This window comes from Sphingomonas sp. FG14 (assembly GCF_057809675.1).
Window position 1 is genome coordinate 1 of record NZ_JBMDKK010000010.1, and the last position, 57671, is coordinate 57671.

The window sequence follows — 57671 nt, forward strand, 5'->3', positions numbered from 1 at the left end:
CCAGACCGCTTCATCGTCAATCCGATCCACCAAATGCCGGGACTGAACACCTAGGCTCGAGACCTTTGCGCCGCCTGAAAATCAGGCCGCAGCACCTTTCCACCATCCCTCAGTCGGTCGAGATAGTCCGACCAGTGCTGCATCATTTCAACGCGCTCATCCCAATATTCGCCGCGCGCATAAGCCCGTCTGACCTGATTGGTATCGACGTGCGCAAGCTGGCGCTCGATCGCGTCGGGATTCCACTGCCCCATTTCGTTGAGCAGAGTCGCTGCCATCGCCCGGAAACCGTGCGCGGTCATCTGGTCGGTCGTGTAGCCGAGCTTGCGCAGGCCTTGGTTTACGGCATTCTCCGACATCGCCTTGCGAGGCTTGCCGAGGCACGGGAACAGGTATTTCCACCAGTGCGTGTGCTCGTGAAGCTCCTTGAGCATTGCGATCACCTGCCGCGAGAGCGGCACGCGATGCGGCCGTCGCATCTTCATGCGCTCCGCCGGGATGAACCAGATCGCCTCGTCGAAATCGATGTCGGTCCATTCCGCCTGCCTCAGCTCGCCGGGCCGAAGCAGCACATGTGGGGAGAGCCGCATTGCCATGATGGTGACCTTGTGGCCGCTGTAGCCGTCAATGGCCCGGAGCAAAGCGCCGACCTCGGAAGGCCGCGTGATGGCCGCGAAATGCTTGACCTTGGGCACGGCGATCGCGCCGCGAAGGTCGGCGGCAACATCCTTGTCGCACCGAACGGTCGCAACACCATAGCGGAACACGCGGCTCAGGACGCTGCGCATGCGCCGTGCGCTCTCGTAGGCGCCGGTCGCCTCGACCTTGCGCAGGACGGCGAGCGCCTCATGTGGGGTGATCTGCGCGATCGGGATGGTGCCGAGTAACGGATAGGCCTTGGCGAGGAGCCAGCGGATCTTGTCGACTGTCACCGGCGCGAGACCATCCCGCTCGCATTTGACAAGCCATTCCTCGGCGACCGCCTGGAAGGTGTTGGCAGCGGCGTACTTGGCGGCGATCCGCGCGCGCTTCTTCTCAAGCGCCGGATCGATTCCCGCAGCAATTTTTTTCTTGGCTTCGTCGCGCCGGACACGCGCTTCCGCGAGGCTTATGGTTGGCCATCCGCCGAGATGAAGCTTCTTCTGCTTGTCCAGGAAGCGGTAGTTGAAGCGCCATAGCTTCGAGCCGTTGGGCTGGATGACGAGATAGAGGCTTTGAGAATCGCTCAGGGTCCAAGCCTTCTCTCTCGGCTTGGCGGCATTGATCTGAATGTAGGTCAGCATGGTCGTTTTCCCAGCAAGGCCGGGTCGATCCGAGGGCAACAAAAAGAGCAACTTTTGTGGTCGCTGCTGTTGCCCTTAGCCGGATTTCGCCGGACGGTGTCTGGCGATTCTCGGTCAAGAAATGCTGTGAAACCAGCCGCTTACTGGATGCTGCTGGACGTCTCCAGAGCCAGTATTGGTGCCCAGAAGAGGACTCGAACCTCCACGCCCTTGCGAGCGCCAGCACCTGAAGCTGGTGCGTCTACCAATTCCGCCATCTGGGCACGGGGTAGGCTGGCGCCGATAGGGGAGAGTGTGCGGGGTTGTCAACGGCGCTTGTCATCATGATCGCAGATTGGCATGGCGCATGCGCAATTTTTTTTCGGGAATGGTGTGATGGACCGGCTGGTGGTGATGTTCGGCGGTAGCGGCTTTGTTGGCCGTTATGTGGCGCAGCGACTGCTGGCGGCGGGCGCACGCGTCCGTTTTGCCGAGCGCGATCCGCGCCGCGCCTTTTTCCTGAAGCCGCAAGGCAGCCTGGGCCAGGTGCAGTTCGTCACCGCCGATGTGACGCATGCGGAAAGCGTGGCGCGCGCCGTGGTTGGCGCCGATGCGGTGATCAATCTCGCCGGCGCGTTCGATCACATGTTCGACGTGCACAAGGATGGCGCGGCCAATGTGGCAAAGGCCGCCGCCGCGGCGGGCGTTGGGGCGCTGGTGCATGTCTCCGCGATCGGCGCCGATGCGGAGGGGCGTTCGGACTATGCGCGCAGCAAGGGCGAAGGCGAGGCGGCGGTGCGCGCGGCTTTCCCCGGCGCGACGATCCTGCGCCCCTCGCTGGTGTTCGGGCGCGAGGACAAGTTCGTGAACCGATTCGCCGGGCTGATCCGCGCCTTGCCGGTGGTGCCGGTGATTCGCGGTACGGTGAAGCTACAGCCCGTCAGCGTCGCCGATGTCGCCGCCGCCGCCGCGCAGGCGCTGCTCGATCCGGCGGATCATGCCGGCAAGACCTATGAGCTCGGCGGCCCGCAGGTGCTGACCATGGCCGAGCTGTTCGCGTGGATCGCGCGCGAAACCGGCCGCGATCCGATGATGGCGGATGTGCCCGATGCAATCGCGGCGCCGATCGCGCGCCTCACCGGCTGGCTGCCCGGCGCGCCGATCACCTGGGATCAGTGGCTGATGCTGACGCGCGACAATGTCGTTTCCGCCGATGCGCAGGGCCTCTCCGCCTTCGGCATCGTGCCCGCGCCGCTGGCCTCCGTCGCGGGCGGCTGGCTGGTCCAGTATCGCCGGCACGGTCGCTTCGGCGTGAAACGCACCGCCTGATCGCATCCGCACCCCGTCTGCACCGAATCCGCACTCGACTTGATCGTCGGGGCGGCGATAGACGGTTCGCCATCTTTCGAACCTCCGAAGCGTCCGGCGCCGGCAGGCGGCGGGCGCGTTTCTCTGCAAGGCGAACGCTGCGATGGTCTCCGATACGCTCACCTATATCCTGCTCGGCATCCTCGAGGGGCTGACCGAATTCCTGCCCGTTTCGTCGACGGGGCACCTGATTCTCGCAAGCTCGCTGCTGGGGTTCGAGGGCGAATCCTCCGTCGCCTTCAAGATCGCGATCCAGCTCGGCGCGATCCTGGCGGTGCTGGTCGCCTATTGGTCGCGCTTCTGGGGCATCGCCAAGGGGCTGATCGCGCGGGACAGCGGCGCCATCGCCTTCACCCGCAACATCATCCTCGGCTTCCTGCCCGCCCTGGCGATCGGCGTCGTCGCCTATGATGCGATCCGAGCCGCCATCCAGACGCCGATGATCGTCGCGGTCATGCTGGTCCTGGGTGGCATCGCGATCCTGGTGATCGAGCGCATGGTGAAGCGCGTCCGTTTCGACAGTGTCGAATCGATCCCGCTCGGCACCGCAACGGGCATCGGTATCGTCCAGTGCCTGGCGATGGTTCCCGGCGTCAGCCGGTCTGGCGCGACGATCATGGGTGCGCTGCTGATGGGGGTGGAGCGCAAGACCGCAGCCGAATTCAGCTTCTTCCTGGCCGTTCCCACGATGATCGCCGCCACCGCCTATGCGCTCTGGAAGGATCGCGCGCTGCTCAGCATGGACGATCTGGGTGCGATCGCGATCGGCTTCACGGCCGCCTTCCTGGTCGCGCTGGCGGTGGTGAAGGCGTTCGTCGCTGTCGTGTCCCGCTACGGTTTCGCACCCTTCGCCTGGTATCGTATCGTCCTGGGTGTGGTCGCCGCGATCTGGTTGATGGCTTGATAGGTCCGGATCGGCCTATAATTTTGTTGCTTGGATGAGAGTTTCGACAAAAAGAGGTTGGCGCGGGTTGAAATAGGTCAGCTTTGCTGACTTAAAATGCGGAATCCGCGTGACTCCGCCGATTTTCGCGCTATGGCGACTCCGGTAAAGATCGGGGACGCTTCATGGCCGACAATCCAATGCTGAAATTCGTAGGGCGCGCTCAGGCTTATCCGCCGAAGCGCGATGCGGCCGAACGCGCCGCCGATTTCCGCGAGATCGCGCGCAAATATGAAGTGGTGAAGGCCGAGGAACAGTCGGCACGCTGCTCGCAATGCGGCGTGCCCTATTGCTCGGTCCATTGCCCGTTGCACAATCATATCCCCGATTGGCTGCGCCTGACGGCGGAGGGGCGGCTGCGCGAGGCGTTCGAACTGAGCAACGCCACCTCGACCATGCCGGAGATCTGCGGCCGCATCTGCCCGCAGGACCGGCTGTGCGAGGGCAATTGCGTCATCGAATTCTCGGGCCACGGTGCGGTCACGATCGGCTCGGTCGAAAAATTCATCACCGACACCGCCTGGGAAGAAGGCTGGGTTGAACCTTTGGTCGCCGGCGCCGATCGCGGCCAGTCGGTCGGCATCATTGGTGCCGGGCCGGCGGGGCTCACCACCGCCGAACTGCTGCGGCGCCAGGGTTACGAAGTCCATGTCTATGACCGGCACGATCGCGCCGGCGGGCTGCTGACCTATGGCATTCCCGGCTTCAAGCTGGAAAAGCCGGTGGTGATGCGCCGGGTGGAACGGCTCGCGGCGGGTGGCATCGTCTTCCACCAGAGCTTCGAGGTCGGGCGCGACGCGACCCTGGGCGAATTGCGCGAGCGGCACGATGCGCTGCTCGTCGCCACCGGCGTTTACAAGGCGCGCGCGATCAAGGCGCCGGGCGTCGGCGCGCCGGGCGTGATCGAATCGCTCGATTATCTGATCGCCTCCAACCGCAAGAACTTCGGCGATGCGGTGCCCGAATTCGAAAGCGGCGCGCTCGATGCGGCGGGCAAGACTGTCGTCGTCATCGGCGGCGGCGATACCGCGATGGATTGCGTCCGCACCGCGGTCCGCCAGGGCGCGAAATCGGTCAAATGCCTCTATCGCCGCGATCGCGCCAATATGCCGGGCTCGCAGAACGAAGTGCGCAATGCGGAGGAGGAAGGCGTCGAGTTCGTCTGGCTCTCCGCACCAGAGGCGTTCGACGGAACCGATGCGGTTTCGGGCGTGCGCGCCACCAGGATGCGGCTGGGCGCCCCCGATGCCTCGGGCCGCCGCGCGCCGGAGCCCGATCCGGGCAGCGAATTCCGGCTGGAGGCCGATATGGTCGTGAAGGCGCTGGGCTTCGATGCGGAGGATCTGCCCCGCCTGTTCGGCGCGGAGGAATTGTCGGTCACGCGCTGGGGCACGCTGCGCGTCGATCACAAGACGATGCAGACCTCGCTCGACGGCGTGTTCGCGGCCGGCGACATCGTCCGCGGCGCCAGCCTGGTCGTCTGGGCGATCCGCGACGGCCGCGACGTGGCCGATCATATGCACGCCTATCTGAAGGCGAAGGCGAAACTGCCGGCCGAGCGCGCGAAGGAGATCGCATGATGCGGCGCATGACCATGCTGGGCGCGGCGATGCTCGCGGTGGGGCCCGTGGCGCTGCAGGCGCAGCCCGCGCCTGCTCCGGCCCCGGCCGCCGCGCCGATCGCGCCCGCGCAGCTCGAAGCCGCCCGCGTCGTCGTCGCCCGGGTTTTTCCCGCCGGCACGTACAAGCGCATGATGGGCGAGACCATGGACAAGCTCATGGGCACCATGATGGACGGCGTGCTCGACATGCCGGTGGGGGAGATCGCGCGGCTGGGCGGGCTGGAGCTCGAAAAGGTCGCGGAGATGGACAAGACCTCGATCGCCGAGATCATGGCGATCTACGATCCGCATTTTCGCGAGCGGACCCAGGTGGGCATGCGCGCGATGATGGATTCGATGACCGGGCTGATGACGGAGATGGAGCCGCGTTTCCAGGCCGGGCTCACCCGCGCCTATGCGCGCAAGTTCAGCGCCGCGCAGCTCGCCGATCTCGATCGCTTCTTCGCGACGCCCACGGGCAGCGTCTATGCCGCCGAATCGATGCTGCTCTACATGGATCCGGAAGTCATGGGCGAGATGCAGGCCATGATGCCCGAGATGATGAAGAAGATGCCCGATTTCATGAAGGCGATGAAGGACGCCACCGCGCATCTGCCCGCGCCGCGCAAGAGCTCCGAACTGAGCAAGGCGGAACGCGAAAAGCTCGCGGCGCTGCTGGGGGTGAAGGAAAAGGATCTTCGCGATCGCGAGGATGCCGAGGTCGAGGAAGGCGAGGCCCATGACGAAGCGCACTGATCTGATGGCCAGCGAGGCGGAACGCGCGCGCATCGCCGAAGTCGGCATGTATCGCCCCGAATTCGAAAGCGACGCCTGTGGCGTCGGCCTGGTCGCGGCGACCGACGGGCGCCCCTCGCGCCGCGTCGTCGCCTCCGCGATCGACGCGCTGAAGGCGGTCTGGCACCGCGGCGCGGTCGATGCCGACGGCAAGACCGGCGACGGCGCCGGCGTCCATGTCGACCTGCCCGTGCGCTTCTTCGACGACGCGATCGTCGATTCGGGCCACCGCCCGCTGCCCAATCGCCTAGCGGTCGGCATGATCTTCCTGCCGCGCACCGATCTGGGCGCGCAGGAAACCTGCCGCACCATCGTCGAAAGCGAGATCATCAGCGCCGGCTACACCATCTATGGCTGGCGCCAGGTGCCGGTGAACGTATCGGTGATCGGCCGCAAGGCGCAGGAAACGCGGCCCGAGATCGAACAGATCATGATCGCGGGGCCGCTGCCGGACGCGCAGGACGTCGCCGAGTTCGAAAAGGAACTCTATCTCGTCCGCCGGCGGATCGAGAAGAAGGTGATCGAGGCGCAGATCTCGGGCTTCTATGTCTGCTCGCTGTCGTGCCGTTCGATCATCTACAAGGGGCTGTTCCTCGCGGAGAGCCTGTCGGTCTTCTATCCCGATCTGGTCGACGAGCGGTTCGAGAGCCGCATCGCGATCTTCCACCAGCGTTATTCGACCAACACCTTCCCGCAATGGTGGCTGGCCCAGCCGTTCCGCAACCTCGCGCATAATGGCGAGATCAACACGATCCGCGGCAACAAGAACTGGATGAAGAGCCATGAGATCAAGATGGCCAGCATCGCGTTCGGCGAGCAGTCGGAAGACATCAAGCCGGTGATTCCGGCTGGCGCGTCGGATACGGCGGCGCTCGACGCGGTGTTCGAGGCGATCTGCCGTTCCGGCCGCGACGCGCCCACCGCCAAGCTGATGCTGGTGCCCGAAGCCTGGCAGGCCGATGACGACATGCCCGATACGCACCGGGCGATGTACCAGTATCTCGCATCGGTGATGGAGCCGTGGGACGGGCCCGCCGCGCTGGCGATGACCGACGGCCGCTGGGCGGTTGCCGGAATGGACCGGAACGCGCTGCGGCCGCTGCGCTACACACGCACCGTCGACAATCTGCTGATCGTGGGATCGGAGACCGGCATGGTCGTCGTTCCCGAAAGCGCGATCGTCGAAAAGGGGCGGCTCGGCCCCGGCCAGATGATCGCGGTCGATCTCGACACCGGCACGCTCTACGCCGATCGCGCGATCAAGGATCGCATCGCCGGCGAACGGCCCTATGCCGAGATGGTCGGCCGCTTCCTGACGCTCGACGATCTCTCCAGCGCGTCCGAGGGCGGCGAGCCCGGCTGGGCGACGCCGCGTTACGAGCGTGCCGATCTCACCCGGCGCCAGGTGGCGGCCGGGCAGACCTTGGAGGATATGGAACTGATCCTGGCGCCGATGGTGGAGGACGCCAAGGAAGCCGTGGGCTCGATGGGCGACGATACCCCGCTCGCGGTGATCTCGGACAAGCCCCGGATCATCAGCCAGTTCTTCCGCCAGAATTTCAGCCAGGTCACCAACCCGCCGATCGACTCGCTGCGCGAAACCCAGGTGATGAGCCTGAAGACGCGCTTCGGGAACCTCGCCAACATCCTCGATTCGGGCGTGCGCCAGGATGGCGTACTCGTGCTCGATTCGCCTGTGCTCACCTGTGCAGACTGGCAGAGCCTGAAATCGCATTTCGCGAGCCAGGCGGCGGAGATCGACTGCACCTTCCCGGCGGGCGGCACCGCCGACGACATGCGCGCCGCGATCCAGCGCATCCGTGCCGAGGCCGAACAGGCGGTGCGCGAGGGCCGCAGCGAATTGTTCCTGACCGACGAGCGTATCGGTGCGGATCGCGTCGGCATCGCCGGCGTGCTCGCGGCGGCGGCGGTCCACACGCATCTGGTGCGGCGCGGTCTGCGCTCTTACGCGTCGGTCAACATCCGCACCGCCGAATGCCTCGACACCCATTATTATGCGGTGCTGATCGGCGTCGGCGCGACGACGGTGAACGCCTATCTGGCCGAAGCCGCGATCGCCGATCGCCATGCGCGCGGCCTGTTCGCGGGCTTCTCGTTCGCGGACTGCCTGAAGCGCCACAAGAAAGCGGTCGACGACGGTCTGCTCAAGATCATGTCGAAAATGGGGATCGCGGTGATCTCCAGCTATCGCGGCGGCTATAATTTCGAAGCGGTCGGCCTGTCGCGCGCGCTGGTCAATGACTTCTTCCCCGGCATGCCGGCCAAGATCTCGGGCGAGGGTTATTCGTCGCTGCACCTGAACGCGGTGCTGCGCCACGATGCCGCCTATGATCCCGCTGTCGTCACCCTGCCGATCGGCGGTTTCTATCGCCAGCGCCATGGTGGTGAGACGCACGCCTATTCGGCACAGCTCATGCACCTGTTGCAGACCGCGGTCGCGACCGACAGCTATTCGACCTATCTGCAATTCGCGCGCGGGGTGCGCGATCTGCCGCCGGTCTATCTGCGCGACCTGATCGAGTTCAACTATGCGCGCGAAGCGATCGCGATCGACGAGGTCGAGGCGATCACCGAGATCCGCAAGCGTTTCGTGACCCCGGGCATGTCGCTGGGCGCGCTCTCGCCCGAGGCGCACGAGACGCTGGCGATCGCGATGAACCGGATCGGCGCCAAGGCGGTGTCGGGCGAGGGCGGTGAGGACAGCGCGCGCTACACGCCGTATGAGAATGGCGACAACGCCAATTCGGTGATCAAGCAGATCGCGTCGGGCCGGTTCGGGGTCACCGCCGAATATCTCGGCGCCTGCGAGGAGATCGAGATCAAGGTGGCGCAGGGCGCCAAGCCCGGCGAGGGCGGCCAGCTGCCCGGCTTCAAGGTGACTGAGTTCATCGCCAAGCTGCGCCATGCGACGCCGGGCGTGACCCTGATCTCGCCGCCGCCGCATCACGACATCTATTCGATCGAGGATCTGGCGCAGCTCATCTACGACCTGAAGCAGATCAATCCGCGCGCACGCGTCTGCGTGAAGCTCGTCTCGTCCGCCGGCATCGGCACGGTCGCGGCGGGCGTGGCCAAGGCGCATGCCGACGTCATCCTGGTCGCCGGCCATGTCGGCGGCACCGGCGCCAGCCCGCAGACCTCGGTCAAATATGCCGGCACGCCCTGGGAAATGGGCCTGTCCGAAGTCAACCAAGTGCTGACGCTCAACGGGCTTCGCCACCGCGTGAAGCTGCGTACCGATGGCGGCCTCAAGACCGGGCGCGACATCGTTATCGCCGCGATCCTGGGCGCCGAGGAATTCGGCATCGGCACGCTTTCGCTGGTGGCGATGGGCTGCATCATGGTCCGCCAGTGCCATTCCAACACCTGCCCGGTCGGCGTCTGCACGCAGGACGAGGCGTTGCGTTCCAAGTTCGTCGGCACGCCGGAAAAGGTGATCAACCTGATGACCTTCATCGCGGAGGAAGTGCGCGAGATCCTGGCGCGGCTGGGCGTGCGCAGCCTCGACGAGATCGTCGGCCGCACCGAGCTGCTCCGCCAGGTCAGCCGTGGTGCCGAGCATCTCGACGATCTCGATCTCAACCCGATCCTGGCGAAGGTCGATGCGGACGACGACAAGCGCCGCTTCAATATCGAGGGTTTCCGAAACGAAGTGCCCGACAGCCTCGATGCGCAGATGATCTCGGATGCCAAGGCGGTGTTCGAACGGCGCGAGAAGATGCAGCTCACCTATACGGTGCGTAACACGCATCGCGCGGTCGGCACGCGCTTCTCGTCGGAGATCGTGCGGCGCTACGGCATGTCGACGCTCGCCGACGGCCATGTCCAGGTCCGCCTGCGCGGCTCGGCGGGCCAGTCGCTCGGCGCCTTCCTGTGCAAGGGCGTGACGCTGGAAGTGTTCGGCGATGCCAACGACTATGTCGGCAAGGGGCTTTCGGGCGGCATCATCACGGTGCGGCCGATGGTCAGCTCGCCGCTCGACAGCCATGCCAACACGATCATCGGCAACACCGTCCTGTACGGCGCGACTTCGGGCAAATTGTTCGCGGCGGGCCAGGCGGGCGAGCGGTTCGCGGTGCGCAATTCGGGCGCGACCGTGGTGGTCGAGGGCTGCGGCGCCAATGGCTGTGAATATATGACCGGCGGCACCGCGGTGATCCTGGGTGCGGTCGGCAAGAATTTCGGCGCGGGCATGACGGGTGGCATGGCATTCGTCTATGACGAGCGCGGTGATTTCGAACGCCTCGCCAATCCCGACAGCATCGTCTGGCAGCGGCTGGAATCGCCCTATTGGGAAGCCCGGCTGAAATCGCTGATCGCCGAACATGCGGTGGCGACCGACAGCCGCTGGTCGAACGCGCTGCTCGACGATTGGGATCGCACCCGCGGCGCCTTCTGGCAGGTCTGCCCGCGCGAGATGATCGATCGGCTCGAACATCCGCTGGGCGCCGCGAACGAGGATCTGGTCGCGGCGGAGTAAAAGCGTCCACCTCTCCATGTCATTCCCGCGAAAGCGGGAATGACATGGAGGTTGATCAGCAGTCAGGCCCATCCTCTCTGTTCACGCCAGGCTCAGATTGCTGTATCTAGAGTCGCATGCTGCCCTTTACGGCGATCGCTGTAACGGAGATTGTCATGCGTTACCTGTTCATGCCCGTTCTTGCCTTTCTCGCCGCCACGCCCGCGCTGGCGCAGCGGCCCGCGCCTGCCGATGTCGCGGCGGCGCTCGACAGTCCGATCGTGCAGGAAGGCGTTGCGAACCGGGTGTCCGATGCGGTGGCGGCGTTGCTCGATACGCGCGTCGGCGCGGTCGAGCGTGCGGTCAATCCCTTCTCGGATGCGCGGCGCAACGATACGTTGCGCGACCGCATTTCCCGCGACGACCCGAATTTCGAGGCGCGCATCCATGACGATACCCGGCGCGCCACCCGTGCGGCGGGCGTCATGGCCGGCGAATTCTCCGCCATGCTGCCAGAGTTGCGCGCGCGGCTGGCGAACATCAAGCATCGGCTGAGGAATCCCGACGATCGTGGCCCGGGCTATCGGGATGATCTTCCGCCGCCGCATCGCGACGATTATGACGACGAGGATTGGGACAATTGAGGCATCGCGACCCAACTATTTGACAAGAGCCCGCTTCCACCTCCGCTGAACAGGCTCTAAGGTCGCGCCCGCATGTGGCAGCTCTTCCAGTTCCCCCTTTGTCCGTTCTCGCGCAAGGTCCGCCTTCTCCTGGGGGAGAAGGGGATCGGCTATGATCTCGTCCGCGAGAATCCCTGGGAACGGCGCGACGAATTCTTCGATCTGAATCCGGCCGGGCAGACCCCGGTGATCGTCGAGACCGAAAAGGCGCTCGTCCTGATGGATTCGGGCGCGATCTGCGAATATTTCGAGGAGACTGTCGAAAAGGCGCCGATGATCAACGGCACCGCGCCCAACCGGGCGGAAATCCGCCGGCTCGTCGCCTGGTGCGATCAGCAATTCTATGGCGACGTCACCGCGCCCCTGATGTTCGAACGCATGACCAAGCGGCTCGTCCATCGCTCGACGCCCGATGCGCGTATCCTGCGCGAGGCGATGAAGAACGCGCATCGCCATCTCGACTATCTCGATTATCTGCTCGATCACCGCACCTGGCTGGCCGGCGCGACGCTCAGCCTGGCCGACCTGTCCGCCGCGGCGCATCTCTCGGTCGCCGACTATCTCGGCGGCATCGATTTCAAGGGGCACGAACAGGCCCGCCGCTGGTATGCGGGCCTCAAGTCGCGCCCGGGTTTCCGGCCCTTGTTGTCGGAACGGATGGAAGGCATCCAGCCGCCCGCGCATTACGACAAACCGGATTTTTGAGCGCACTCGCCCGCCGGCCTTCGAAAACAAACCGTCGCTCCAGCGAAAGCTGGAGCCTATGCGGTGCTTCCGGTTTTGCCGTGGCTGACAGATCGTATGGGCTCCAGCTTTTGCTGGAGCGACAGCGTGGAATGAGAGCAGCCTGGATAGATGCCGATGGCCCCTACCCCCACACCGCCGTCAGCAGATAATCCAGCGACACATTCTCCGAGAGAATGAAGCCCCGCCCCGGCGAGACGCTCAATCCACGCAGGTCCGAGACGATCAATCCCGCATCTTCGAGCAGTGCGGTCAGCTCTTCGGGCTTCAGGAACTTGTCCCAGTCATGCGTACCTTTGGGGATCTGCCCGATTCCCTCGGCCACCGTCACCATCGCCAGCCGCGACAGCGTCGTGCGATTGGGGGTGGAGAGGATCATCAGCCCGCCCGGCGCCAGCCGGGCGGCCAGGCCGGCGACGAAGGCGGCCGGATCGGTGACATGCTCGATCACTTCCAGCGATGTGACGAGGTCGAAGCGCGCATCGCCCAGCATGTCGAGTTCGCCGGCGCGATAGTCGATGGCAAGGCACTGTCCTTCGGCATGGAGCCGCGCGGCCGCCACATTCTCCGGCGCCGCATCCACGCCCGTCACGCATGCGCCGAGCCGGGCGAGCGGTTCGCACAACAGCCCCGCGCCGCAGCCGGCATCGAGCGCGGTCTTGCCCGCCAGCGGCTTCAGCGCGGCCTCGTCGACATGCCAGTGGCGGTCGATCGCCTCGCGGATATAGGCCAGCCGCACCGGGTTCAGCCGGTGCAGCATCGCCGAACTGCCTTTCGGATCCCACCAATCCTTCGCAAGCGCGCCGAAATGCGCGGCTTCCTGCGGATCGATGGTTATTGCGCCGATGCTTTCGCCAGTGCTTGCGTTCGTCATGTCCCCTCATTATCAGGGCCGCGCCTTCGATCCAGAGGGCATTTTCTCTCAACATCGGGAACGCGCAATGGCCCGCATCGTGATGAAGTTCGGCGGTACCTCCATGGCGGGGATCGAGCGAATTCGCGTGGTCGCCGCGCGCGTGAAGCACGAAGTGGAGCTGGGCAACGAAGTCGCGGTCGTCGTTTCGGCGATGGCGGGCGATACGGACCGGCTCGTCGGCTTCTGCCGCGAGGCCTCCTCGCTCTACGATCCCAGGGAATATGATGTCGTCGTCGCCTCGGGCGAGCAGGTGACGTCGGGCCTGCTGGCGATCGTGCTCCAGAATATGGGCGTGAAGGCGCGCAGCTGGCTCGGCTGGCAACTGCCCATCCACACCGATTCTGCGCACGCCTCCGCCCGGATCGAGACGATCGACACCGAAGCGCTGATCGCCGGCATGGCCGCGGGCGAGGTCGCGGTGATCCCCGGCTTCCAGGGCATGGGTTCGGACGGCCGCGTGACCACCCTGGGCCGTGGCGGATCGGATACGTCGGCCGTCGCTGTCGCCGCCGCCGTCAAGGCCGATCGCTGCGACATCTATACCGATGTCGACGGCGTCTATACCACCGATCCCCGCATCGTCCCGCGCGCGCGCAAGCTCGCGAAGGTGACCTATGAGGAAATGCTGGAGCTGGCGAGCGTGGGCGCCAAGGTGCTCCAGACCCGCTCGGTCGGGCTGGCGATGAAGGAACAGGTGCGCGTCCAGGTGCTCTCCTCCTTCGAGCCGCCGACGGACAATGTCACACCCGGCACGTTGATCGTCGGCGAGGACGAGATCGAGGAAAGCGAAATGGAACGGCAACGCATCACCGGCATCGCGCTGGACAAGAACGAAGCGAAGATCACGCTGACCGAAGTGCCGGATCGTCCTGGCGCGGTCGCTTCGATCTTCGCGCCGCTGGCGGACGCCAACATCAATGTCGACGTGATCGTGCAGAATATCGCGCACGAGACGGGTTCGACCGACGTGACCTTCACCGTGCCCGGCGCCGAACTCGCCCGTGCGATCGACGCGCTGACCAAGTCGCGCGACACGATCGGCTATGTCGAGATGAAGCACGACACCAAGATCTGCAAGGTCTCGGTCGTCGGTGTCGGCATGCGCAGCCATGCCGGTGTGGCATCCACCATGTTCCAGGCTCTGGCCGGCCGCGGCATCAACATCCAGGCGATCGCGACGTCGGAGATCAAGGTCTCGGTGTTGATCGAAGAGGATTATGCCGAACTCGCCGTCCGCGTGCTGCACACCGCCTATGGGCTCGATGCGCCCGAGGTGATCGAAGCGTAATTCGTTTTCCGGTCATTCCGGCGAATGCCGGAATCTCTTGCTGGACGAATACGCGATCTGGTTGGAAGATGCCGGCGTACGCCGGCGTGACGGGGGTAGAATGAGCGTAGGACAAGAGCGACTGGCCCGGCGCATGGCGCGCGGTGCGGAATTCCTGGGCTGCGAGGTCGCCATATTGGGCGGCGCGATGAGCTGGGTTTCGGAACGCAATCTCGTCTCGGCCATCTCCAATGCCGGCGGTTTCGGCGTGATCGCGTGCGGCGCGATGACGCCCGCGCTGCTCGATGGCGAGATCGCGGCGACGCGCGCCCTCACCGACAAACCGTTCGGCGTCAACCTGATCACCATGCATCCGGACCTGTTCGAGCTGATCGAGGTCTGCAAGCGTCACGATGTCAGCCATGTCGTCCTGGCCGGCGGGCTGCCGCCCGCGGGCAGCCTGGATGCGATCAAGGCCAATGGCGCGAAACTGATCTGCTTCGCGCCTGCACTCGCGCTCGCCAAGAAGCTGATTCGTTCGGGCATCGACGCGCTGGTGATCGAAGGCATGGAGGCCGGCGGCCATATCGGCCCGGTCTCGACGAGCGTGCTCGCGCAGGAAATGCTGCCCGAGATCGCCGATCAGCTTCCCGTCTTCGTCGCGGGCGGCATCGGCAAGGGCCAGGCGATCGCCGGCTATCTCGACATGGGCGCCGCCGGCGTCCAGCTCGGCACCCGCTTCGTCTGCGCGACCGAGAGCATCGCCCATCCGCACTTCAAGAAGGCGTTCATCCGCGCATCGGCGCGCGATGCGGTGGCGAGCGTCCAGATCGATGCGCGCCTGCCCGTCATCCCCGTGCGCGCGCTCAAGAATGCGGGCACCGAGGCCTTTACCGTCAAGCAGCGCGAAGTTGCGCAGAAGCTCGACGAAGGTCAGGTCGAGATGGCCGAGGCGCAGCTCGAGATCGAACATTATTGGGCGGGTGCGCTGCGGCGCGCCGTGATCGACGGCGATGTCGAGAACGGGTCGCTGATGGCGGGCCAGTCGGTCGGCATGGTCAAGGACGAGGCGCCGGTCGCCGAGATCATCGCCACGCTGATGGCCGAGGCGGCCGAGGCGTTGAAGGCCAGAGCGCAATGAGACGCGCTCATCGCGTTCTGGCATGAGCCCGCGCGGTGCTTGAGCGAAACGATCTTGGATGCGCAAGCATCCTCAAGGTCGCACATAACGTCCGCGCCGCCTGATCGGCGCTCCATTTATCGCATGGTTTATCGGCTATTAACCATTTAAGCCCAAGCATCTCCGCGTTTCCGAGTGAAACGGGAGGACGAGATGCGGAAGAGGGACGGGTTTTTGGCGGCGGCGATGCTGACGCTGGTGCTGGCCGGGTGCGGCGGGCGCAGCCGGGTCGCGCTGGCGCCCACGCCACCGCAATCGGTTTCGGTCGATATCGTGACCCGGCCGCAGCCCCCGATGGGCGCGGCGCCGGGCCTCGTCATCCCGGCCGTCGGGTCCGATGGCAAGCGGATCACGCCCAATCGTGATCTCGGCCCGCGCGAGGCGCTCTGGCATGTGCGCATGGCGCTCAACGTCGCGGCGTTGTCCTGCCGGAATCCCGAAACGCAGGCGGCGCTGCAGAATTACAACCGGATGCTGACGACGCACAATGCGCTGCTGTCGGCCACCAACGCGGCGATCGATGCCGATTATCGCCGTCGTTTCGGCGCCCAGGCGATGGCGATGCGCGACGCGCACAATACGCGCACCTATAATTTCTTCGCGCTTCCGCCGGTCCAGCCCGCCTTCTGCCGCGCTGCCATGGGCGTGGGTGCCGAGGCGGTCGCAATGGATGCGACGCAACTCGTCGCTTTCGCCCCCACCGCGCTGGCGCGGCTGGAACGCCCCTTCTTCGCATTTTTCGACGCCTATGCCGATTATCAGGCCGATGCCGCACGCTGGCAGAACGGTCAGCGGCAAAAGGCGCAGACCGCGCAACGCATCGCCGCCGCCTCACCTGCCAAGGCGGCTGCCGAGCCGCAGCGCGTGGCGGTGCGCGCGGCGCCGAAAGTGGAGCCGAAAGCGGTTTCGAAGCCCGAATCCACACCCAGGCCCGAGGCCTCCACGGCCCGGACCGCCGATGCGGGTACCTTTGTCGTCCAGCTTGGCGCCGTCGCGTCGGGCGAAGCCGCCCGCACTGCCTGGCAGAAGATCGTGGCGCGGAACGACGAACTCGAAGGACGCCCGCTCATCCAGACCAAGGCCGAGGCGAACGGCCGCACGCTGCACCGTATCGCCGCCGGCGGCTTCGATTCGTCCGGTGAGGCGGCGCGTGTCTGCGAACGGCTGAAGGCCAGGGGCACCGCCTGCTTTGTGCGGCCCCGCGACGCGGCCTGACAGAAGACGACGGGTGCCGCTGGCACGGCTGCGCGCTTTCTGTTAGCCGATGGTGACATGACACCATCCGCCACCGCTTCGGCCCGCGAAATCCTGACGCGGCTCCACGATGTCATGGCCGCGCGTTCCAACGCCCAGGCCAAGCTCAACCAGGTCGTCAACATCGTTGGCGAGGCGCTCGATAGCGAGGTCTGCTCGATCTATCTGCTGCGCGACGGCGTGCTCGAACTGTTTGCGACGCGCGGTCTGAAGCAGGAAGCCGTCCATGTCACCAAGCTGGCGCTGGGCGAGGGGCTGGTCGGCACCATCGCCGAGCATGTCGAGACGCTCAATCTCGACGAGGCGGCGAGCCATCCCGATTTCGCCTATAAGCCAGAGACCGGCGAGGAACTGTTCCACAGCTTTGCCGGCGTGCCCATCGTCCGGCGCGAGGCCGCCGTGGGCGTGCTTTCGATCCAGCATGCCGAGCCGCGCAAATATGACGATGTCGTCATCGAGGCGTTGCAGACCGTGGCGATGGTGCTGTCCGAACTGATCGCCAATGCCGGGCTGATCGACGAGCACGCCACCACCGTCGGCCGAGTCAACAATACGCAGGCGATGCGGCTGGCGGGGCTCAAGCTGGTCGAGGGCATGGCGGCGGGCGTCGCCGTCTATCACCAGCCGCGTGTCGTGATCGAGCATACCGTGGCCGAGGATATCGAGGCGGAGCGCCACCGTGTCTATTCGGCGTTCGACAAGATGCGCGAACAGATCGACCGCATGGCCAGCCAAGCCGAGTTCGGCGGGGGCGGCGAGCACCAGGAGGTGCTCGAGATGTACCGGATGTTCGCTTATGACGAGGGCTGGAGCCGCCGGATCAACGAGGCGATCGACAGTGGCCTGACCGCCGAGGCGGCGATCGAGCGCGTGCAGCAGCGCACGCGCATGCGCATGCGCCAGATCGACGATCCGCTGCTGCGCGATCGCATGCACGATCTGGAGGACCTGTCCAACCGGCTGCTGCGCATCGTTTCCGGTCAGCTCGGTTCGGCGGCGCAACTGGGGTTGCGCAAGGATACGATCCTGATCGCGCGCAATCTGGGGCCGGCCGAATTGCTCGAATATGATCGCCGGCGGCTGAAGGGCGTGATCCTTGAGGAAGGATCGCTGACTGCGCACGTCATCATCGTCGCGCGGGCGATGGGCGTGCCCGTACTCGGCCGTGTCGCGAATGTCCGCAGGCTGATCGGTGACGGCGACGTGCTGTTGCTCGATACCACGCAGGGCGAGGTCTATGTCCGCCCGACCGACGAGATGGAGGAGAGCTTCGAGGCGAAGCTTTCGCTCACCCAGAAGCGGCGTGCCGCCTTCGCCGCGCTGCGCGGCGAGCCGTCGACCACCAGGGACGGCGCGCATATCGCGCTGATGGTCAATGCCGGCCTGCGCGACGATGTCGCCGCGCTCGACGTCACCGGGGCCGAGGGCATCGGTCTGTTCCGCACCGAATTCCAGTTCCTCGTCTCCGCAACGCTGCCGCTGCGTCAGCAGCAGCAGCGGCTCTACCGCGAGGTGCTCGACGCCGCCGGCGATCGCACCGTGGTCTTCCGCACCGTCGATATCGGGGGCGACAAGGCGCTGCCCTATCTGCGCCAGAGCGGCGACGATGAAGAGGAGAATCCGGCGATGGGCTGGCGTGCATTGCGCCTGGCCATGGATCGCGACGGGCTGATGAAGGTGCAGGCGCGGGCATTGATCGAGGCGGCATCGGGGCGGACGCTCAGCGTGATGTTTCCGATGGTGTCCGAACCCTGGGAGTTCGACGAAGCCAAGGCGCTGTTCGAGGCGCAGCGCGCCTGGCTGGCGTCGCAGGGGCGGATGATGCCGCATGCGATCCGCTACGGATCGATGCTCGAAGTGCCGGCGCTCGCCGAAAGCCTCGATATCCTGTTGCCCAAGCTCGATTTCCTGTCGATCGGCACCAACGACCTCACCCAGTTCCTGTTCGCCGCCGATCGTGCCCATCCCAAGCTCGCCGAACGCTATGACTGGCTGAGCCCGGCGATCCTGCGCTTCCTGCGGCGGGTGGTGGCGCCCGCGCGCGCGGCGAGCGTGCCGGTCACGGTCTGCGGTGAAATGGGCGGGCGTCCGCTGGAGGCGATGGCGCTGATCGGCCTGGGTATCGAACGGCTTTCGATCACGCCGGCGGCGATCGGTCCCGTCAAGGCGATGCTGCGCTCGCTCGATCGCGGCGCGCTCGAGGGCGAGCTGGCCGGCTGGCTCGACGCGCCGACGGGCGATCTGCGCGCGAAGCTGACGGATTGGGCGCAGGCGCATAGCGTCGAACTCGCCTGATCGAGCGATCAACCGCGACGCCGTGTCGTGTCATCCCATTGACATTGCAGCGTGCTGGATGTGACATGGATCAACCGCCGGGGCGTGATCGTCTGAACTGGAAACGCGCCGCGTTTCGCATGTGACGTCAATCGGGTTTCGGCTGAACAAGAGTGAGACCCTGATCATTTCGGGCCCATGGGCACGGGGCGGACGGGGCCTTGGGCGCAGACAGGAAAGCCTGAAGACCGGATGAGCGAAGCGGAGGGTGAGATGTTTCCCCGGAGCGTCGGCGAGCGCCTCGCCGATGCGCGCCGTGCCGCCGGGCTCGAAGTTGCCGATATCGCCACGCGCACGCGGATTCCGCTGCGTCATTTGCAGGCGCTGGAACAGGGCCGCTACGACGAGCTTCCCGGCGTCACCTACTGTATCGGCTTCGCCAAATCCTATGCCCGCGCGCTCGATCTCGACGAGGTCGCGATCGCGCGTGACGTCCGCGCGGAACTGAACTCGCAGGGTGGCCGCGCCGCGCCTGAATATTTCGAACCCGCCGATCCGGCCCGCGTGCCGCCGCGCACCCTGGCCTGGACGCTCGTCATCCTCATCCTGCTGGTCGTGGGCGGTTATACGGTCTGGCGGACGATGCTGATGAATGGCCTGGGCGACCGCGATCCGGCGGCGCTTGCCGCGGGCACCGACAGGATCGAGCCGCCGACGGCCGCGAACACCGCCGCACCGCGCGCGACCTCGGCCGCCGCACCCGCCACCGGAGAGGTCGTGCTGACCGCGACCGATACGGTATGGCTCCGGATCAGTGATACGGGCGAGCAGCGCCTGTTCGAAAAGGAAATGCAGCCGGGCGAGCGCTACCAGGTGCCGACCACCGCCAAGGATCCCCGGATCCTGACCGGCCGCCCCGACGCGCTGCGCGTCACCATCGGCGGCCGTGAGGTCGCGCCGCTGGGGCCGCCGCAGGAAACGATCCGTGACGTCGCGATCAGCGCCACGGCGCTGGCGGCGCGCCCGGCCCAGCCGCCCGTGGCGGGCCAGCCCGCTCCATCCTTGAGCCAGCCGGCGGCGAATCCTGCCCGTCCCTGACTTGAGGACAAGCGAATCCTGCCCCTATAAGGGCGTTTACCAAAAGATCCGGTGGGGATTTCAAACCATGCGCACGCTCATGATCGTTGCGGTTCTGCTCGCTGGAGCCGCTGCCGCGCCGCTTCAGGCGCAAAGCCAATCCAACACGCTCGCGCCGCGCGTCGAGAAGCTTGAAAAAGAGATGCGCGCCGTCCAGCGCAAGGTCTTCCCAGGTGGTGCGCTTCTCGAACCCGAGATCGCGCCCAACGCCCAGCCGACAACACCTAGCGGCACGCCCGCGAGTTCACCCGTCATCGACCTGACCGCGCGTGTCAGCGCGCTGGAGGCCCAGCTCCAGACGCTGACCGGACAGAGCGAGCAGAACGCGTTCAAGCTGCGACAGCTCGACGAAGCTTTCGTCAGGTTCCGTGGCGAGACCGAAACCCGCCTGAAGGCGCTCGAGGGCGCCGGTGCGCCTCCCGCCCCGGTTCCGGCGCAGGGAACGGGCCAGCCGCCATCGACCTCGCTGCCGATGAAGCCGGTCACGCCGCCGGCTGCCGGCAAGCCGACGATCGCGCCGCCCAAGCTGACGGCGGATCGCCAGGCCGCGCTGGAGGCGGTCGCGAAACCCGATACCGGCGATGCGGGTGAAGACGCCTATCTGTACGGTTTCCGCTTGTGGGAGGCGAAATTCTATCCCCAGGCCCAGACGCAGCTCAAGGCGACCGCCGAGAAATATCCCAAGCACAAGCGCTGGAGCTTCGCGCAGAACCTGCTCGGCCGCGCCTATCTCGATGATGGCAAGCCCGCGCTCGCCTCGGTCGCCTTCTACGACAATTACCAGAAGCAGCCGCGCGGCGAGCGAGCACCCGACAGCCTCTATTATCTCGGCGTCGCGCTCACCAAGCTCAAGAAGCCCGCGGATGCCTGCAAGGTGTTCGACGAATTCAACGATGTCTATGGCGAAACCGCGTCGGCCAGCCTGAAGGCGCAGGTTGTGAAGGGGCGCACGGACGCCAAGTGCAAATAGCGTCGGCTTTGTCCCTCACGCGATAATGGGAGTGGGGAATGCCGCGCCATCGCGGTAAGGCGGACAGGTGAGCCTGGTCCCCGATTCCGATCTGGTCGCGCGTTTTTGCGCCGATGCATCACCGCCCGCGGGAGCGGTGGGAATCGCGGTGTCCGGCGGACCGGACAGCCTCGCGCTGCTGATGCTCGCCGCCGCTGCCTGGCCGGAACGGGTGATCGCCGCCACTGTCGACCATGGTTTGCGTTCCGAGGCGGCGGCCGAGGCGACGTATGTCGGGGCGATCTGCGCGCGGCTGGGCATTCCGCACGAGACGCTGGTGCCCGCGACTCCGATTAGCGGATCGCTGCAGGCGTCGGCGCGGACAGCGCGTTATGGCTTGCTCGAAAGCTGGCGCGCGCGCCACGGTGCGGGCTGCGTGATGACCGCGCATCATGCCGACGATCAGGCGGAAACCCTGCTGATGCGGCTCAATCGTGCCGCTGGCCTGGGCGGGCTGGCCGGCATCCGCCGCGCCAATGGCTTCGTGCTGCGCCCGTTGCTCGGCTGGCGCCGCGCCGAGCTTGTCGTCATCGTCGAGGCGGCCGGGATCGAAGCGGTTTCCGACCCGTCCAACCATGATGATCGATTCGATCGTGTGCGCATGCGCGCCGCGCTCGCACGGAGCGACTGGATCGATGTTCGGGCGGTCGCGGCCAGCGCGAGCCATCTCGCTGATGCCCAGGCGGCGATGATCTGGATGGTCGCGCGGTTGTGCGAAGAGCGCATCGTGGCGGAGGATAATGCGCTTGTCCTCGATCCCACCGGACTGCCCGACGAGTTCGTCAGGCGACTGGTGCTCGATATGATCGCGCGCGTCGATCCCGTGGCCGCGCCTGGCGGCCCGCCGCTCGACAGACTGCTAGCGACCATGCGCGCAGGCGGTCAGGCGAGCATGGGGGCGGCGCTGTGCCGGGGCGGTCCACGATGGCGGGTGGCGCCGGCGCCGGCGCGTCGTGCGGGCAAATGAACGCCGAAAATGGCAGGTTCAGCGCGGATACATTGTCTTTAAGCAATTCTCGCCTATCTTGAGCGTGACTCCTGGCGCGGCCCGCGATCCGGCAGAATCGGATCGCTCGTTCCGGGGTGTTGTTTTTCCGCAATTTCCGGGTCGGCAGATGAGCCGTCCGGCTGGAAGTTGCTTTAGACGGAAACAAAGATGAACGACGACAAGCAGCCGCCCGAAGGCAATCCCTGGATGAAGAGCCTGCTGATCTGGGTGGGCATCCTGGTTGCGCTCGCCATGTTCGTCGCCATGTTCGACCGCCCTGGCCGCACGGCGGTGTCGGACGGTATCTCCTATTCGGAATTCATCCAGAAGGTCGACGAAGGCGCGGTCAAGAAGGTGGATATCACCGGCAATGTCGCCAGCGGCACGTTCGGCGACGACAAGACCTTCCGCACTTATCTGCCCGACGACACCTCGATGATCTCGCAGCGGCTGGTCGACAAGGGCGTCTCGGTGACGATGAAGCCCGAGGAACGCCAGAGCATCTGGCTCATCATCCTCTATCAGTCCCTGCCCTTCCTGCTGATCATCGGCATCGCCATCTTCATCATGCGGCAGATGCAGAAAAATGCGGGTTCGGGCGCGATGGGCTTCGGCAAGAGCCGCGCGCGCATGCTGACGCAGAAGGAAGGCCGAGTGACCTTCGATGATGTCGCCGGCATCGACGAAGCACGCGAGGAGCTGCAGGAGATCGTCGATTTCCTCAAGGATCCGTCCAAATTCGCGCGCCTCGGCGGCAAGATCCCCAAGGGCGCGCTGCTCGTCGGCAGCCCGGGCACCGGCAAGACGCTGCTTGCGCGCGCGATCGCGGGCGAGGCCAATGTGCCCTTCTTCACGATCTCGGGTTCCGATTTCGTCGAGATGTTCGTCGGCGTCGGTGCAAGCCGCGTGCGCGACATGTTCGAACAGGCCAAGAAGAACGCGCCGTGCATCGTCTTCATCGACGAGATCGATGCGGTCGGCCGCCATCGCGGCGCCGGCCTCGGGAACGGCAATGACGAGCGCGAACAGACGCTCAACCAGCTGCTCGTCGAAATGGACGGGTTCGAGGCCAATGAAGGCATCATCATCGTCGCGGCGACCAACCGGCCCGACGTGCTCGATCCCGCGCTGCTGCGCCCCGGCCGTTTCGATCGTCAGGTCGTCGTGCCGCGCCCCGATATCGAGGGCCGCGAAAAGATCCTGGCCGTCCATATGAAGAAGACGCCGCTGGCGCCCGATGTCGACGCGCGCACCATCGCGCGCGGCACGCCGGGTTTCTCGGGCGCCGATCTCGCCAATCTCGTCAACGAGGCCGCCTTGCTCGCCGCGCGCAAGGGCAAGCGCCTCGTCGCCATGCTCGAATTCGAGGAGGCGAAGGACAAGGTGATGATGGGCGCCGAGCGCAAGTCCATGGTCATGACCGAGGACGAGAAGAAAGCGACCGCCTATCATGAGGCCGGCCACGCGCTCGTCTCGCTGCATGTCGATGGCTGCGACCCGCTGCACAAGGTGACGATCATCCCGCGCGGCCGCGCGCTGGGCGTGACCTGGAACCTGCCCGATCGTGATCGCTATTCGATGTCGATGAAGCAGATGAAGGCGCGGCTCGCGCTCTGCTTCGGCGGCCGTATCGCCGAACAGCTCATCTACGGCATGGATTCGCTCAACACCGGCGCATCCAACGACATCCAGCAGGCCACCGACATGGCCCGCGCGATGGTGATGGAATATGGCATGAGCGAAAAGCTCGGCTGGCTGCGCTATCGCGACAATCAGGACGAGGTGTTCCTGGGCCATAGCGTCGCCCGTTCGCAGACCGTGTCGGAGGAGACCGCGCGCCTGATCGACCAGGAGGTCCGCCGGCTGGTCGAGGAAGGCGAATCGACCGCGCGCAAGGTGCTGACCGACAATCTGCACGAACTGCACCGCCTTGCCGAAGCGCTGCTCGAATATGAGACGCTGTCCGGCGAGGAATCCAAGCGCGCGATCGCGGGCGAGGATATCGGCCGCGACGACGCGGGATCGAAGAAGACCCCGGCGCTGGGCACGGGCGGCTCGTCCATTCCCAAGACGCGCCGGCCAGGTATCGGTGGCCCGGCGGCGCAGGGCGCCTGAAACCGCTACGGCCGGGTGTAGCCAGGCTGCATCCGGCCCGTTATCGCCGGGCGATGCCGATCTATTGCGATGAAAGCGGCGGCATGTCGGCCGGGACGATGGTCCTGGCAGGCGTGTCGATCGCCGCCGATGATGCCGATGCGCTGCTGGCGCGCTTCAAGCAGGTGACCGGCCTGAGGGGCGAGATGAAGGGCAGCCGCATCTCGCTGGTCGAGCGCGCCCTGTTCTTCGAACTGCTCGAACGTTTCCATGGCCGCGCGATCATCTGCGAGGTGCGCACCGATCGGCTGCCGGCGCGGCTTAGCGAGGAACGCGGCCGCGATCTCAATGCCTATGCGGCGATGCTCGAAACGGTGGTCGAGGCGTGGCTGCCCGAAAGCGGCGGCTGCGCCGAGGTGATCATCGATGACGGGCGTTACGATCCGACGACGCTTGCGCTGGTGCGCGAGAGTGTCGTTGCCTTACTCGGCACCTGCGGACGAGCGCGGCTCGCGGACAGTCGTCGTTCGGCTGGCGTCCAGATCGCAGACGTGGTCGCCAACAGCTTCTACAATATGACCTACGCCTCCCCGCGGACCGATCGCATTCGCCAGATCGTCTCGCCATTTCAGGATGGGCGGCAATTGAGGCTGATGTCGCTCGCCTGAAAAATTTGCCATTCGACGGAACCAAGTCGCGTCGCGGTCGTTCTTCCTGATGCTTGATCGAAAGACCGAGCATTTGACCGGCTCGGACCCTTGAGGAAAGAGCCGTCGAGGGAGCCCCGCCGCCACTGGCGACGGGGCTTACTCGTATCTGGTGCGGTCCGGTTCAATGCGGCAGCGCGGCGCTGTCCACTTTCTCCACCCATTCGGGATAGAAGATCGGTTCGCGATTGGACCAGCCAGGTGCCGTGGCCGCCGCTTCACTGATCGACTGGAGCAGCAGGCGCCGTTTTTCCGGATGCAGGTGCGGTAGCGCCGCCGCGCCACAAAAGGCGGCGGGCAGCCAGGGCCGGATGCCGGCACCGATAAGCCGTTCGTAGAGGAAACGATAGGATGCGAAGCCGGGAAGCCGGTCCTGCCCCAGATCGAACGCTGAAACCGTGATCAGCGGCGCGATGAAGGGCTCTACCGAGTCCAGGCCGCTATCGTCGGGCACCATGGCGCGGATTTCGTGCAACCGCTCGTAGATGCGCGTCTGGGCGTTGATGCTCGCGGCCTCGACCACGTCGCGTGACCAGATCTGCAGCGCATCGTGCCGTTCCAGCCCGACATCAAGCGAGCGCCGGATATAGCGCTGCGTGCTTGCGGGAAAGCTCGCGAATTCCTTGATCTCAGCCAGCGTCATCGCGCCATCCGCCGGTCTTGCTCTCGTGCCCATGTCCGCCTCCAGACCTTCTGCCCCGGATCCGAACATGCGCCCAACATGGTTACTAGATATTTAATCGGGCGTTCGGCTCCCGTTCACGAAGGAATCAGAGAAATCGCCGCCCGGCAAGCGACTTGCGACGATTTGTTGCGTTGCACAAATTTGCTGGGGCAATGTGGCGCGCGCGCAACACGTCGTTACGCGCGCGGCCCGATGATGGGGTGGTATCGGATTTAGCCGGCCTCGTGCTCCTTTTCGGCCTCGGGATCATAGCCGGAGGACGGCACCGGATCCTTGCCGCCCTTGGGTGTGATCGCGGGCGGATCCGAGGCGTCCATCGATTCGTCGAGCGCCTCGTCCAGCTTCGCGTCCTTGTCCTTCGGATCTTTTTCCAGCCGTTCCGAAATGGACTGATCGTGTCCGGCGTCGCCGGGCTTGGGCCTTGCGTCTTCTGTCATGGCATCCACTCCATTCGGTGCATCGACGAAACAAACGGCGGGCATGGCGTGGCGGTTCCATTTCGACCAAGCCGGAAGGGGCTTCGACCGACAGCATATCGGCAATGGCGTATCCCGCGCTTTTGCCGCACAAAGGGCCATGGAATTCGAGACCCACGCGCGTGATGCGCGCCCGGCCGTTCGACCGATCGTTGCGTTCTATTCGATCATCGGCTTCTGGCTGTTCTACACATTGATCGTCACCGCACGGTCCGCGGTGATGCATTTCTCCGAGCAGGGTGAGATGGCGCAACGCCGGATGGTCGTCACCGCGGCCGGCATCGCGATCACCTGGCTGCTCTATCTGCTGCTGCGCCGGTTCGACCGGCAGGTGCTGTGGGTGCGCATCGTCACCGCCTTTGTCGCGGCGCTACCCTGTTCGCTCATCCTGGCGCTGTTCAACTATTATGTGTTCAATCTCTACGATCCGGCGAGCCTCTATGACGAGGCCGATCTCGCCTATCTCCAGTCCAACAGTTCCGCCATGTGGCAGGAACTCGCCGAACTGACGATCTCGCGCTATTTCTTCTTCGCCGCCTGGGCCGCGCTGTATCTCGCCATCTCCTATGCGGGTGAGGTGCGCCATGCCGAGCGACGCGCGGCGCAATATGCGCGCGCCGCGCAGCAGGCGGAGCTGCGGTCGCTTCGCTACCAGGTCAATCCGCATTTCCTGTTCAACACGCTCAACTCGCTGAGTTCGCTGGTGATGACGGGGCAGGCGGTGGCCGCGGAAGCGATGATCATGAATCTGTCGACCTTCTATCGAACCAGCCTTTCGGGCGATCCGATGGACGATGTGTCGCTGGAGGACGAGGTGCGGTTGCAGCGCCTCTATCTCGATATCGAGGCGGTCCGCTTCCCCGACCGGTTGCGCGTGAAGATCGATGTGCCCGAAGCGCTCGGTCGCGCGATGGTGCCGGGCATGATCCTCCAGCCGCTCGTCGAGAATGCGATCAAATACGGCGTCGCGCGCGCCAGCCGTGCCGTGACCATTGCGATCACCGCGCGCGCGGAGCATGGTCGGCTGACGGTCACCGTCGCCGACAACGGCAACGCGGTTGAGGGCGGCGCGGATCATGGCAACGGCATCGGCCTCGCCAATGTCCGCGATCGGCTGGCCGCGCGCTTTGGTGGCGATGCGCGGATCGAATGGCTGGCGCCCGACAGCGGCGGCTTCATCGTGCGGCTGACATTACCCGAAGTCTATCGGGCGGGCTGAAATCTGGAGTGGTTATGCGGACCCTGATCGTCGATGACGAGCCGCTCGCGATCGAGCGACTGCAACTGATCTGTGCGCGTGAACCCACGATCGAAGTCGTCGGAACCGCATCCGACGGCGCAGCCGCGTTGCGGCTGGTCGATGCGCTGGCGCCCGATCTGCTGCTGCTCGACATCGCCATGCCCGAGCTCGACGGCATTGGAGTCGCGCGCGCGTTGGCGCGGCGGCCGGCGCCGCCAGCCATCATCTTCGTCACGGCGTTCGACAGTTTCGCCGTCGAGGCATTCGATATTGATGCGGTCGACTATGTGCTGAAGCCGGTGGCGCCCGACCGGCTCGTGCGCGCGGTGCAGCGCGTGGCGGAGCGTCGTGCGCGGCCGGATACAGCACCGGCGCCCCAGGCATCGGTTGTCCTCTCGGCCGATGCCCAGCGCTATGCCAGCGAATTCTGGGTGCCGCATCGCGCGGAACTTGTCCGGATCGCGGCCGAGGATATCGAGCGGATCGACGCGGAACGGGATTATATGCGCCTGCATGTCGGTGGGCGCAGCTTCCTGCTTCATCAGACGATCGCCTCGCTCGAGGAGCGGCTCGATCCCGAGCGCTTCATCCGCGTCCACCGCTCGACGATCATCCGGCGCGACCGGATCGCGCGGCTGCGCCATGACGGGTCGGGCGTATGGTATGCCGATCTGGTCGGCGACGGTGAGGTCCGGATCGGCCGGACTTATCTGGCATCGGTCAAGGCGATGGCTGGCCGCTGAGGGCGCGTCAGATAAAAAACGCTCCCGGCCCAAGGGAAGGCCGGGAGCGTCCCTACCCTTTCGGGCGTTACACCGCAGGGGGCAAACCGCTTCAACCCCTCTCCGGCGCCGGGAGTCAGCGCGTGCCGACCCCGATCGTCTTGCGGCTCGCATACCGCTGGTTTCCGTGTTCGGCGATCGCGACGGCGACATCGCGATTGGCCTTTTCGAGGGTTGAATCGAGGCAGTCCTGACGCATCCGGTTGGCCCCGGCACCGAGCATGCCATTGTAGGCGCAGATCTGCCGCGCCGCGGAGCGAACGCGGGTGTGCAGCCGCTCGACATCATTGTCGGCCGAAAGATCAAGATCTCCGTAGCGGACTTCGATGGCAACTGCCTCTGTGCGGGCATCCTGCGCCGAAGCGCCGGTTGCGCCGGCGATCGCCGCCAGCCCCAGCCCAGCGATCAGCGCGGGGCGCATGAAAGAAAGCTTGGACGCGTGCATGACTTATCCTTCCCGAAAATCATCTGGTTTTGGTCGGTCCGGCCGCTTCCAAGGGGAAGAAGAGGCCGGCGGGGGGTGCGGGCGGGCTGATCCGGGTCTAGAAACACCGTTCTGCCCGCCGCGCCTATTCTGAATAGCCGGGTTGGCGCGGGGTATCATGCGCGCTTCGACCGGCAGCGGCGCGGATCGGCGAATTGCGTTCGCGCCGACGAACGACATGCGAAGGTCGACAAGTGGCGTTGGCAGCCCGATGATGTCGCCGTGAAAGTCGCTTTTGTTACGAAATTACGAGGAATTCAGGGGAGACGAACGACATCGACTCGTTGGGCCTTCATCTCCGCGCTGCCCAGGATCGTCATGAAGGCGATATCGGTGGCGTCCCGCCCAACGCCGATGCGCACGATCTCGCCGGGATCGGCCATGCCGGTGGGATCAACGAGATGCCAGCCATCCGAAAGCCACAGCTCAACCACCGCATGGAAATCCTGAGGGGTCACGTCGGGCGCATAGGCGGATACCATCCGCGCCGGAATGCCGGCTGCGCGCGCGAAACCGATCAGAAGATGGGCATAGTCGCGGCAGACGCCCTGTCGCTCCACGAAGCTGTCCGCCGCGCAGGTGGCGCCATGGCTGGCGCCGGGGACATAGGCCATTTCCGCCGCGATCCAGTCGATCATCGCCGCCACTTTCGCCCCGCCCCCATATCCGCCGAAACGGCTTTCGACGAAAGGCTCGAACTGCTCCGATCCGATATAGCGGCTGGGCATCAGATACGGGACGGCCTCCGCAGGCAGCAGCCGCGCGGGGGCCGTTTCGAGCGTGAGCAACGACGGCGGCCTGCGCGTCACCTCCACGATCGCGCTATAACGGATATGGAGTACGCCGTCGGCATGAAGCCAGGTCCGCTGCCCAATGCCGTCGCCACCCGCCACGGGCCGCAATGGTTCGGGGCTGCTGACAGTCAACGTGTCGCCGATCAGGCGCTGATCGGGCATCTGCGCGACCTCGATCTGGAGCAGCACATCCGCCGGCTCGGCGAGTTGATAGTCGAGCATCACGTCGATTTCGAATTGCATGCGGCCCTCTGTCCCCTGTCGAACCGGCGCGCAAGCCCTCCGGTTCCACATCGGTTGACACAGTTCTGAAACATTGCATGCCTAGCGCCGTATCATGACCAACAAGCGAAAGCAGGGCGCCGGCACCGGCGCGGTGATGAACGACGATCTGCGGCGGCGGATCGCCGAGGATCTGCTGGTGGGCGTCCCGCGCGAGCGTGTGATCCAGCGCCTGTCTTCGTCGGGCATATCGGGCGGGCTTGCCGTGTCGGAAGTCGAACGCGCCGAGAAGAGCCCCTATTTCGAGGCGGCGGGCCGCCTTCAGGCGCGGCTCGCCAAGCGCGACTGGATATTGGCCAATCGATCGAAGATGGAACTGGCCGAGCTGCGGGAGGTGCCGCGCCGCGACCGGATCGATCCGGCCGAATTCTTCCGCGACTTCTACCATGCGCATCGCCCGGTGCTGCTCACCGGCCTGATCGACCATTGGCCGGCGATGGTGCGCTGGAGCCTCGACAGTTTCGAGGCCGAACATGGCGATATCGAGATCCGCGTGCAGGCGGATCGTGACCGCGACCGCGATTACGAGATCAATTCCGATGCGCATGGCCGCAATTGCCGCTTCGCCGATTTCATCGCGCGGTTGCGTGCGGATGCGCCGACCAACGACGTCTACATGACCGCGAACAATCATGATCATAATCGGCGCGCGCTCGCCGCGCTGTGGCGTGATGTTGGCGAGATTCCCGGCATCCTTGCGCATGAGCCGGGGCGCGAGGGCTTTCTGTGGATCGGTCCGCGCGGCACGATCACGCCATGGCACCACGATCTCACCAACAATCTGTTGTTGCAGATCTCAGGGACGAAGCGGGTCCGCCTGGCATCGAGCAGCGCATTGCCGCTGATGCGCAACAGCCGCCACTGTTTCAGCGACTGGCGGAGCGAGGAACTCGGGCCTGGTCCGGCGGGTGAGGGCCGGCCCGCGGTGATGGAGGTCGATATCGGCCCCGGGGAAGCGCTCTTCCTGCCCGTGGGCTGGTGGCATCATGTCGAGTCGCTCGACATCACCATCGGATTGTCCTTCACGGGCTTTGCCGCGGACAATGATTTCTACAGCCATTATGGGAGCTATGGCGCGCTTTGAACCACGCGCTCGCCCATTTCCGCGCCTGTCGCCCGAATTAACCAGTTAACAGTCGCTTGCCGTCATGTCCCAGCACGGGACGGCGCGATTTCGGGGGGAGCCTCGCGCGCGGAACGGCGCTAAGCGCATCCTCCCCGCCCATGCGCGGGCACCAGTTGGGGTGGGCATGACCAGGTTCGACGGACCGATGTTTCAGCGGCGTACGCCCGGCAAGCGCCGGCAGCGGCTGGTCGTGTTCGCGCTGGCGGTGCTGGCGAGCGCGGGAGCGTCGGCGCATGCCGGGCTCAGCGCCATCGCCGAGGAAGCGGACAGCGAGCGCGCGATTCCGCGCAGCGATTCGCTGGGTGATCTCGGTTACGAGCATTTCCCCGGCTCGGCCTATTATTTCGTGCAGGAAGACAACGCCGTGTCGACGCCGGGGGCGACGGGCTATTTTCCGTTGCCCAAGGAATTGCTGGGGCTTGGCGATCTGGTGCCGATGCCCGGCGGGCCGGGCGCCGCTGCGGCGCCCGCGCTTTTCCGCTCCGCGACGGCGACCGATTCGTTGCGCGCCTCGGTCTGCCTCGCGACCGCGATCTATTACGAAGCAGCCTCCGAAAGCGACGACGGCCAGCGTGCGGTGGCACAGGTGGTGCTCAACCGCGTCCGCCATCCGGCCTTCCCCAACAGCGTATGCGGTGTGGTCTATCAGGGGTCGGAACGGGCGACCGGCTGCCAGTTCTCGTTCACCTGCGATGGGGCGCTCAGCCGGGCGCCGTCGCGCGCGGGCTGGGCGCGCGCCAGCCGGATCGCGCATGAGGCGCTGGCGGGCGCGGTCTATGCGCCGGTGGGCCTTGCGACGCACTATCACACGCTCGCGGTCTCACCCTTCTGGGCGCCGAGCCTGACAAAGGCTGCGATCGTCGGCGCGCATATCTTCTACCGCTGGCCCGGCGGCGCCGGCACGCCGGGCGCTTTCCGCCAGGCCTATGCGCTGCGCGAGCCGGTGCCAGGCCCATATCCGCGCGTGGTTTCGGCCGCCGAACAGCTTGCGGCGCTGGCCGTGCCGACGACGCCCCTGCCTGCGATGCAGCAGGCGCTGGCATCGGTGCAGCGTGTGCAGCCCGTCAATATCCAGCCCGCTTATGAAACCAGCGGCCAGCCACTGGCCGGCGGCCCGGCGGCGATCACCCCCGAATCGCAGATCCGCGAAGAATGGCGGGATAGCGGGCGCTGGATCGCACGCTAGAGATCAGCCCTCCGACCTCACAATGAGCGTCTTGGCGTACATCTAGCTGACCAGTTCGCGACGTGCGAAGCACTGGCCGCTGCGGACAAGCGCATCGACTAGACGTTCGACATCGGCTTGGTCATTATAGGCGTGGAAGCCGGCACGGATATTTCCGTCGCGGCTCGACGTCACGATATCCTGGGAGATCAATTGGGTGACGAGCGCATCGTCGTCTCGCACCGGGATCGCGATCATCGGCCCGCGCAATGCGTCGTCATCGGGGGTCGCGACCGCGATATCCGCCTGCGCCAGCCGGTCAAGCGCGATGCGGGTGAGCGCGCGCACGCGGCCCTCGATCGCATCGACGCCCAGATCCAGGATCAGGTCGAGTCCAGCCTTCGCGGCATAGAGGCTTGGCACGGGCGGGGTGCCACCCTGGAAGCGCCGGGCGCTGGGGCTGGGATCGTGCGCGAAAATGTCCATCGCATTGGTGTCCGCCTGCGCAAACCATCCCGAGGTGCTTGGCGCCAGCGCGGAGGCCAGCGCGCCGCGTACCCACAGGAAACCGCTGCCCGCCGAGCCGAGCAGATATTTGAGCATGCCGCCGACACAGAAGTCGACGCCCAGCGCCCGCACGTCGATCGGTTCGGTGCCGATCGACTGATAGCAGTCGAGGATCACCAGCGCGCCGCGTTCATGCGCGATCCGGGCGATCTCGCGGATCTGGCCGGTCGGCAGCTTGCCGCCGTGCCGGTAGCAGACATGCGACAGAGCGACGATCGCGGTGTCCTGGTCGATCGCTGCGTCGAAATGCGCGAGCGGGATGGTGCGGTCCTCGGCTTCCGCGACATGGACGACCTCGGCGCCGCGCTTTTCCTGCGCGTGCCAGATCTGCGCGCTGGTCGGGAATTCGTAGTTGCTGACCACCGCCTTGCGCCGTGCCGAAAAATCGACGCTGCTCGCCACCGCGTTGATCCCCGCCGATGCCGATGCCGTCACCGCCACTTCGTGTATGTCCGCGCCCAGCAGTGTCGCCATGCGCTGGCGGACCGCATCCTCCAGCGCCACCCAGGCGCCCCAGTCCGCTCCCTTGGCAATCCGGTCCGCCAGATAGGCCTCCATCGCCGCACGTACGCTGTTGCCGAGCAGGCCATAGGATCCGCTGTTGAAATAGGCGATCGTCTCGGTCGTCGGAAACTGCGCGCGAAATTGGCCGAAATCGGCTTCAGCGGTCATGCGGATCTGGCTCCATCTCGTCATTATCAATCCATATATATATGAAGATGACTATATGTATAGCGCGTTCTAGGCGAGCAGGTGAACGGCGAGCCCGAAAATGGCGAGCGGCGCGGCGTAGCGGACGATCGCGGTCCACAGCCGGAAGCCGCTCGCCCCGAGATCGGTTTCCCCGGGGCCGATGATCGTCCGGCAACGCCAGCCGACGAATAGCGCGAGCAGGAATGCGCTGGCGGGCAGCATCAGATTGGCAATGGTGAAATCGAGCAGATCGAACGCTGTCTTCCCCTCCACGCCGAAGGCCGCGAGCGGATGGAAGTCCGAAAGGACGTTGAAGGAGAGCAGCGAGGGCAGGCCGATGAGCCAGATCGCCAGCGCGGCGCCGATGGCGAGTGGTGCGCGGCCGAGCTTTACCTTTTCGCGCAACCATGCGACCACGGGTTCGAGCATGCCCACCGCGGTGGTGAAGGCGCCGAGCGCGATCAGCCCGAAGAAGAAGATCGCGATGATACGCCCGCCCGCCATCTGCCCGAACACCACGGGCAGCGTGACGAAGATCAGATTGGGGCCTTCGGTGGGCTTAAGGCCATAGGCGAGCACGGCGGGGAAGATCGCGAAGCCGGTCAGCAGCGCGACCACGATCACCCCCCCCGAAAGCGCGAAGGATGATCGCGGCAGCGAAGCGCCCGCCGGCAGATAGGCGCTATAGGTCATCAGCACCCCCGCGCCGATCGCGGTGGAGAACAGCGCCTGGCCCAGCGCGGTGAGCACCCCGGTCGCGCCGAGCGCCGCGAAATCCGGCTTCAGCAGGAATGCCGCGCTGGGCATCAGTCCGATCGTGATCGCATTGTAGATGACCAGGCCGATCAGGATCGCGAACAACGCGATCATCTTGATGCGTGACACGGTCTCGATTCCACGCTGCACGCCCAACCCGACCACGGCGGCGGTCGCCATGATGAAGCCAAGCTGGAGCAGGCCGCCCCGGACGGGCGAGGCTGTCAGCGCCTCAAAGGTGGTGCGGGATCGTTCCGCATCGAAGCCGGCAAAGCCCTGCGTCACCGATACGATGGTGTAGTCGATCGCCCAGCCGGCGACGATGCTGTAATAGCTGAGCCCGAAAAAGGGGATCAGCAGGCCGAGCATGCCGACGACGCGCCAGCCCCGCGAACCGCCGCTTGCCGCGATGGCCGCATCCACGCTGGTGATCACGCTGCCATGGCCGCGCCGGCCGATCGCCATTTCCGCGATCATCAGCGGCACGCAGATCGCGATCACGAACAGCGCATAGAGGATGACGAAGGCGCCACCGCCATTGGCGCCCGCGACATAGGGGAAGCGCCACAGCGTGCCCAGGCCGATGGCCGCGGCACCGATCGAGTAGATGAACGATAGTCGGGACGACCATTGTTCATTCGTGCGCGCCGCGTCAGCCAATCGCTTCTCCATAAATATGCATTTATATATGTTTCATAATTTGTAATCGCAGTTTGCCTGATTGACCAGCGCAATAGTTGCTATAAGTTGCCCCGCGTGACCAAGCCGCAAAAGACCCGCGAAACGGCGCGATCGAGCGCGGAAGAAGCGCAGGCCGGGAATAGCTGGCTCAACGACTATCTTCCCTATCAGCTCTATCGGCTGACAAACCGGCTCGATCAGAGATTGCAGGCCCGCCTGCGCAGCCAGGGGATCAAGCCCTCGCGCTGGCGGGTGATGAGCGTGCTGCGTTCCTATGGCACGCTCACCATCGGCAAGATCGCGGAACAGGCGCTGATGGAGCAGCCCACGGTCAGCCGCGTCATCATGCAGCTAGAAGCCGACGGGCTGGCGACGCGCCAGGCGTCGAGCGAGGATTCGCGTGCGACGGAAGTGACGTTGACGCCGGCGGGGATCGAAAAGCTCGAGGCGATCGTGCTCACTGCCTATCGCCATCAGCAGGAAGCGCTCGCGGGCCTGTCCCGCGCCGAGCTCGACACGCTCCGCGCCACCCTCAACCGGGTCGAACAGAATATCGATTTCTACCAATGACCGCCGCAGCATCGCGATGACGGGTCTGGCGGGGGACAGGCCCGACATCGCCGGGGCCATCACCTTCTTCTATTATGACGATCACGAGGCCGCGGTGCGCTGGTACCGCGAAGTGCTCGGGTTCGAGCCCTATTTCGAGCAGGACTGGCTGGTTCTGCTGCGGATCGCGCCTGGCCACAGCCTGGGGCTGGTCGATGCCGTGAACGGCAGTCAGCGTCCGGTTCCAGGGCTCAACAAGGGGGCGACGCTCTCGATCGAGACCGATCAGCTCGCCGAATGGCACAACCGGTTGAAGGCGGCCGGATCCGCCGGGCTCGACGACGATTTCCAGCCCGGTTGCCGTGGACGCACCACCGAGTTCCGGGTGCGTGATCCCGGCGGCTATTTCGTCGAATTCTTCCGCTGGGTTGATCCGCCCGCCTGATCGGGGGCGGTCTCCGTATTTTCACAGCGACGATGATATGGTCGGGTGAACCCGTAACGCTTGATCGACTTCAGCAGAATTGAATAACAATTAATATGTAAAAACATATAAAATCGAAAGAGCCATGACGAGGATGATGGCCTGCTGCGTGCATTCGGTGACGGGAGCGCGACGGGACGCGCTCGGCGCCGGGCCTGGCGGTGCAGGGTCAGGGCCCGGGCGACAAGCGCGGCATCAGATCCAGATATCCTTGAACAGCCGATCGAAATTGCCGCCGATCACCTTCTCGATCACGCGCGGCGGATAGCCGGCGCGATCGAGTTCGGCGGCGATGATCTCGATCCGGCGTGCGCTGTTGAGATCGGGAACCGCGATCGGGCTGTCGCCTTCGCCCGGTGCGCCGATGCCTGCCCTTTGCCGCGCCTCGGCGGTCTTGCGGACGATGTCCATATAGGCGGGCGAGATATCGACCGGCGTGATGCTCTGGTCCGAACCGATGCCGACATGATCCTCGCCGCATATGTCCAGCGCATGGCGAAGATGGCGAACGAACAGGGCGCGTGACGCGGCGACGGGATCGTTGCCCAGGAAAGGCATCAGATAGATGCCGACGACGCCGCCCTTGTCCGCCACCGCGCGCAGCACGCTGTCCGGCTGATTGCGCTGGCTGGCGAACACGGCGCGCGCGCCGGTGTGCGAACAGGTGATCGGCCGGGTGGAGGCGGCGACCGCGTCCAGCGCGGTCCTGGGATTGGCGTGGCCGGTGTCGACCAGGATGCCGCGTGCGTTCATCCGCGCCACCGCTTCGCGCCCCAGCGGCGTCAGGCCCTCGCTGTCGGGCAGCGAACTGCCCGCGCCGAGCGCGTTGCGGTCGTTATAGGTGAGCTGCATGATCTTCACCCACAGCCCGCCCAGGCTGTCGATCAGGCTCAGATCCTCGCCGATCATGCCCATGCCCTGGAAACCGAAGATGATGCCGAGCTTCTTCTCCGCCTTGGCGGCGGCGATATCGGCATGCGTCTTCACCAGCCGGAAATAGTCGGGATGATGCTCGATATGCTGCAGCCACAGCGCGATCTCGCGCAGCGTGTTGGCAAGGTTGCCGGGCTTGCCCACGGTCAGGTTGATCGCCGTGATGCCCGATGCGCGCACCTGATCGAGCTTGGCCTGGGTCATTTCGCCAGGAGGCGGAAAGGGCACGTTCCACGTGTCGGGCGAGGCCAGCGCGTCGATCACGATCGCCTTGTCGTAGAGCGCGCGGATCGCGGGCGGAATTACGGGTTCGGCGGCGGCGACGGCGCGCGCCGGTCCTGCCGCCAAGGCGCCGAGCGCGAGGCCCGCCGCACCCATGGCGAAGCCGCGCCGGTCCAGCGTGAAGCGATCGTCGGTCATTTCCACTCCCCCGATATCGATAAGAACGGCTGCGGGCGGGCACCTGCCCCCGCCCGCGCACCAGGTCATGGCGCGGTGATCGGCGGCGGCCCCGGCGGCGCCACGTCGGTCAGCCCCAGTTGCTTCCAGTTGATCACCGCATTGTACAGCATCCGGAACTCGCCCAGATTCTGCCAGCGCCAGATCGGGTTGGTCGCGAACATCACGATGCGGCCTTGGCCCTGCGGAATATTGAGGATGGCCGGACGATCCTTCACCTGCTCGGCTCCGCGCATGAAGCCGCTCATCACACCGTCCTTGCCGCCGGGGAACTGCATCAGCACGCGATCCTTCAGCCGCACCGGCACGCCCAGCAGCGCATTGGACGCCCAGCGCACCGGCATGGTGGTTTCATCATAGCCATAGAAGATCGGGTTCGCCGGACGCAGCACCTTGGCGGTCACGATCGGGCCGGGCGCGTAGAAATTGCCTGAGGTCCGGGTGACCGTGATGTCGTCGACCAGCCCGAATTCGACGGGCACCGCGCTCGCGTCGCCGGTGGTGATCAGCGTGCCGCCCTGTTCGACGAACTTGCGCAGCTCGACCATGCCTTCCAGCCCCATGCCGCCGCGCACATCGTCGCTCGATCCGTAATCGCCCGAGAAGCGGTATTTGTCGGTCTTGGTATAGGGCAGCGGCTTGCCCTTCACGGGCAAGTCGAACACGATGTCCTTGGTCGATCGGCCCTGGGTGGGCAGAATGATCACATCGTATTTCGCGCGCAGGTCGCCGGCGCGGACCTGCTCCTTGAAGATCAGGTCGTAAGGCGTCTCATGCTGGTCGAACGCATAGCGCAGCCAGCCCACCTTCTCGCTCGATCCCCAGGTGCTGAACACGGCGGTGCGCGGCAGCACGCTTTCATGCGCCTTGACGTCGGGCGACCCGGAAACCGCGATCGCTTCGAGTCCGAGCTGCTCTACCGCCGGCTTCAGCGTGGTATAGGCGGCGCCGTCGACCAGCAGCGATCCGGCGGGCACCGTCGTGCCGCCGGCCTTGAACGCGGTCTCGACGATGCGGACGCCCGCGTCCTTCAGTCGGAAGCGCAAGGTCGCCATCCCCACCGATCCGTGATCGAGCACGGCATAGCTGCGCGCGCCTGCCGCCGGCATGCGGCTCTGCGGCACGAAGCGGTCCACCGGCGTCACCGCGATTTCGAGCGCCGCCTTGTCGGCCACCTCGACGATATCGGTATGGGTCATCATGCCCATGGTCCATGCGGCGTCGTCATAGGTGGTCAGGTTTTCGTCCGGATAATCGTCCTGCTTCTTCAGCAGCATCTTGGCGAGCCGGCCATAGGGTTGGTCCAGCTTGATGATCAGCGATCCGGCTGGATAGCTACCTTCCTTCACCTTCACCGGCTGTGTCGCGCGGCCGATCTCGATGCCCTGCATCTGCAATATGTTGGTGACGAAGGCGATGCGCGACGGATCGGCCTGCCCAGCCGGGATCACATAGGCATAGGGCGGCCTGGATTTGCCTGCTTCGACGCCGTTCGCGCTCTTCTTGTAGAAATTCTCGAGAATGGTGGCGGGGAAACGCGCCGCCAGGTCGAGCGCGGTCAGCACGCCGGTCTGCATATAGTTGGTGTTGTTGCGCATCGACCAGACGACCTCCTTGTAGGGAGGGGAAGGGCGGTACCAGTCGCGCTTGGTCCAGTCGCCGCCCCGAACGCTGCTCTGCACCTCCGGCGCGACATGGCGGAGCATGGTGGTCGCGCCGCCATTGCCGAACGTCTCGTACATGCGCAGCATGCCATTGTGGTTCGACGCCATGAAGGCGAGATAGCCTGGGGTCCAGGCATCGACGAAGCCGTGCGTCCACACGCCGGGCATGCCGTATTTGGTGAGCTGCGCCATCTCGAAATTTGAGAACCAGGGCAGTTCGCCGAACAGGATCGGATCGAGATCGGGATTCTGCGGGGCCTGCCCGCTATAGGTGTACATGAAGGGCACCGATTCATGCAGTTCGTGCATGATCGGCGGGTGCCAATCGAGATAATATTTCAGCAGGTGGCGTGCGCTGACGTCCGAGAAATTGATGTCGCGATTATTGTCGTGATAGATGTACTTGCCCCAGTAAGGCGGGCCGCCGGGCTTGTTGCGATCGTCCTTCTCATCGATCAGGTTGCGGTAATACCAGTCGACATAACGGTCGCGGCCATCGGCTTCCAGCACCGGGCTGATCGCCACCACCAGATTGTCACGGATGCCCTGGATCATCGCGCTGTCCTCGGTCAGCAGGCGATAGGCGAGTTCCATCAGCATTTCGGGCGGACCGGTTTCCGCGCTGTGGAGGCCGCCGGACAGATGGTAGATCGGCTTGGTCGCCGCGATCACGCCCGGCGCATCGGCGGCGCTCAGCTTGCGCGGATCGGCGAGCAGCGCGAGGTTCTTCTTGTAGCGGTCGAGCTTCGCGAGATTCTCCTCGGACGAGATCATGACGACCACATTTTCGCGGCCTTCCTCGGACTTGCCGATCTCGATGATCTTCACACGCGGCGATTTGGCGGCGAGCGCACGGTAATAGCCGATGATCTGGTCGTAATAATGCAGCGTGTTGGGCGCGCCGACATGATTGCCCAATACATCCTTGGGTGACGGGATTGTGGTCGATGCCGGCAGGTGATCCACCAACGGGCTCATGAATTCCGGTTTTGTCGTCCAGTCCTTCACCGCCTTGGCGAAGTCCGGATCCATCGTCTGGGCCCAAGCGGGCTGTGCCGACACGGTTGTCATCAGCAATGCCCCGATTGCTGCACCCAGCACTGTCTTTCCTGCCACCCGCTGCCCCTTTTTTGTGATGATGCGCCCTTTGCGGGCGGCACCGGTCCGGTGAAGATACAAGCTGGCCTCCATGCCGCAACACTGCCGCGCGGGATCAGCTTGGTGCATGATGGTTTCCCGTTTCCGCTCCCGAGCGCAACTTGTTTTCGTCACAAATGAGACAAGTGCGCGGATGTTACGGGCTTATGTTGCATTACATGTTATCGAACGTTGCGTCTGGCGCAAAAACTGTTGCCCAAATGCACGTAAATGTCGCCAATCAACCAGAAAGCGCAATCCAGACGGGGATCCGGGCCGGCAAACGCATGATTTAGATTGACCCCCAAAACCGGCTGCGACACGTTTCGATGCAGCAGGGGCGTGGGCGCGCTGGGTCGAACATCGTCTTCGGTCGAAACAATATGGGGCGTCCGAATTGGGCAGTCGTCGGCGGAAGGGGAATCCAGGCAGTTTCGGATCATGAGCCATTGGGGGCTGTCGCCTCCGATGCGCGAAGCCGTGCCGGTCTCTGCTGAACAAGGGCGGCGGATCGATCCGCCGTCGCAAGATTGGGGTAACAGGGAGAAGAGAAATGGTGCGTCTCGGATTGAAATCGCTGCGTGTCGATCGCCAGCGGGTGATGCTGCTCGCCGCCACGGCGATGGCGGGCGCGAGCGGAACTGCTTTCGCGCAGGAAACGGCGACCGCGACCACCGGCTATGAGGACGAGATCGTCGTCACCGCGTTGAAGCGCAGCACCAATCTCCAGGAAACGCCGATCTCGATCTCCGCGGTGACGGGCGATACGATCGCGAATTCGGGCGTGCAGAGCATCGCCGATCTGAACGCGTCGGTGCCCAGCCTGACCTTCGTCGATGGTGGTCCGTCGAGCCGCCGCGTCGTCATCCGCGGCATCCAGGCCGCTGGCGAGCCGACGGTCGGCACCTATTATGACGAAACCCCCGTCACCGGCGCGATCGGCGCCGGCAACGACGCGGGTGGATCGACCCCTGAACTGCGCCTGTTCGATGTCGAGCGCGTCGAGGTTCTGCGCGGTCCGCAGGGCACGCTTTACGGCTCGGGATCGATGGGCGGCACGCTGCGCGTGATCTACGAAAAGCCCAAATTCGACACCGAGGTCGCGGCCGATGTCAGCGTGTCGGGTACGCGCGGCGGCGGCGTGAACTACGAAGGCAGCGCGATGGTCAATCTGCCTGTCGTCGACGACAAGATCGCGGTGCGTGCGGTCGGTTTCTACCGCAACGCGGAAGGCTTCATCGATAACACCACGCTCAACATCAAGAACATCAACGACCAGAAAAGCTATGGCGGCCGCCTGCTCGTCCGCCTGCAGCCGACCGAGGATCTGACGATCGACGCGGCCGCCTATATCAACCGCTCGCGCACCGACACGAATGCCTGGACGTTGAGCTCCGGCAAATTCAAGTCGGACGCACTGACGCGCCAGCCTGTCCGCGACGATCTCGAACTCTACAGCTTGACCGCGAACTACGATTTCGGCGGCGTGACGCTGACGGGCATCGTCTCCTATCTCGAACGCGATCTCGATTCGGTGTCCGACGTGTCGCGCTTCATCCGCTCGACGCGGACGGCGGCGGGCTGCGCAGGGCGTGTCGGCGGCGGCGCCGCCTGCACCCCCACACAACTCGCCAACTATTATGCGTTGGTCGATTCACAATCGAGCTCGGCGCTCTATCCGCAACAAACGATGTCGAGCTGGACCGCGGAACTGCGCCTCAGTTCCGATGGCAGCGGCCCGTTCAACTGGACGGTCGGCGGTTTCTTCTCGGATCGCGACACTCATGTGGCCAATCCGCAGGTCAATACCGATCCGGTCACCGGGCGGGTCATCGAGCCGCAGCAGATCGCGACGATCCGCTTCATCGACGACAGTCTTCGTCAGGTCGCCGTGTTCGGAGAATTTTCGTACGACGTGACCGACAAGCTGAACCTGACCGCCGGCGCGCGCTACTTCAAGTACGACAAGGACATCAGCGGCCAGACGACGATCGGATCGATCCTGGTCGGCGCGGTGGTCCGTCCGCTCTCCTTCGTCGACTCGTCCGAAGACGGCACGGCGTTCAAGTTCAACGCATCGTACAAGATCACGCCCGAGGTGATGCTCTATGCCGAAGCCGCGCAAGGCTTCCGCCCGGGCGGCGCCAACCAGGTCATCGGCCTGGCGCAGGAACTGACGCCCTATACGTCGGACAGTCTGTGGAACTACGAGATCGGCCTGAAGAACACCTTGTTCGACCGGCGCCTGTTCCTGAATATCGACGTGTTCCAGATCGACTGGAGCGACATGCAGATCACCGGGCGTACGCCCAATGGCGCGTTCGCGTTCATCACCAATGCCGGCAAGGCGCGGGTGCGCGGGCTTGAGGTCGAGGCGACGATCCGGCCGGCCGAGGGCTTCTCGATCACAGGCAACGCATCCTATATCGATGCCAAGCTGCGCGAGAACCAGGCCAATGCCAATGTCAGCGCACCGGGTCTGAAGGGCGATCGCATTCCTTATGTGCCCAAATTCTCGGCGGGCATCGCCGCGCAATATCAATGGGCGCTCAGCGACACGCTGTCGGGCTTCGCGCGGATAGACGCCAACACCGTCGGCGGATCCTATTCGGACTTCCGCCCGAGCGGCCAGCCCACCGTCAACTTCACGCGCTATATCGACAATTATCAGCTCGCCAATCTGCGCCTGGGCGTCGAGGGGCCGGACAATCGCTGGGGCGCCTATCTGTTCGTGACCAATTTGTTCGACAGCACGGCGATCACCCGCGCCACGTCGAGCGCGATCGCGGTCAGCCGGACATTGGTCAACAGCGCGACGCCGCGCACGATCGGGGCGAATTTCCGTACCCGCTTCTGATCCTCGGCGATTGAATAGTGAATAAGGGGGGCATCTTCGGATGCCCCCGTTTCCTGGAGTTCCCATGACCATTTCCAAGACCTTCCGGCTCGGCGTCGCGGCGCTCGCGCTGTGTGCGGCCACTGCTCCGGCATTTGCGCGCGATGTCGTCATCCATGCTGGCCGCCTGATCGACGGCGTATCGGCGCAACCGCGCGAGAAGGTCTCGATCGTCGTCAAGGACGATCGCATCGTCGACGTGCAGGCGGGCTTCGTCACGCCGGCAGGCGCTGAGGTTGTCGACCTGTCCTCCGCGACCGTGCTGCCGGGCCTGATCGACATGCACGATCACATCACTGGTCAATATAGCGGCCGGAATCCGATCGCCGAACGCTTCACCACCAGCGAGATCGACACCGCCTACCAGTCGGTCGCCTATGCGCGGCGGACGCTCGATGCGGGCTTCACCTCGGTGCGCGACGTGGGTGGTGACACCGGCGTCGTCGTCGCATTGAAGCGCGCAATCGCCAACGGCGCGATCGCCGGGCCGCGCCTCTGGGTCTCGGGCCATCCGCTCGGCCCCAGCGGCGGCCATGGCGATCCTCAGAACGGCATCCGAACGGATCTCGATCTCCATGCGGAGAATCAGGTGGTCGATGGTCCCGACGATGCCGTCCGCATCGTCCGCCAGATGCACCGTGACGGCGTGAACCTGATCAAGATCATGCCCAGCGGCGGGGTGCTGAGCATCGGCGACGATCCCAACGCAACGCTGATGACCGATGCAGAGATCAAGGCTGTGGTCGATACCGCCCATCGGCTCGGCATGCGTGTCGCCGCGCATGCGCACGGACAGGACGCCATCGTCCGCGCGTCCGCGCTTGGCGTCGATTCGATCGAACATGGCTCGTTCGGCGATGCCGCCGCATACAAGGTGATGAAGGAACACGGCACCTGGCTGGTGCCGACCCTGCTGGTGGCCGACACTGTCGTGAAGATCGCCAAGGCGCGTCCCGACTCGTTGCCGCCCTCGTCTGCCAAGAAAGCGCTCGAGGTTGGCCCGATCACCATCCGCAATCTCGGTGCCGCATATCGTGCCGGCGTGAAGATCGCGTTCGGCACCGATCAGGGCATGGCGCCGCACGGCACCAACGGCCAGGAATTCGCGCTGATGGTCAGCGCGGGCATGACGCCGATGGACGCGATCCGCGCCGCCACGGTGAATGCCGCCGAACTGCTTGGCGCGCCCGCTGATGTCGGTTCGGTGCAGGCCGGGCGTTTCGCCGATATTATTGCCGTCTCGGGCAATCCGCTGTCCGACGTCACCGAACTGGAACGTGTCCGTTTCGTGATGAAGGGTGGTGCGGTCGTGAAGCCCTGGGGCAGCGCCGATAAATGACTCTCCTGCGGGCAGCCGTGAATGCACCGGCTGCCCCCATGGTTCCCGTGATGCCGATCGATCAATGTAATCCAGAAAACCGATTTGCGCTTATTGCGATCGATTCTTATCTTTGGGCTTCGAACATCATGGAAGCCCGGTCATGCCCAGCGATCTCGCCAAGACGCTCACCTATCTCGCGCTGCATCTCACGATCGGCTTTTCGGTCGCCTATGTGCTGACCGGTTCGCTCGCCATCGCGGGCGGCATCGCGCTGATCGAACCTTGCATCAACGCCGTCGCCTTCTTCTTCCACGAAAAGGCGTGGAAGCGCGTGGGTCAGCGCCGTGCGGTCGAGCCGGCGCTGGCGCTGGCGCTGGCGTGAAGGCGTTCAATTCTTGTCATTCCCGCGCACGCGGGAATCCAGTGACGTAGAGCGCTAGGATCGACATCGCCTGGATTCCCGCATGCACGGGAATGACATTCAAGGATCACTCCGCCGGCAGGTAGATCTCCCCGCCCTGTTCCTTGAACTTCTCGCTCATCTCGGCCATGCCGGCTTCGGCGTCAGCCTCGGCGATCGGCGTCGCGGCAAGGAAGTTCTCGGCGCCTGTATTCTGCTTCGCCGCGAAGTCGCGCACTTCCTGCGTGATCTTCATCGAGCAGAATTTCGGGCCGCACATCGAACAGAAATGCGCGGTCTTGGCGCCCTCGGCGGGCAACGTCTGGTCGTGATACTGCTCGGCCGTGTCCGGATCGAGCGAGAGGTTGAACTGGTCGCGCCAGCGGAATTCGAAGCGGGCGCGGCTCAGCGCATCATCGCGCAGCTTGGCGGCGGGATGTCCCTTGGCGAGATCGGCGGCGTGGGCGGCGAGCTTGTACGTCACCACGCCCACCTTCACGTCGTCGCGATCGGGCAGCCCCAGATGCTCCTTGGGGGTGACGTAGCAGAGCATCGCCGTGCCGAACCAGCCGATCATCGCCGCGCCGATCGCGCTGGTGATATGGTCGTATCCCGGCGCGATATCGGTGGTGAGCGGCCCAAGCGTGTAGAAGGGGGCCTCGCCGCATGCCTCGAGCTGCTTGTCCATATTGGCCTTGATCTTGTGCATCGGCACATGGCCGGGGCCTTCGATCATCACCTGGATGTCGTGCTTCCATGCGATCTGGGTCAGCTCGCCCAGGGTCGCGAGCTCGCTGAACTGCGCTTCGTCATTGGCGTCGGCGATGCTGCCCGGGCGCAGGCCGTCGCCGAGCGAGAAGGCGACGTCATAGGCCTTCATGATCTCGCAAATCTCTTCGAAGCGTTCGTAGAGGAAGCTCTCGCGGTGATGGCTGAGGCACCATTTCGCCATGATCGATCCGCCGCGGCTGACGATCCCGGTGACGCGCTTCGCGGTCATCGGGATATAGGGCAGGCGCACGCCGGCATGGATGGTGAAATAATCGACGCCCTGTTCGGCCTGCTCGATCAGCGTGTCGCGGAAGATTTCCCAGGTCAGGTCCTCTGCGATGCCGCCCACCTTTTCCAGCGCCTGATAGATCGGCACCGTGCCGATCGGCACCGGCGAGTTACGCAGGATCCATTCGCGCGTGTCGTGGATGTTGCGGCCGGTGGAAAGGTCCATCACCGTGTCCGCGCCCCAGCGTATCGACCAGACCATCTTGTCGACTTCGCTCGCCACGTCCGACGCGACCGCGCTGTTGCCGATATTGGCATTGATCTTGACCAGGAAGTTGCGGCCGATCGCCATCGGTTCGGATTCGGGGTGGTTGATGTTCGACGGGATGATCGCGCGGCCGCGCGCCACCTCGTCGCGAACGAACTCCGGCGTCACGAAATCGGGTATCGATGCGCCGAAATCATTGCCGTCGCGGATATGCTCCTTGAGCTGGGCGCGGCCCATATTCTCGCGGATCGCGACATATTCCATCTCGGGCGTGATGATGCCGCGCCGCGCATAATGCATCTGGCTGACATTGGTGCCGGGGGTGGCGCGCAGCACCTTGCGGCGGACATGGGGGAAGGGCTGGACGCCGCCCGAACGATCGGGGCCGGACATGCCGTTGTCTTCCGGCTTCACTTCGCGCTGGAGAATTTCTTCCACATCGCCGCGGCCGCGGATCCAGTCGCGGCGCAGCTCGGGCAGCCCTGCCATGATGTCGATCTGCGCATTGGGATCGGTATAGGGGCCCGAACAGTCGTAGACGCGGAGCGGCGGTTCGCCCGAGCTTGGCTCCAGGTCGATCTCGCGCATGGCGACGCGCAGCGGGCCGACATGGATCTTGCGGCTGCCACGGATCGGGCCGGTGGTCACCTTCAATTCGGTGCGGGCGGGTATATCTGCCATATCAAGCCTTTCGGGGGTCAGGAGAGGGGAGAAGCGCGGCCGGTAAGGCCGGCGACGACAAGGATCAGGCCAAGGACGATCGCGAAGATCGACCAGGCCCTGGCGAAGCGGAGTGCGGGGCGGATCATGCCCAGATAGGCGCCGGGAATGGCCAGCAGAGCCAGCCCTTCGACGAACGATGCCCAGCCGATCAGCGATACCGCCACGGCCAGCGGATCGCCCCAATAGGGATGGGCGAGGATGATGATCAGGCCGAAGACGACACCGACGAATGCGATCGCCAGCATCAGCCCGGGCGAAGCCGCGAATTCGTCGATCATGTCCGGCCAGCGATTGGGACTGGCCAAGCCGCCCAGGCCGGTCGCCAGGCACACGAGCCCGATCATGACGGCAAGGTGCAGGGTGATGACGGACAAGGTCTCCATCGGTCTCGCTCCTTCGCTCGTTATCGGAGCAAGGCCACGGATTCCGATCGGAAAACCGCTCCCTCCCTCCGCCGGTGTCAACCGGATCAGGTTCGGCGGGTCGCGGCCGTATCAGCCGCCTCTCAACCCTGTACGCAGGGTCCCCCGGGGAGCGTGCATCCTAGACGCAATGTCTTGCGGGTGAAAGCGGGATATTCGCCCCACCCTGGCGCTAGAGTTGCGGTCGCATTTTCCGAGTTGTCGACGGTAAACGGTCAACTCGAAAATGCTCTAGCCTCCGCTCAGTTCCTTCAGCAGCGAACCGGCGTCGTAGACCGTCTTCAGCGCTTCGGTGATCGCGGCGCTCGAAACCACGACCGTGCGGTTGAGCGCGGCGTCATAGCCATAGCTGCCGCCGATCGAATGGATATTGCCGTCGAACGCCGCACCGATCACCGATCCGTCGCGGGCGATCACCGGCGATCCCGAATTGCCGCCGATGATGTCGTTGGTCGTGACATAGTCATAGACGGTGTCTTTCGCGATGCGGCCTTGCGCCGCCAGCCATTTGGGAGCGGCCTCGAACGGTTCGGCGCCGGTCGCGCGGTCGTAGAGCCCGCCAATATATGTGAATGGCGGCACCGTCGTGCCACGATAGGTCCAGCCCTTCACCCGGCCATAGGAGATGCGCAGCGAGAAGGTGGCGTCCGGATAGATGCTGTCGCCATGGACGGCGAACCGCGCGGTGGCGAGCTTCGCCTGGGCGGCGGTGATCTGCCCGCCGACCTCGCGGTCGTAGCGGCGGGAAAGCGCGCGGCCGCGCTCGTCGTTGATCAGGAAGAAGCGGATCAGCGGATCGTCCGACGCCCGGATCGCGGCCATGCCGCCATCGAACAGCCGCTTGCGGACCTTGGGGTCGGCAAGGCGGCTGCCGCCCACCAGCCTTTCGGCGAGCGCCTCGGGCGATTCCTTGCCCAGCATGCGCTTCACATCGGCATTGTCGACGGTCAGGATCTCGCGCGTCTTGGAAAGCCAGAAGGACAGCGTCAGCTTCTCCAGCCACGGATAGACGGGCTTTTCGTCGGTCAGTTCCTTTTCGAGCAAGGCCAGACGCGAACTGGAATAGCCCGGCAGTCGCTGGGCATCGGGTTTTTCGCGCTCGGTCGCGGCGCGGACCAGCGCTTCGGCGTAGCCGTACAATGTCGATCCATAGCCGGCATTGGCTTCGAGCAGATAGAAATCGGCATAAAAGTCGCGATAGGCGGCATCGGCCCTGGCCACATTCGCCCAAGGGTCGCCGATCCGCCCGCGCAGCTTGGCGTCCTTGGCGACAGCGGCGCGAAGCTTCGCCTCGTTGATGGCGAGCGTGCTGGAAAAGCCGGGATCGCGCAGCGCCTGCCACTGACCGACATACACCTTGTAGCTGTTCTCGATGCCGAAAAGCGTGTCGGCGCCGGTCCGCGTGCGTTCCTTGTCACCCGCCATCGCCGCGATCAGCCGGCCGCGATATTCGGACATCAGCGGCACGGTGAGCGGGAAGATCACGTCGCGGCGCAGCGCGAACTGATCCTGGGTGAACAGCCGTTGCGTGCTGCCGGGGTTGCCGACGACGAACGTGGCATCACCCTCTTTCGGTGCCGCCGGATTCCAGCGCAGATGGTTCTCCGCCGCGATCGACCGGCCGTTTTCGTAGAGGCGCAGGAAGCCGACATCAAGCGCATAGCGCGGGAAATTGAAATTGTCGGGATCGCCGCCGAAAAACGCCGCCTTGAACTCGGGCGCGAAGACCAGCCGGACGTCGCTATATTTGCGATAGCGGTACAGCTTGTACTGGCCGCCGCCATACAGCTTGATCACCTGGCAGCGCTGGGTGGCGCCGTCCGTGCAGTTGCCGCTCTCGATGCGCGCGATCGCGGCGATCTCCGCGCGGACGAGCGCCTCGCCGGTCGCGTTGCCGATCGCGGCCTTCACCTGCGGCGTCACGTCGGTGATCGCGGTCACGATTTCCGCCTGCTGGCCGGGGCATTTGCGCTCATCCTCCGGGGATCGCGCGGTGAAGCCGGCCTGGACATAGTCGGTCTTGTCGGTCGACAGATCCTGGACGCAGGCGATCACGCAATGATGGTTGGTCAACACCAGGCCCTGCGGCGAGACCACTGAGGCCGAACAGCCGCCGGTCAGCCGCACCGCCGACGCGCGGACGGTGTCGAGCCATGCCTTGTCGGGCGCCCAACCCAGATCCTTGCGCACCCTGGCGGTGGGAAAGGCGTCGAAGGTCCACATGCCTTCCTCGGCCGATGCGGGGACGGCGGACAGGGCAAGCCCCGCGATGCCGAAGGCGGCACCGCAGAACACGGTCTGGCGAATTGTCATGGGAAGGCCTTCTCGGAAAGATCGATATGGGGGCGAGTGAAGCACAGCCCGGCAATGGTTGGAAGGGGCACGGGCCTGGCAGGGCGCGGGCGAATCCGAAGCGGCTAGGCCGCCTTGCCCTGCAATGCCTTTTGCCGGCGCCGCTGCACCGAACTGCCGATGCCCATCGCCTCGCGATATTTCGCGACGGTGCGGCGCGCGATATCGAACCCCTTTTCGCGCAGCAGGTCGACCAATGTGTCGTCGGACAGGATCTTTCCCGAATCCTCCGCGGCGATCAGCGACTTGATATGGCTCTTCACCGCTTCGGCGGAGACCGCGTCGCCGCCATCGGCCGACTGGATCGCGCTGGTGAAGAAATATTTGAGCTCGAACATACCCCGCGCGCAGCTCAGATATTTGTTGCTCGTGACGCGACTCACCGTCGATTCGTGCATGCCGATCGCGTCGGCGACCATGCGCAGCGTCAGCGGCTTCAGATGCGCGACGCCATGGGTGAAGAAATCGTGCTGCTGCTTCACCAGTTCGGTCGCGACTTTCAGGATCGTGCGCTGGCGCTGGTCGAGCGCCTTGACCAGCCAATTGGCGCTGGCCAGGCATTCGGACAGCCAGGCCTTCGATCCCTTGTCCTGCCGCCCGCCGGCCAGTTCAGCATAATAGCGGCGGTTGACCAGTAGCCGGGGCAGCGTCGCGCCGTTGATCTCGACCGCCCAGCCGGCGCCGCGCCGCGCCACGAAGATGTCGGGCGTCACGGCCTGCACGCGCTCGCCGCCGAAGCGCAGGCCGGGCTTGGGATCGTAACCCCTGAGCTCGCGGATCATATCCGCCATGTCCTCGTCATCGACGCCGCACATGCGCTGGAGCTGAGCGATGCGGCCCGACGCCAGCATGTCGAGATTGGCAATCAGCCTTTCCATGCACGGATCGTAGCGATCGGCCTCCTTCGCCTGCAATGCCAGGCATTCGGACAGGCTGCGCGCGCCGACGCCGGTGGGGTCGAAGGTCTGGATGATGGACAGCACATGCTCGACATGGTGGAGCGCGATGCCAAGTCGCTGCGCGACGTCGAGCGGACTGGCGGTCAGATAGCCGGCCTCGTCGATCAGGTCGATCAGATGCGTCGCGATGAAATGATCCTGGCCGGACAGGCAGGCGCCGGCCTGTGCGAGCAGATGATCGACGAGCGAGGGCGCATCCGCCGCCATCGCGTCGAAGTCCGGCCCGTCCTCGCCGAACCCGGCACCGCTCGCGCCGGTCAGCCCCAATCCACCGTCGAGGCTGCTGTCGGCAGCGCTGTCGTGATGGAAGGTTTCCGCGCCATAGTCGACGTCCAGCGGCGCGTCGGCGCCGGCGTCGCCGGTTTCGATCAGCCGGTCGGCGGTGATCGGTTCGTCGCCGAAATCGTCGCCGCCCGAATCGCCGTCACCGTCATAGTCGCCGCCATCGTCCGACGATGCAGCGTCGGGCGAGGCGCGATCGTCGTCGCCTGCCGGCCCACTTTCGAGCAGCGGGTTCTTCTCGATCTCCTCGGCGATGAAGGTCTCGATCTCCAGGTTCGACAGCGCCAGCAGGCGGATCGCCTGTTGAAGCTGCGGCGTCATCACCAGGGACTGGCTCTGGCGGAGGTCGAGGCGGGGGCCGAGCGCCATGGCTAGCAGGCGTGGTTCACAAGAGGAGGCTCACAGGGGGAGGCTCACAGGGAGGGGCTCATAGGGCGAAACCTTCGCCCAGATAGAGACGCCGGACATTCTCGTCGGCGACCAGCGCTTCCGGAGAGCCAGCGAACAGCACGCGCCCATCATAGATGATGCAGGCGCGATCGACGATGTCGAGCGTCTCGCGAACATTGTGATCGGTGATGAGCACGCCGATATCGCGGCTTTTCAGATCCTTCACCAGATCGCGGATATCGGCGATCGAGATGGGATCGATGCCCGCGAACGGCTCGTCGAGCAGCATGATCGATGGACTGGCGGCCAGCGCGCGCGCGATCTCGCAGCGCCGCCGCTCGCCGCCCGAAAGCGCCATCGCGGGGGCGTCGCGCAGCCGCTGCAGGCCGAATTCGTCGAGAAGCTGGTCCAGCCGTCCGCCGCGTGCGGATTTGTCGGGCTCGGCGAGTTCGAGCACCGCCATGATATTCTGCGAGACAGTGAGCCCACGGAAGATCGACGTTTCCTGTGGCAGATAGCCGAGGCCCAGGATCGCACGGCGATACATGGGCAGGCCGGTAATGTCGTCGCCGTCGAGCAGGATGCGGCCGCTGTCGGGCTTCACCAGCCCCATGATCGAATAGAAGCAGGTCGTCTTGCCCGCGCCGTTGGGACCAAGCAGGCCGACCACTTCACCGCGCGCGACCGAAAGCGACACGTCGGAAAGAACACTGCGCTTGTCATAGGCCTTGGCGATCGAAACCACCGCAAGGCCGTTGGTGACCGCGCGCGCGGCCTCCGCGGTCATCGGCGATTCCATCGTCGCTGCGTCGTCCATGCCCGTTCCTTCCGGCAAACCCAGAACCTGATCCGCTTCAATGCGCGCGGAGAGTTACCAAGATGCGACGTCCTCGCCAATTGGCAAGATTCATGCATGACTAAATTTGTCGTGCTTTGCCGTCGAACCGGCGAAAGGGCTCAGTTCGTCTTGCGTTCCGGCACGGTGAAACGGCCGGTCACGCGTCCGCCGGCGCCGCTCGTCGCATTGCCGCCGCCGCCCACCGCGCTGCCGTCGATCACCGAGCGCCCGCTGTTGAGGTCGATGACCAGCCGGCCGCCATTCACCCGGTTGGCGCCCTGTTCCAGCGTGACGCCGCCGACCATGGTGATCAGCCGCCGGTTGAGGTCGTAGATGGCGACGCTGCCGCGCGCGGTTTCGCTCGCGGTGCGCACCGTCACGCCACCCGATGCATCGAGCCGCTGGATATCGACGCCGCTTCCGCTTCCGCCGCCGCTATTGGCATAAGCGACGGTCAGCCGCGCAGCGTCGAGCGTCATCCCGCCCTGACGAACGCGGACATTGCCCGAAAACACCGCCCGATCGGACCGGTCCTGCACTTCGATGCGATCGGCCTCTACGTCGACCGGGCCACTGGCATTGTGGTTGCGCAGCGCCTGGCCGATCGCCGGCCCGCCGAAGGTCGCGGCGGCGATCGCGGTGGCCGCCAGCGTGCCAAGGAAAATGGTGCGCATGGTCTTCATCCTATTTCACCCCTCCCTGCACGATCCGCATCCGCACGCGGCCGTCGAGCGTGACGGTGCGGTTGGGCAGATCGGCGCGCAACTGTCCGGCCTGGAAGGTGCCGAGCCGCATCTTGCCCTCCACCGGGCCGGTGCTCGTCACCTGCCGGCTCTTCAGATCGACCGCGACGTTGGAGGTTTCAAGCTGATATCCGTCGGCCGCCGCGAAATGCACCGGGCCGTCGACCGCCACTGTCTCGCGATTCATGTCGTATCGGCCCTGATCGGCGTTGAAGGTGGCCGGCCCGTCGGGAAGCTTGATCGATGCCGATAGCCTGGACAAGTTCACCACCGGATCGCGCGAGGTCTTCTGCACGGCCGAACCGGCGGTGAGGGAGAAAGGCTGCCCCTTGCTGTCCTCGCCGCGATATGTGGCCTGGGTCACCCGCATCCGCTCCTTGGCGATCTCCACCTTGTCCTTGGCCAGCACGAAGCTGATGTCGCCGCGCACGGCGAGCGGAGCGATCGCCAGGAACGCCGCGAGCACACCGATCGCGCTGGGCAGCAGCCAGCCGAGGAAACCGATCAGCCGATCATGCGATCCGCCGGGCGCCGCCCAAATCTGGCGTTGTCCGCGGACGCGATCGGCGATTTCAGACATGGGCGAAGATGTCGATCTCGGGCCAGCCCTCCAGGTCGAGGGCGGCCCGGTGCGGCAGGAAGTCGAAACAGGCCTGCGCCAGCGCGGTGCGGCCCTCGCGCGCGAGCCGGATGTCGAGCTCCGCCTTCAGCCGGTGCAGATACCGGACGTCGGACGCCGCATAGTCGCGCTGGGCGTCGTTGAGTTCGGGGCCGCCCCAGTCGGAGCTTTGCTGCTGCTTCGAGATGTCGGTCTGGAGGATCTCCTTGACCAGCTCCTTCAGCCCGTGGCGGTCGGTATAGGTGCGTATCAGCCGCGACGCGGTCTTGGTGCAATAGACCGGTGCCGCGACGACATGCAGATAGTGCTGGATCGCCGCCAGGTCGAAACGCGCGAAATGATAAAGCTTGAGCCGCGCCGGATCGGCAAGCACCGCGCGAAGATTCGGCGCGGCATAATCGCTGCCCGGCGCGAATCGGACGAGATGCTCGTCACCGCCGCCATCTGAGATCTGCAACAGGCACAGCCGGTCGCGCGGCGTGATCAGGCCCATCGTTTCCGTATCGACCGCGACGGGGCCGTCTGCCAGCACGCCGGCGGGCAGGTCTTCTTCGTGGAAATGCACAGTCATGGCGCGGCCTTACGCGTTTCCGCGCGGCGGCTCAATCGGCCTTGATAAGGCGTGCGCCGATCAGTCCTGCGCAGGGGGGCGGGCTTTTCGCGCCTGCGCGCGGCGCGCGGCGATGTTAAGCGTCTCGACCAGCGCGGAGAATGCCATCGCCGCATAGATATAGCCCTTGGGCACATGGACGCCGAAACCATCGGCGATCAGCACCGCGCCGATCATCAACAGGAAGCCGAGCGCCAGCATCACGACGGTGGGGTTGCGGTTGATGAACTCGGCCAGCGGATCGGCGGCGAGCAGCATCACGCCGACCGCGAAGATGACGGCGACATACATGATCTGGACATGCTCGGTCATGCCGACCGCGGTGAGGATCGAATCGATCGAGAACACCATGTCGAGCAGCAGGATCTGAACGATCGCCGAGGTGAAGGTGAGCTGTGCCACCTGCTTCTTGTCGAGCACGCTGTCGTCAGACGGAACAGGATCCATCGAATGATGGATTTCCTTGGTCGCCTTCCACAGCAGGAAAAGTCCGCCGGCGATCAGGATGAGGTCGCGCCACGAGAATTGCGTTTCGAACGAGGGTTCGCCGTGCGATCCGATCGGTCCGACCAGGCCGAGATCGAAGACCGGAGCGGTCAGCCCGACGATCCAGGCGATCATCGACAGCAGCGCCAGCCGCATGATCAGCGCCAGCGCGATGCCGATTCGCCGCGCTTTCTGGCGCGTCGCTTCTGGCAGCTTGTTCGACAGGATCGAAATGAAGATCAGGTTGTCGATGCCCAGCACCACTTCCATCACCACGAGCGTGACAAGCGCTGCCCAAGCGGCCGGATCGGAGAGAAGTGCTGAGATTTCGGTCATGATCGCCAGCCATCGCATGCTCTGCGCGATGGCCGCAAGGGGCGATGTGGACGCTATCACATTGGCAAGATGAAATATGTCGCAGTGTTGTGTTTTTTGCTTTATGACGAATCATGGCGTGTCATATTTTCGCGCCCAGATTTCTGTGTCCGTCGCCCGGCGCCGAGCTTCTGATTAGAATGGGGCGAACCGGGAAAGACCAACAGGGCATGAGTTTCGATAGAGGACGCCGCGGCGAGCGCGGTGGTCGTGGCAGGGATAAGCGCGACGGTTTCGGCGACGACAGCTTCGGTGGCTACGAGGATCGCGGTCGCTTTGGCGGCGGCGGTGATCGCTTCGGCGGCGGCGGCTTCGGTGGTGGTGATCGCTTCGGCGGCGGCGGCGGCGGCGGTGGCGGCGATCGCTTCGGCGGCGGCGGTGGCTTCGGTGGCCCGCGCGGCGGCGGTGGCGGCTTCGGCGGCGGCGGCGGTCGCGGCGGCATGCCCGCCCAGGTGATCGGCGAAGGCACCGGTATCGTCAAATTCTTCAACGGTCAGAAGGGCTTCGGCTTCATCGTCCGTGACGATGGCGGCGAAGACGTGTTCGTTCATATCAGCGCGGTCGAACAGGCCGGCCTGACCGGCCTGGCCGAAGGCCAGCCGCTGGGCTTCACGCTGGTCGATCGTGGCGGTCGCATTTCGGCGACAGATCTGAAGATCGAAGGTGAGCCGCTTCCGGTGCAGGATCGTGGCGCTGCTGCGCCTCGCGCCGCTGGCCCCGGTGGTGCGGGCGGACCGCAGCGCCAGCTGACCGGTGAGCGTGCATCGGGCACGGTCAAGTTCTTCAATGCAATGAAGGGCTTCGGCTTCATCCAGCGTGACGACGGCCAGCCGGATGCGTTCGTCCATATCTCGGCGGTCGAGCGTGCGGGTATGAGCAACCTGAACGAAGGCGACCGTCTCGATTTCGACATCGAGGTCGATCGTCGCGGCAAGTTCGCTGCGGTCAACCTCCAGTCCAAGCACGACTGACCGGTTCGCGCTACGGCTAATGAAATAACCCCTTCCGCCGTGCGGGAGGGGTTTTTCGTATCGGTCGCCGCGCATGACGGCTTGCAATTCGGTGGCAGGCAAGTGAGGTTCGTCACATAGAACAGATATGGGTCGCGCTAGGCCGGAGCATCGTGCGGAGAAGTGGGAATCGGTTTTCCGCGAAAACGATGCGACCACGAATACCTGCAGCGGGCGGCACGACTCCCATATCGCGCCGCCCGCTGCACGCCGATAACGGTAAAGGGAAGCGCGAAAATGGACAGCCCGAACAATCCGAACATTCCGAATCTGATGCCGGAGCGCGCAGCGCTCATCGAACGCACCAAGGCGATCCTGCTTCAGCCCAAGGCGGAATGGGAACGCATCGATACCGAGCCCATGACCGTCGCCGGCATCTATCGCGCGCATGTGATCCCGCTCGCCGCGATCCCGGCCGTGTGCACAGCCATCGGCAGTCTGGTGTTGGGCCATTCCATGTTCGGCATCACCTATCGGCCGTCGGTGGCCGGGGCGGTGACGGGCGCGGCGGTCAGCTATGCGCTGACTCTGCTTGGCGTCTATGTGCTGGCGGTGATCATCGACGCGCTCGCGCCCAACTTCAACGCGACGCCCAATCGCATCCAGGCGTTCAAGGTCGCCGCCTATTCATGGACCGCGTCCTGGGTGGCCGGCATATTCGGTCTTATCCCTGCACTCGCCTGGCTTTCCCTGCTCGGCATCTACGGATTGTTTCTGCTCTATCTTGGTCTGCCGCGCCTGATGAAGGCGCCGGAGGAGAAGGCGCTCGGCTATACGGCGCTGACCGTGGTCGCCGCGATCGTGCTGGCGATTGTCGCCAGCGCGATCACCGCGCCGGTGGTGGCGATGTTCGCACGCACCGCGCCTGCGGGGCAGCTCGAAGGCAAGCTCGCGGTCCCCGGCGTCGGCTCGGTCGATCTCGGCAAGCTCGAAGCCGCGTCGAAGAAGATGGAGGCGGCCGCCAACCAGCTCAACCAGGTCGGCACGCCAGGTAACGGCGCCGCGATCGCGCTGCCGGCGGATCAACTCCAGGCGCTGTTGCCGGCCGCCCTGCCGGGCTATGGCCGCACCGAGATCGCAAGTTCGTCGGGCAGCGCCGCCGGCGTCGGCGGTTCGCATGCCGAGGCGCGCTATACGGCCGGAGAGGGCAATATCCGGCTCGAACTGACCGATATGGCCGCGGTCGGCGCGCTCGCGGCATTGGGCAGCGCGCTCAACGTCCAGTCGAGCCGCCAGACCGAAACCGGCTATGAAAAGACCCAGACGATCGACGGCCGCATGGTCAGCGAAGAATGGGACGGTCAGTCCAAGAGCGGCAAGTTCAGCGTGGTCGTGGCCAACCGCTTTCTCGTCGAAGCGCGCGGCGACAATGTCGATATGAATGCGATCAAGGGCGCGGTGATGGCGGTCGGCATCGACCGGCTGGAAGGTTTGGCGAAGCAATAATACGCGATCTCGAAGATGCTCATGCATCCTCGATCGGAAGCAGCCAAGGATCAGTCGCGCAGGGCGGCGATCCGGGCGTCGATATGGCGGCGCTCGACCGTGTTGGCGGTTCGGATGGCTGCCTGTCGAAGCGCCGCGATCGCATCTTCGGTTCGGCCGGTTCGGGCGAGCAGTTCGCCGCGCACGAGCGCGAGCCGGGCATGATCGCCAAGCCTGTCGTCGAGCCCCTCGAGCAATGCGAGTCCAGCCGCCGGATGGACCGCTTCGGCGACCGCGACGGCACGGTTGAGGCGCACGACCGGAGATCCAGTCAATGCCTCAAGGCGTGCATAGTGTGCGGCGATCGCCGGCCAATTCGATCCTTCGGTGCCGCAATGCGAAGCCGCGATCAGCGCTTGCAGCCGATAGGGGCCATCAGCGGCCGGTGCCGCGATCAGTGTGTCCGCAGCCGCGATCTCGTCGTGCCTCCACAGGTTCCGATCCTGATTCTTGAGCAGGACAAGCGCGCCGTCGCCGTCCACGCGCGCGAAACGGCGTGCATGCTGGAACAACATAAGAGCGAGCAGCGCCGCGACCTCGCCGTCGCCCGGTATCAGCATATGGAGCAGGCGGCCCAGCCGGATCGCTTCCTCGGCCAGCGCGGTGCGGATCAGGGCTATGCCCGCCGAGCCGGCATAGCCCTCGGTGAACAGCAGATAGATCACCGCCAGAACGCCGTCCCGTCGTTCCGCGCGTTCGGCGGGCTCGGGTTCGCGAAAAGGGATGCGCGCGGCGGCGATCTTGCGCTTCGCGCGCGTGAGGCGCGCGGCCATGCTGGGCTCGGCGACCAGGAAGAGCCGCGCGATCTCCGGCGTGGCGAGCCCCACGACCAGCC

47 protein-coding genes, 1 tRNA gene and 1 riboswitch (1 of these 49 running past the window's edge) are annotated in these 57671 nt (G+C 65.1%); of the genes, 27 read left to right on the forward strand and 21 right to left on the reverse strand.

What is annotated here, in order from left to right; translation table 11 throughout:
* Positions 1-50: 50 nt before the first annotated feature.
* Both ACODTA_RS21015 and ACODTA_RS21020 read right to left on the reverse strand, forming a co-directional pair.
* Positions 51-1283: a tyrosine-type recombinase/integrase gene (locus ACODTA_RS21015; protein ID WP_489068266.1), complete on the reverse strand. Its 1233-nt coding sequence runs from the start codon at positions 1281-1283 to the stop codon at positions 51-53.
* Between the two features lie 176 nt (positions 1284-1459).
* A tRNA-Leu gene (locus ACODTA_RS21020) sits at positions 1460-1546 on the reverse strand.
* Positions 1547-1658: 112 nt separating this feature from the next.
* Here ACODTA_RS21020 and ACODTA_RS21025 point away from each other — a divergent pair.
* From ACODTA_RS21025 to ACODTA_RS21055, 7 genes are all read left to right on the forward strand, one after another.
* Entirely contained in the window at positions 1659-2591 is a 933-nt protein-coding gene (locus tag ACODTA_RS21025) for a complex I NDUFA9 subunit family protein (RefSeq protein ID WP_489068268.1), read from the forward strand.
* A 142-nt stretch (positions 2592-2733) separates the two neighbouring features.
* Positions 2734-3534, forward strand: coding sequence for an undecaprenyl-diphosphate phosphatase (locus ACODTA_RS21030; RefSeq protein WP_489068270.1), 801 nt, complete (start codon positions 2734-2736; stop codon positions 3532-3534).
* A 164-nt stretch (positions 3535-3698) separates the two neighbouring features.
* Positions 3699-5153 carry an NAD(P)-dependent oxidoreductase gene (locus ACODTA_RS21035; RefSeq protein WP_489068272.1) on the forward strand — a complete coding sequence of 485 codons (1455 nt, stop codon included), beginning with the start codon at positions 3699-3701 and terminating at the stop codon, positions 5151-5153.
* Positions 5150-5929 (forward strand): DUF2059 domain-containing protein, encoded by a 780-nt coding sequence (locus ACODTA_RS21040; protein ID WP_489068274.1) that lies wholly within the window; start codon positions 5150-5152, stop codon positions 5927-5929. The genes ACODTA_RS21035 and ACODTA_RS21040 overlap by 4 nt, the downstream gene beginning before the upstream one ends.
* Entirely contained in the window at positions 5913-10469 is a 4557-nt protein-coding gene (gene gltB, locus ACODTA_RS21045; RefSeq protein ID WP_489068276.1) for a glutamate synthase large subunit, read from the forward strand. The genes ACODTA_RS21040 and gltB overlap by 17 nt, the downstream gene beginning before the upstream one ends.
* 155 nt (positions 10470-10624) lie before the next feature.
* Entirely contained in the window at positions 10625-11092 is a 468-nt protein-coding gene (locus ACODTA_RS21050) for a hypothetical protein (RefSeq protein WP_489068278.1), read from the forward strand.
* 72 nt (positions 11093-11164) lie between these two features.
* Positions 11165-11836 (forward strand): glutathione S-transferase family protein, encoded by a 672-nt coding sequence (locus tag ACODTA_RS21055; RefSeq protein ID WP_222991690.1) that lies wholly within the window; start codon positions 11165-11167, stop codon positions 11834-11836.
* Between the two features lie 163 nt (positions 11837-11999).
* Here ACODTA_RS21055 and ubiG read toward each other — a convergent pair whose 3' ends face one another.
* Complete coding sequence (gene ubiG, locus ACODTA_RS21060) at positions 12000-12749, reverse strand: bifunctional 2-polyprenyl-6-hydroxyphenol methylase/3-demethylubiquinol 3-O-methyltransferase UbiG (protein ID WP_489068280.1); 750 nt, start codon at positions 12747-12749, stop codon at positions 12000-12002.
* Between the two features lie 67 nt (positions 12750-12816).
* Here ubiG and ACODTA_RS21065 point away from each other — a divergent pair, with 67 nt between their 5' ends.
* From ACODTA_RS21065 to ACODTA_RS21105, 9 genes are all read left to right on the forward strand, one after another.
* Entirely contained in the window at positions 12817-14079 is a 1263-nt protein-coding gene (locus tag ACODTA_RS21065) for an aspartate kinase (protein ID WP_489068282.1), read from the forward strand.
* 100 nt (positions 14080-14179) lie between these two features.
* Positions 14180-15199 (forward strand): NAD(P)H-dependent flavin oxidoreductase, encoded by a 1020-nt coding sequence (locus ACODTA_RS21070; protein WP_489068284.1) that lies wholly within the window; start codon positions 14180-14182, stop codon positions 15197-15199.
* Positions 15200-15391: 192 nt separating this feature from the next.
* Positions 15392-16453: an SPOR domain-containing protein gene (locus tag ACODTA_RS21075; RefSeq protein ID WP_489068286.1), complete on the forward strand. Its 1062-nt coding sequence runs from the start codon at positions 15392-15394 to the stop codon at positions 16451-16453.
* A gap of 57 nt (positions 16454-16510) precedes the next feature.
* Positions 16511-18787 carry a phosphoenolpyruvate--protein phosphotransferase gene (gene ptsP, locus ACODTA_RS21080; RefSeq protein ID WP_489068288.1) on the forward strand — a complete coding sequence of 759 codons (2277 nt, stop codon included), beginning with the start codon at positions 16511-16513 and terminating at the stop codon, positions 18785-18787.
* Between the two features lie 231 nt (positions 18788-19018).
* Complete coding sequence (locus ACODTA_RS21085; RefSeq protein ID WP_489068290.1) at positions 19019-19864, forward strand: helix-turn-helix domain-containing protein; 846 nt, start codon at positions 19019-19021, stop codon at positions 19862-19864.
* A gap of 67 nt (positions 19865-19931) precedes the next feature.
* Positions 19932-20873, forward strand: coding sequence for a tetratricopeptide repeat protein (locus ACODTA_RS21090; protein WP_489068292.1), 942 nt, complete (start codon positions 19932-19934; stop codon positions 20871-20873).
* A 67-nt stretch (positions 20874-20940) separates the two neighbouring features.
* A complete protein-coding gene (gene tilS, locus ACODTA_RS21095; protein WP_489068294.1) occupies positions 20941-21879 on the forward strand; it encodes a tRNA lysidine(34) synthetase TilS in 939 nt (312 codons plus the stop codon).
* Between the two features lie 189 nt (positions 21880-22068).
* Positions 22069-24015, forward strand: coding sequence for an ATP-dependent zinc metalloprotease FtsH (ftsH, locus tag ACODTA_RS21100; protein WP_489068295.1), 1947 nt, complete (start codon positions 22069-22071; stop codon positions 24013-24015).
* Between the two features lie 53 nt (positions 24016-24068).
* Positions 24069-24662, forward strand: coding sequence for a DUF3800 domain-containing protein (locus tag ACODTA_RS21105; RefSeq protein ID WP_489068296.1), 594 nt, complete (start codon positions 24069-24071; stop codon positions 24660-24662).
* Between the two features lie 163 nt (positions 24663-24825).
* Here the strand turns inward: ACODTA_RS21105 and ACODTA_RS21110 are convergent, their stop codons facing one another.
* Both ACODTA_RS21110 and ACODTA_RS21115 read right to left on the reverse strand, forming a co-directional pair.
* Positions 24826-25377, reverse strand: a complete 552-nt coding sequence (locus tag ACODTA_RS21110; protein WP_489068297.1) for a hypothetical protein — start codon at positions 25375-25377, stop codon at positions 24826-24828.
* A gap of 221 nt (positions 25378-25598) precedes the next feature.
* Positions 25599-25823, reverse strand: coding sequence for a hypothetical protein (locus ACODTA_RS21115; RefSeq protein WP_489068298.1), 225 nt, complete (start codon positions 25821-25823; stop codon positions 25599-25601).
* Between the two features lie 139 nt (positions 25824-25962).
* Here ACODTA_RS21115 and ACODTA_RS21120 point away from each other — a divergent pair, with 139 nt between their 5' ends.
* The gene (locus tag ACODTA_RS21120) at positions 25963-27081 is read left to right on the forward strand and encodes a sensor histidine kinase (RefSeq protein WP_489068300.1); all 1119 of its coding nucleotides are present in this window, start codon (positions 25963-25965) and stop codon (positions 27079-27081) included.
* An 8-nt stretch (positions 27082-27089) separates the two neighbouring features.
* Positions 27090-27845 carry a LytR/AlgR family response regulator transcription factor gene (locus ACODTA_RS21125; protein ID WP_489068302.1) on the forward strand — a complete coding sequence of 252 codons (756 nt, stop codon included), beginning with the start codon at positions 27090-27092 and terminating at the stop codon, positions 27843-27845.
* Between the two features lie 115 nt (positions 27846-27960).
* On the opposite strand, the gene ACODTA_RS21130 is transcribed toward ACODTA_RS21125, so the two are convergent.
* Together ACODTA_RS21130 and ACODTA_RS21135 are read right to left on the reverse strand one after the other, a co-directional pair.
* Entirely contained in the window at positions 27961-28305 is a 345-nt protein-coding gene (locus tag ACODTA_RS21130; RefSeq protein ID WP_489068304.1) for a UrcA family protein, read from the reverse strand.
* Positions 28306-28625: 320 nt separating this feature from the next.
* Positions 28626-29405: a transglutaminase-like domain-containing protein gene (locus tag ACODTA_RS21135; protein ID WP_489068306.1), complete on the reverse strand. Its 780-nt coding sequence runs from the start codon at positions 29403-29405 to the stop codon at positions 28626-28628.
* A gap of 94 nt (positions 29406-29499) precedes the next feature.
* On the opposite strand from ACODTA_RS21135, the gene ACODTA_RS21140 reads away from it, so the two are divergent.
* Together ACODTA_RS21140 and ACODTA_RS21145 are read left to right on the forward strand one after the other, a co-directional pair.
* On the forward strand, positions 29500-30528 hold the full coding sequence (locus ACODTA_RS21140) for a cupin-like domain-containing protein (RefSeq protein ID WP_489068308.1): 1029 nt from the start codon (positions 29500-29502) through the stop codon (positions 30526-30528).
* A 166-nt stretch (positions 30529-30694) separates the two neighbouring features.
* Positions 30695-31756: a cell wall hydrolase gene (locus tag ACODTA_RS21145; protein WP_489068309.1), complete on the forward strand. Its 1062-nt coding sequence runs from the start codon at positions 30695-30697 to the stop codon at positions 31754-31756.
* Positions 31757-31798: 42 nt separating this feature from the next.
* On the opposite strand, the gene ACODTA_RS21150 is transcribed toward ACODTA_RS21145, so the two are convergent.
* On the reverse strand, positions 31799-32974 hold the full coding sequence (locus ACODTA_RS21150; RefSeq protein WP_489068311.1) for an aminotransferase class V-fold PLP-dependent enzyme: 1176 nt from the start codon (positions 32972-32974) through the stop codon (positions 31799-31801).
* Between the two features lie 69 nt (positions 32975-33043).
* Entirely contained in the window at positions 33044-34411 is a 1368-nt protein-coding gene (locus ACODTA_RS21155) for a sodium-dependent transporter (RefSeq protein WP_489068313.1), read from the reverse strand.
* 96 nt (positions 34412-34507) lie between these two features.
* Here ACODTA_RS21155 and ACODTA_RS21160 point away from each other — a divergent pair, with 96 nt between their 5' ends.
* Together ACODTA_RS21160 and ACODTA_RS21165 are read left to right on the forward strand one after the other, a co-directional pair.
* Complete coding sequence (locus tag ACODTA_RS21160; protein WP_489068315.1) at positions 34508-35002, forward strand: MarR family winged helix-turn-helix transcriptional regulator; 495 nt, start codon at positions 34508-34510, stop codon at positions 35000-35002.
* 16 nt (positions 35003-35018) lie between these two features.
* Positions 35019-35426, forward strand: a complete 408-nt coding sequence (locus ACODTA_RS21165) for a VOC family protein (RefSeq protein WP_489068317.1) — start codon at positions 35019-35021, stop codon at positions 35424-35426.
* Positions 35427-35660: 234 nt separating this feature from the next.
* Here the strand turns inward: ACODTA_RS21165 and ACODTA_RS21170 are convergent, their stop codons facing one another.
* Entirely contained in the window at positions 35661-36818 is a 1158-nt protein-coding gene (locus ACODTA_RS21170; protein ID WP_489068319.1) for a dipeptidase, read from the reverse strand.
* Between the two features lie 65 nt (positions 36819-36883).
* A complete protein-coding gene (locus tag ACODTA_RS21175) occupies positions 36884-39592 on the reverse strand; it encodes a M14 family zinc carboxypeptidase (RefSeq protein ID WP_489068321.1) in 2709 nt (902 codons plus the stop codon).
* A gap of 619 nt (positions 39593-40211) precedes the next feature.
* On the opposite strand from ACODTA_RS21175, the gene ACODTA_RS21180 reads away from it, so the two are divergent.
* The 3 genes from ACODTA_RS21180 (at position 40212) to ACODTA_RS21190 (ending at position 44257) form a co-directional block, all read left to right on the forward strand.
* Positions 40212-42515 carry a TonB-dependent receptor gene (locus tag ACODTA_RS21180; RefSeq protein ID WP_489068323.1) on the forward strand — a complete coding sequence of 768 codons (2304 nt, stop codon included), beginning with the start codon at positions 40212-40214 and terminating at the stop codon, positions 42513-42515.
* Between the two features lie 64 nt (positions 42516-42579).
* Positions 42580-43893, forward strand: coding sequence for a metal-dependent hydrolase family protein (locus tag ACODTA_RS21185; protein WP_489068325.1), 1314 nt, complete (start codon positions 42580-42582; stop codon positions 43891-43893).
* 142 nt (positions 43894-44035) lie between these two features.
* Positions 44036-44257 (forward strand): DUF2061 domain-containing protein, encoded by a 222-nt coding sequence (locus ACODTA_RS21190; RefSeq protein ID WP_489068327.1) that lies wholly within the window; start codon positions 44036-44038, stop codon positions 44255-44257.
* A gap of 106 nt (positions 44258-44363) precedes the next feature.
* Here ACODTA_RS21190 and thiC read toward each other — a convergent pair whose 3' ends face one another.
* The 9 genes from thiC to ACODTA_RS21235 all read right to left on the reverse strand — a co-directional run bounded on the left by thiC (position 44364) and on the right by ACODTA_RS21235 (position 54302).
* On the reverse strand, positions 44364-46223 hold the full coding sequence (thiC, locus tag ACODTA_RS21195) for a phosphomethylpyrimidine synthase ThiC (RefSeq protein WP_489068329.1): 1860 nt from the start codon (positions 46221-46223) through the stop codon (positions 44364-44366).
* A gap of 17 nt (positions 46224-46240) precedes the next feature.
* Positions 46241-46648: a DUF2065 domain-containing protein gene (locus ACODTA_RS21200; protein ID WP_489068331.1), complete on the reverse strand. Its 408-nt coding sequence runs from the start codon at positions 46646-46648 to the stop codon at positions 46241-46243.
* A gap of 46 nt (positions 46649-46694) precedes the next feature.
* A riboswitch (TPP riboswitch) is annotated at positions 46695-46805 on the reverse strand.
* A gap of 113 nt (positions 46806-46918) precedes the next feature.
* On the reverse strand, positions 46919-49000 hold the full coding sequence (locus tag ACODTA_RS21205) for a S46 family peptidase (RefSeq protein ID WP_489068333.1): 2082 nt from the start codon (positions 48998-49000) through the stop codon (positions 46919-46921).
* A 104-nt stretch (positions 49001-49104) separates the two neighbouring features.
* A complete protein-coding gene (gene rpoN, locus ACODTA_RS21210; RefSeq protein ID WP_489068335.1) occupies positions 49105-50649 on the reverse strand; it encodes an RNA polymerase factor sigma-54 in 1545 nt (514 codons plus the stop codon).
* Positions 50650-50707: 58 nt separating this feature from the next.
* Positions 50708-51487 (reverse strand): LPS export ABC transporter ATP-binding protein, encoded by a 780-nt coding sequence (gene lptB / locus ACODTA_RS21215; protein ID WP_489068337.1) that lies wholly within the window; start codon positions 51485-51487, stop codon positions 50708-50710.
* A 140-nt stretch (positions 51488-51627) separates the two neighbouring features.
* Complete coding sequence (locus tag ACODTA_RS21220) at positions 51628-52182, reverse strand: LptA/OstA family protein (protein WP_489068339.1); 555 nt, start codon at positions 52180-52182, stop codon at positions 51628-51630.
* Positions 52183-52192: 10 nt separating this feature from the next.
* Positions 52193-52831 carry an LPS export ABC transporter periplasmic protein LptC gene (gene lptC / locus ACODTA_RS21225; RefSeq protein WP_489068341.1) on the reverse strand — a complete coding sequence of 213 codons (639 nt, stop codon included), beginning with the start codon at positions 52829-52831 and terminating at the stop codon, positions 52193-52195.
* Complete coding sequence (locus ACODTA_RS21230; protein ID WP_489068343.1) at positions 52824-53441, reverse strand: ribonuclease D; 618 nt, start codon at positions 53439-53441, stop codon at positions 52824-52826. Before ACODTA_RS21230 ends, lptC begins: the two co-directional genes overlap by 8 nt.
* Positions 53442-53501: 60 nt before the next feature.
* Positions 53502-54302 (reverse strand): TerC family protein, encoded by an 801-nt coding sequence (locus ACODTA_RS21235; protein WP_489068345.1) that lies wholly within the window; start codon positions 54300-54302, stop codon positions 53502-53504.
* A gap of 209 nt (positions 54303-54511) precedes the next feature.
* Between ACODTA_RS21235 and ACODTA_RS21240 the strand changes: the two genes are divergently transcribed.
* Positions 54512-55312 carry a cold-shock protein gene (locus ACODTA_RS21240; protein ID WP_489068347.1) on the forward strand — a complete coding sequence of 267 codons (801 nt, stop codon included), beginning with the start codon at positions 54512-54514 and terminating at the stop codon, positions 55310-55312.
* A 312-nt stretch (positions 55313-55624) separates the two neighbouring features.
* Complete coding sequence (locus ACODTA_RS21245) at positions 55625-56797, forward strand: Yip1 family protein (RefSeq protein WP_489068349.1); 1173 nt, start codon at positions 55625-55627, stop codon at positions 56795-56797.
* A 50-nt stretch (positions 56798-56847) separates the two neighbouring features.
* On the opposite strand, the gene ACODTA_RS21250 is transcribed toward ACODTA_RS21245, so the two are convergent.
* Positions 56848-57671, reverse strand: the 3' portion of a protein-coding gene (locus ACODTA_RS21250; protein WP_489068351.1) for an RNA polymerase sigma factor. Its footprint extends 397 nt past the window's final position; only the last 824 of its 1221 coding nucleotides appear in the window; its start codon lies beyond the right edge, outside the window; its stop codon occupies positions 56848-56850.

Excerpts from the sequence above, each read along its gene's own strand:
- ACODTA_RS21015 (WP_489068266.1), bottom strand. The coding sequence starts at position 1,283 with ATGCTGACCTACATTCAGATCAATGCCGCCAAGCCGAGAGAGAAGGCT.
- ACODTA_RS21025 (WP_489068268.1), top strand. The coding sequence starts at position 1,659 with ATGGACCGGCTGGTGGTGATGTTCGGCGGTAGCGGCTTTGTTGGCCGT.
- ACODTA_RS21030 (WP_489068270.1), top strand. The coding sequence starts at position 2,734 with ATGGTCTCCGATACGCTCACCTATATCCTGCTCGGCATCCTCGAGGGG.
- ACODTA_RS21035 (WP_489068272.1), top strand. The coding sequence starts at position 3,699 with ATGGCCGACAATCCAATGCTGAAATTCGTAGGGCGCGCTCAGGCTTAT.
- ACODTA_RS21040 (WP_489068274.1), top strand. The coding sequence starts at position 5,150 with ATGATGCGGCGCATGACCATGCTGGGCGCGGCGATGCTCGCGGTGGGG.
- gltB (WP_489068276.1), top strand. The coding sequence starts at position 5,913 with ATGACGAAGCGCACTGATCTGATGGCCAGCGAGGCGGAACGCGCGCGC.
- ACODTA_RS21050 (WP_489068278.1), top strand. The coding sequence starts at position 10,625 with ATGCGTTACCTGTTCATGCCCGTTCTTGCCTTTCTCGCCGCCACGCCC.
- ACODTA_RS21055 (WP_222991690.1), top strand. The coding sequence starts at position 11,165 with ATGTGGCAGCTCTTCCAGTTCCCCCTTTGTCCGTTCTCGCGCAAGGTC.
- ubiG (WP_489068280.1), bottom strand. The coding sequence starts at position 12,749 with ATGACGAACGCAAGCACTGGCGAAAGCATCGGCGCAATAACCATCGAT.
- ACODTA_RS21065 (WP_489068282.1), top strand. The coding sequence starts at position 12,817 with ATGGCCCGCATCGTGATGAAGTTCGGCGGTACCTCCATGGCGGGGATC.
- ACODTA_RS21070 (WP_489068284.1), top strand. The coding sequence starts at position 14,180 with ATGAGCGTAGGACAAGAGCGACTGGCCCGGCGCATGGCGCGCGGTGCG.
- ACODTA_RS21075 (WP_489068286.1), top strand. The coding sequence starts at position 15,392 with ATGCGGAAGAGGGACGGGTTTTTGGCGGCGGCGATGCTGACGCTGGTG.
- ptsP (WP_489068288.1), top strand. The coding sequence starts at position 16,511 with ATGACACCATCCGCCACCGCTTCGGCCCGCGAAATCCTGACGCGGCTC.
- ACODTA_RS21085 (WP_489068290.1), top strand. The coding sequence starts at position 19,019 with ATGAGCGAAGCGGAGGGTGAGATGTTTCCCCGGAGCGTCGGCGAGCGC.
- ACODTA_RS21090 (WP_489068292.1), top strand. The coding sequence starts at position 19,932 with ATGCGCACGCTCATGATCGTTGCGGTTCTGCTCGCTGGAGCCGCTGCC.
- ftsH (WP_489068295.1), top strand. The coding sequence starts at position 22,069 with ATGAACGACGACAAGCAGCCGCCCGAAGGCAATCCCTGGATGAAGAGC.
- ACODTA_RS21105 (WP_489068296.1), top strand. The coding sequence starts at position 24,069 with ATGCCGATCTATTGCGATGAAAGCGGCGGCATGTCGGCCGGGACGATG.
- ACODTA_RS21110 (WP_489068297.1), bottom strand. The coding sequence starts at position 25,377 with ATGGGCACGAGAGCAAGACCGGCGGATGGCGCGATGACGCTGGCTGAG.
- ACODTA_RS21115 (WP_489068298.1), bottom strand. The coding sequence starts at position 25,823 with ATGACAGAAGACGCAAGGCCCAAGCCCGGCGACGCCGGACACGATCAG.
- ACODTA_RS21120 (WP_489068300.1), top strand. The coding sequence starts at position 25,963 with ATGGAATTCGAGACCCACGCGCGTGATGCGCGCCCGGCCGTTCGACCG.
- ACODTA_RS21130 (WP_489068304.1), bottom strand. The coding sequence starts at position 28,305 with ATGCGCCCCGCGCTGATCGCTGGGCTGGGGCTGGCGGCGATCGCCGGC.
- ACODTA_RS21135 (WP_489068306.1), bottom strand. The coding sequence starts at position 29,405 with ATGCAATTCGAAATCGACGTGATGCTCGACTATCAACTCGCCGAGCCG.
- ACODTA_RS21140 (WP_489068308.1), top strand. The coding sequence starts at position 29,500 with ATGACCAACAAGCGAAAGCAGGGCGCCGGCACCGGCGCGGTGATGAAC.
- ACODTA_RS21145 (WP_489068309.1), top strand. The coding sequence starts at position 30,695 with ATGACCAGGTTCGACGGACCGATGTTTCAGCGGCGTACGCCCGGCAAG.
- ACODTA_RS21150 (WP_489068311.1), bottom strand. The coding sequence starts at position 32,974 with ATGACCGCTGAAGCCGATTTCGGCCAATTTCGCGCGCAGTTTCCGACG.
- ACODTA_RS21165 (WP_489068317.1), top strand. The coding sequence starts at position 35,019 with ATGACGGGTCTGGCGGGGGACAGGCCCGACATCGCCGGGGCCATCACC.
- ACODTA_RS21170 (WP_489068319.1), bottom strand. The coding sequence starts at position 36,818 with ATGACCGACGATCGCTTCACGCTGGACCGGCGCGGCTTCGCCATGGGT.
- ACODTA_RS21175 (WP_489068321.1), bottom strand. The coding sequence starts at position 39,592 with ATGACAACCGTGTCGGCACAGCCCGCTTGGGCCCAGACGATGGATCCG.
- ACODTA_RS21180 (WP_489068323.1), top strand. The coding sequence starts at position 40,212 with ATGGTGCGTCTCGGATTGAAATCGCTGCGTGTCGATCGCCAGCGGGTG.
- ACODTA_RS21185 (WP_489068325.1), top strand. The coding sequence starts at position 42,580 with ATGACCATTTCCAAGACCTTCCGGCTCGGCGTCGCGGCGCTCGCGCTG.
- ACODTA_RS21190 (WP_489068327.1), top strand. The coding sequence starts at position 44,036 with ATGCCCAGCGATCTCGCCAAGACGCTCACCTATCTCGCGCTGCATCTC.
- thiC (WP_489068329.1), bottom strand. The coding sequence starts at position 46,223 with ATGGCAGATATACCCGCCCGCACCGAATTGAAGGTGACCACCGGCCCG.
- ACODTA_RS21200 (WP_489068331.1), bottom strand. The coding sequence starts at position 46,648 with ATGGAGACCTTGTCCGTCATCACCCTGCACCTTGCCGTCATGATCGGG.
- ACODTA_RS21205 (WP_489068333.1), bottom strand. The coding sequence starts at position 49,000 with ATGACAATTCGCCAGACCGTGTTCTGCGGTGCCGCCTTCGGCATCGCG.
- rpoN (WP_489068335.1), bottom strand. The coding sequence starts at position 50,649 with ATGGCGCTCGGCCCCCGCCTCGACCTCCGCCAGAGCCAGTCCCTGGTG.
- lptB (WP_489068337.1), bottom strand. The coding sequence starts at position 51,487 with ATGGACGACGCAGCGACGATGGAATCGCCGATGACCGCGGAGGCCGCG.
- ACODTA_RS21220 (WP_489068339.1), bottom strand. The coding sequence starts at position 52,182 with ATGCGCACCATTTTCCTTGGCACGCTGGCGGCCACCGCGATCGCCGCC.
- lptC (WP_489068341.1), bottom strand. The coding sequence starts at position 52,831 with ATGTCTGAAATCGCCGATCGCGTCCGCGGACAACGCCAGATTTGGGCG.
- ACODTA_RS21230 (WP_489068343.1), bottom strand. The coding sequence starts at position 53,441 with ATGACTGTGCATTTCCACGAAGAAGACCTGCCCGCCGGCGTGCTGGCA.
- ACODTA_RS21235 (WP_489068345.1), bottom strand. The coding sequence starts at position 54,302 with ATGACCGAAATCTCAGCACTTCTCTCCGATCCGGCCGCTTGGGCAGCG.
- ACODTA_RS21240 (WP_489068347.1), top strand. The coding sequence starts at position 54,512 with ATGAGTTTCGATAGAGGACGCCGCGGCGAGCGCGGTGGTCGTGGCAGG.
- ACODTA_RS21245 (WP_489068349.1), top strand. The coding sequence starts at position 55,625 with ATGCCGGAGCGCGCAGCGCTCATCGAACGCACCAAGGCGATCCTGCTT.